51 protein-coding genes (1 of these 51 running past the window's edge) are annotated in these 57671 nt (G+C 51.1%); 38 read left to right on the top strand and 13 right to left on the bottom strand.

What is annotated here, in order from left to right; translation table 11 throughout:
• The 3 genes from HV041_RS23325 to qseB form a co-directional block, all read right to left on the bottom strand.
• Nucleotides 1-124, bottom strand: partial view of an NAD(P)H-dependent oxidoreductase gene (locus tag HV041_RS23325; protein ID WP_121585051.1) — the 5' portion only. Its footprint begins 458 nt before the window's first position; the window shows 124 of its 582 coding nt (coding positions 1-124); its start codon is at nt 122-124; its stop codon lies beyond the left edge, outside the window.
• Nucleotides 125-233: 109 nt separating this feature from the next.
• A complete protein-coding gene (gene qseC, locus HV041_RS23320; RefSeq protein WP_121585050.1) occupies nt 234-1583 on the bottom strand; it encodes a quorum sensing histidine kinase QseC in 1350 nt (449 codons plus the stop codon).
• Entirely contained in the window at nt 1580-2239 is a 660-nt protein-coding gene (qseB, locus tag HV041_RS23315; protein ID WP_048213234.1) for a quorum sensing response regulator transcription factor QseB, read from the bottom strand. The genes qseC and qseB overlap by 4 nt, the downstream gene beginning before the upstream one ends.
• Before the next feature lie 152 nt (nt 2240-2391).
• On the opposite strand from qseB, the gene HV041_RS23310 reads away from it, so the two are divergent.
• The 5 genes from HV041_RS23310 (at nt 2392) to HV041_RS23290 (ending at nt 9942) form a co-directional block, all read left to right on the top strand.
• Nucleotides 2392-2787 (top strand): YgiW/YdeI family stress tolerance OB fold protein, encoded by a 396-nt coding sequence (locus tag HV041_RS23310; protein WP_005123105.1) that lies wholly within the window; start codon nt 2392-2394, stop codon nt 2785-2787.
• 117 nt (nt 2788-2904) lie between these two features.
• Nucleotides 2905-5163: a DNA topoisomerase IV subunit A gene (parC, locus tag HV041_RS23305; RefSeq protein ID WP_101742476.1), complete on the top strand. Its 2259-nt coding sequence runs from the start codon at nt 2905-2907 to the stop codon at nt 5161-5163.
• A 196-nt stretch (nt 5164-5359) separates the two neighbouring features.
• Nucleotides 5360-6097 (top strand): 1-acylglycerol-3-phosphate O-acyltransferase, encoded by a 738-nt coding sequence (gene plsC / locus HV041_RS23300; RefSeq protein ID WP_040233973.1) that lies wholly within the window; start codon nt 5360-5362, stop codon nt 6095-6097.
• Nucleotides 6098-6168: 71 nt separating this feature from the next.
• The gene (ftsP, locus tag HV041_RS23295; RefSeq protein ID WP_005123112.1) at nt 6169-7581 is read left to right on the top strand and encodes a cell division protein FtsP; all 1413 of its coding nucleotides are present in this window, start codon (nt 6169-6171) and stop codon (nt 7579-7581) included.
• Nucleotides 7582-7770: 189 nt separating this feature from the next.
• Nucleotides 7771-9942, top strand: a complete 2172-nt coding sequence (locus HV041_RS23290; protein WP_040233974.1) for a YgiQ family radical SAM protein — start codon at nt 7771-7773, stop codon at nt 9940-9942.
• Nucleotides 9943-10036: 94 nt separating this feature from the next.
• Here the strand turns inward: HV041_RS23290 and HV041_RS23285 are convergent, their stop codons facing one another.
• From HV041_RS23285 to yqhD, 4 genes are all read right to left on the bottom strand, one after another.
• Nucleotides 10037-10492, bottom strand: a complete 456-nt coding sequence (locus HV041_RS23285; protein WP_048213232.1) for an HIT family protein — start codon at nt 10490-10492, stop codon at nt 10037-10039.
• A 44-nt stretch (nt 10493-10536) separates the two neighbouring features.
• Nucleotides 10537-11991 (bottom strand): DASS family sodium-coupled anion symporter, encoded by a 1455-nt coding sequence (locus HV041_RS23280; RefSeq protein WP_121585049.1) that lies wholly within the window; start codon nt 11989-11991, stop codon nt 10537-10539.
• 188 nt (nt 11992-12179) lie between these two features.
• Nucleotides 12180-13007 carry a 2,5-didehydrogluconate reductase DkgA gene (dkgA, locus tag HV041_RS23275; protein ID WP_048213230.1) on the bottom strand — a complete coding sequence of 276 codons (828 nt, stop codon included), beginning with the start codon at nt 13005-13007 and terminating at the stop codon, nt 12180-12182.
• Between the two features lie 104 nt (nt 13008-13111).
• The gene (gene yqhD, locus HV041_RS23270) at nt 13112-14275 is read right to left on the bottom strand and encodes an alcohol dehydrogenase (RefSeq protein WP_048213229.1); all 1164 of its coding nucleotides are present in this window, start codon (nt 14273-14275) and stop codon (nt 13112-13114) included.
• 193 nt (nt 14276-14468) lie between these two features.
• Between yqhD and HV041_RS23265 the strand changes: the two genes are divergently transcribed.
• On the top strand, nt 14469-15368 hold the full coding sequence (locus tag HV041_RS23265; protein WP_048213228.1) for an AraC family transcriptional regulator: 900 nt from the start codon (nt 14469-14471) through the stop codon (nt 15366-15368).
• Nucleotides 15369-15437: 69 nt separating this feature from the next.
• On the opposite strand, the gene yghB is transcribed toward HV041_RS23265, so the two are convergent.
• Both yghB and metC read right to left on the bottom strand, forming a co-directional pair.
• Nucleotides 15438-16097: a DedA family general envelope maintenance protein YghB gene (gene yghB / locus HV041_RS23260; protein ID WP_048213227.1), complete on the bottom strand. Its 660-nt coding sequence runs from the start codon at nt 16095-16097 to the stop codon at nt 15438-15440.
• A gap of 131 nt (nt 16098-16228) precedes the next feature.
• Nucleotides 16229-17416: a cystathionine beta-lyase gene (gene metC, locus HV041_RS23255; RefSeq protein WP_048213226.1), complete on the bottom strand. Its 1188-nt coding sequence runs from the start codon at nt 17414-17416 to the stop codon at nt 16229-16231.
• A 251-nt stretch (nt 17417-17667) separates the two neighbouring features.
• On the opposite strand from metC, the gene exbB reads away from it, so the two are divergent.
• Both exbB and exbD read left to right on the top strand, forming a co-directional pair.
• Complete coding sequence (gene exbB, locus HV041_RS23250) at nt 17668-18402, top strand: tol-pal system-associated acyl-CoA thioesterase (protein ID WP_048213225.1); 735 nt, start codon at nt 17668-17670, stop codon at nt 18400-18402.
• A gap of 6 nt (nt 18403-18408) precedes the next feature.
• Nucleotides 18409-18834, top strand: coding sequence for a TonB system transport protein ExbD (gene exbD, locus HV041_RS23245; protein WP_048213224.1), 426 nt, complete (start codon nt 18409-18411; stop codon nt 18832-18834).
• A gap of 75 nt (nt 18835-18909) precedes the next feature.
• On the opposite strand, the gene HV041_RS23240 is transcribed toward exbD, so the two are convergent.
• Nucleotides 18910-19317 carry a cytoplasmic protein gene (locus tag HV041_RS23240; RefSeq protein ID WP_121585048.1) on the bottom strand — a complete coding sequence of 136 codons (408 nt, stop codon included), beginning with the start codon at nt 19315-19317 and terminating at the stop codon, nt 18910-18912.
• A gap of 1 nt (nt 19318) precedes the next feature.
• Nucleotides 19319-19723 (bottom strand): hypothetical protein, encoded by a 405-nt coding sequence (locus HV041_RS23235; protein ID WP_048213222.1) that lies wholly within the window; start codon nt 19721-19723, stop codon nt 19319-19321.
• Nucleotides 19724-19826: 103 nt separating this feature from the next.
• Here HV041_RS23235 and HV041_RS23230 point away from each other — a divergent pair, with 103 nt between their 5' ends.
• Entirely contained in the window at nt 19827-20330 is a 504-nt protein-coding gene (locus HV041_RS23230; RefSeq protein ID WP_319026329.1) for an RNA helicase, read from the top strand.
• A gap of 77 nt (nt 20331-20407) precedes the next feature.
• Here the strand turns inward: HV041_RS23230 and HV041_RS23225 are convergent, their stop codons facing one another.
• Nucleotides 20408-21448: an aldo/keto reductase gene (locus tag HV041_RS23225; protein WP_005123138.1), complete on the bottom strand. Its 1041-nt coding sequence runs from the start codon at nt 21446-21448 to the stop codon at nt 20408-20410.
• A gap of 155 nt (nt 21449-21603) precedes the next feature.
• Between HV041_RS23225 and yghX the strand changes: the two genes are divergently transcribed.
• From yghX to hybG, 11 genes are all read left to right on the top strand, one after another.
• Nucleotides 21604-22491: a YghX family hydrolase gene (yghX, locus tag HV041_RS23220; protein WP_048213220.1), complete on the top strand. Its 888-nt coding sequence runs from the start codon at nt 21604-21606 to the stop codon at nt 22489-22491.
• A 215-nt stretch (nt 22492-22706) separates the two neighbouring features.
• Entirely contained in the window at nt 22707-24347 is a 1641-nt protein-coding gene (locus HV041_RS23215; RefSeq protein WP_121585047.1) for a methyl-accepting chemotaxis protein, read from the top strand.
• 85 nt (nt 24348-24432) lie between these two features.
• Entirely contained in the window at nt 24433-24720 is a 288-nt protein-coding gene (locus HV041_RS23210; RefSeq protein WP_048213218.1) for a DUF2623 family protein, read from the top strand.
• Between the two features lie 188 nt (nt 24721-24908).
• Entirely contained in the window at nt 24909-26027 is a 1119-nt protein-coding gene (gene hybO / locus HV041_RS23205; RefSeq protein ID WP_016154493.1) for a hydrogenase 2 small subunit, read from the top strand.
• A gap of 2 nt (nt 26028-26029) precedes the next feature.
• On the top strand, nt 26030-27016 hold the full coding sequence (gene hybA / locus HV041_RS23200; RefSeq protein WP_005123143.1) for a hydrogenase 2 operon protein HybA: 987 nt from the start codon (nt 26030-26032) through the stop codon (nt 27014-27016).
• Nucleotides 27006-28184, top strand: a complete 1179-nt coding sequence (gene hybB / locus HV041_RS23195) for a Ni/Fe-hydrogenase cytochrome b subunit (RefSeq protein WP_101742487.1) — start codon at nt 27006-27008, stop codon at nt 28182-28184. The genes hybA and hybB overlap by 11 nt, the downstream gene beginning before the upstream one ends.
• Nucleotides 28181-29884: a hydrogenase 2 large subunit gene (gene hybC, locus HV041_RS23190; RefSeq protein WP_003024476.1), complete on the top strand. Its 1704-nt coding sequence runs from the start codon at nt 28181-28183 to the stop codon at nt 29882-29884. Before hybB ends, hybC begins: the two co-directional genes overlap by 4 nt.
• Nucleotides 29884-30378 carry a HyaD/HybD family hydrogenase maturation endopeptidase gene (locus HV041_RS23185; protein WP_061068591.1) on the top strand — a complete coding sequence of 165 codons (495 nt, stop codon included), beginning with the start codon at nt 29884-29886 and terminating at the stop codon, nt 30376-30378. The genes hybC and HV041_RS23185 overlap by 1 nt, the downstream gene beginning before the upstream one ends.
• Entirely contained in the window at nt 30371-30859 is a 489-nt protein-coding gene (hybE, locus tag HV041_RS23180; protein WP_005123148.1) for a hydrogenase-2 assembly chaperone, read from the top strand. The genes HV041_RS23185 and hybE overlap by 8 nt, the downstream gene beginning before the upstream one ends.
• A complete protein-coding gene (hypA, locus tag HV041_RS23175; RefSeq protein WP_003828349.1) occupies nt 30852-31193 on the top strand; it encodes a hydrogenase maturation nickel metallochaperone HypA in 342 nt (113 codons plus the stop codon). Before hybE ends, hypA begins: the two co-directional genes overlap by 8 nt.
• Before the next feature lie 30 nt (nt 31194-31223).
• Nucleotides 31224-31472 (top strand): hydrogenase maturation factor HybG, encoded by a 249-nt coding sequence (gene hybG / locus HV041_RS23170; RefSeq protein WP_048213216.1) that lies wholly within the window; start codon nt 31224-31226, stop codon nt 31470-31472.
• A 95-nt stretch (nt 31473-31567) separates the two neighbouring features.
• On the opposite strand, the gene yghU is transcribed toward hybG, so the two are convergent.
• Nucleotides 31568-32434, bottom strand: a complete 867-nt coding sequence (gene yghU / locus HV041_RS23165; protein ID WP_121585046.1) for a glutathione-dependent disulfide-bond oxidoreductase — start codon at nt 32432-32434, stop codon at nt 31568-31570.
• Nucleotides 32435-32651: 217 nt separating this feature from the next.
• Here yghU and HV041_RS23160 point away from each other — a divergent pair, with 217 nt between their 5' ends.
• The 18 genes from HV041_RS23160 to HV041_RS23075 form a co-directional block, all read left to right on the top strand.
• Entirely contained in the window at nt 32652-34940 is a 2289-nt protein-coding gene (locus tag HV041_RS23160; RefSeq protein WP_121585045.1) for an FdhF/YdeP family oxidoreductase, read from the top strand.
• 153 nt (nt 34941-35093) lie between these two features.
• Nucleotides 35094-36956 (top strand): bifunctional glutathionylspermidine amidase/synthase, encoded by a 1863-nt coding sequence (gss, locus tag HV041_RS23155; RefSeq protein WP_121585044.1) that lies wholly within the window; start codon nt 35094-35096, stop codon nt 36954-36956.
• 470 nt (nt 36957-37426) lie between these two features.
• Nucleotides 37427-37924: a type VI secretion system contractile sheath small subunit gene (gene tssB, locus HV041_RS23150; protein WP_048213212.1), complete on the top strand. Its 498-nt coding sequence runs from the start codon at nt 37427-37429 to the stop codon at nt 37922-37924.
• Between the two features lie 65 nt (nt 37925-37989).
• On the top strand, nt 37990-39519 hold the full coding sequence (tssC, locus tag HV041_RS23145; RefSeq protein WP_165712690.1) for a type VI secretion system contractile sheath large subunit: 1530 nt from the start codon (nt 37990-37992) through the stop codon (nt 39517-39519).
• A 23-nt stretch (nt 39520-39542) separates the two neighbouring features.
• Nucleotides 39543-40880, top strand: a complete 1338-nt coding sequence (tssK, locus tag HV041_RS23140) for a type VI secretion system baseplate subunit TssK (RefSeq protein ID WP_165712687.1) — start codon at nt 39543-39545, stop codon at nt 40878-40880.
• 5 nt (nt 40881-40885) lie between these two features.
• Nucleotides 40886-41527 (top strand): type VI secretion system protein TssL, short form, encoded by a 642-nt coding sequence (tssL, locus tag HV041_RS23135; RefSeq protein WP_165712684.1) that lies wholly within the window; start codon nt 40886-40888, stop codon nt 41525-41527.
• 3 nt (nt 41528-41530) lie between these two features.
• On the top strand, nt 41531-43195 hold the full coding sequence (locus HV041_RS23130) for an OmpA family protein (RefSeq protein WP_182294294.1): 1665 nt from the start codon (nt 41531-41533) through the stop codon (nt 43193-43195).
• A 16-nt stretch (nt 43196-43211) separates the two neighbouring features.
• Nucleotides 43212-43703 (top strand): type VI secretion system tube protein TssD, encoded by a 492-nt coding sequence (gene tssD / locus HV041_RS23125; RefSeq protein ID WP_003024437.1) that lies wholly within the window; start codon nt 43212-43214, stop codon nt 43701-43703.
• Between the two features lie 163 nt (nt 43704-43866).
• The gene (tssH, locus tag HV041_RS23120) at nt 43867-46491 is read left to right on the top strand and encodes a type VI secretion system ATPase TssH (protein ID WP_165712679.1); all 2625 of its coding nucleotides are present in this window, start codon (nt 43867-43869) and stop codon (nt 46489-46491) included.
• A complete protein-coding gene (locus HV041_RS23115; RefSeq protein WP_137378849.1) occupies nt 46481-47011 on the top strand; it encodes a type IV secretion protein Rhs in 531 nt (176 codons plus the stop codon). The genes tssH and HV041_RS23115 overlap by 11 nt, the downstream gene beginning before the upstream one ends.
• Nucleotides 47011-47460, top strand: coding sequence for a putative T6SS immunity periplasmic lipoprotein (locus tag HV041_RS23110; protein WP_331254164.1), 450 nt, complete (start codon nt 47011-47013; stop codon nt 47458-47460). Before HV041_RS23115 ends, HV041_RS23110 begins: the two co-directional genes overlap by 1 nt.
• Before the next feature lie 90 nt (nt 47461-47550).
• Nucleotides 47551-48006 (top strand): putative T6SS immunity periplasmic lipoprotein, encoded by a 456-nt coding sequence (locus HV041_RS23105; protein ID WP_137378847.1) that lies wholly within the window; start codon nt 47551-47553, stop codon nt 48004-48006.
• 44 nt (nt 48007-48050) lie between these two features.
• Nucleotides 48051-50561: a type VI secretion system Vgr family protein gene (gene vgrG, locus HV041_RS23100; protein WP_165712676.1), complete on the top strand. Its 2511-nt coding sequence runs from the start codon at nt 48051-48053 to the stop codon at nt 50559-50561.
• A gap of 15 nt (nt 50562-50576) precedes the next feature.
• Entirely contained in the window at nt 50577-52793 is a 2217-nt protein-coding gene (locus HV041_RS23095) for an ATPase (RefSeq protein WP_165712673.1), read from the top strand.
• Complete coding sequence (locus tag HV041_RS23090) at nt 52790-53761, top strand: formylglycine-generating enzyme family protein (protein ID WP_165712670.1); 972 nt, start codon at nt 52790-52792, stop codon at nt 53759-53761. The genes HV041_RS23095 and HV041_RS23090 overlap by 4 nt, the downstream gene beginning before the upstream one ends.
• Nucleotides 53762-53772: 11 nt before the next feature.
• The gene (locus tag HV041_RS23085; protein WP_165712668.1) at nt 53773-54735 is read left to right on the top strand and encodes a formylglycine-generating enzyme family protein; all 963 of its coding nucleotides are present in this window, start codon (nt 53773-53775) and stop codon (nt 54733-54735) included.
• Nucleotides 54736-54777: 42 nt separating this feature from the next.
• A complete protein-coding gene (locus HV041_RS23080; RefSeq protein WP_165712665.1) occupies nt 54778-57108 on the top strand; it encodes a hypothetical protein in 2331 nt (776 codons plus the stop codon).
• On the top strand, nt 57108-57671 hold a 564-nt coding region (locus tag HV041_RS23075; protein ID WP_182294293.1), incomplete at its 3' end, for an SUMF1/EgtB/PvdO family nonheme iron enzyme. The genes HV041_RS23080 and HV041_RS23075, both read left to right, overlap by 1 nt.

Below are 57671 nucleotides of genomic sequence, written 5' to 3'. Positions count from 1 at the left end.
CGACTTTAACATCATGCCCGAGGTCGCGCAGGATACCGTCCGCGACCTCGGTCAGGGTATCGTTTAACTGACCGTTAGAGTGGCCGAATTTTTTCGCACCATTGATAATCAGAATGTTGCTCATTTTGTGTCCTCAAGGAAATACGTTTGAGGACGATTTTACCCCCACGGGTGGTGCGGTGAAATTAGCAAAATGTGCAAAGTCTTTTGCATTACTAGCAATAATGCGGTCTTTACCAGCTGATTTTGACCTCAAACCCGCCTTGCGGAGCATTACCAAACGAGGCAGACATCCCGTGTAAAGTCGCTATACGACGAACGATCGACAGGCCCAGACCACTACCGGTAACACTTTGTCCCGGCGGACGATAAAAGCGTTCACCGATGTGCGTCAGGATTTCCGGCGCAACGCCAGGCCCGTTATCTTTGACGCTGAAATTGCGGGTATTGAGCGTCACTTCCACAATGCTCCCCCGCGGGCTGTAGCGAATCGCATTATCCAGCAGATTACGGACCATCAGGCTGAGTAACAGCGGTTGTCCCGTGTGCGTGATGTGGTGCGCGTTAATCTGCAACCGCACATCGATGTGCGCCTGCTGTGCCGGATGGTAGATATCCATCACCGCGGATTGCAGAAGCTCCTCCAGCGAGATTTCCGCCACATCCTGAAGATTGTCGAGGGAGTCGAGGCGCGAAAGCGTCAGGAGCTGATCAACCAGTCGGGTAGCGCGGTCAATTCCCGTCTGCATCTGCATTAACGCTTTTTGTCGTGCCTGCGGATCATCGTCGGACAACTGCGCGACTTCGGTCTGTACCTTCAGTGCCGTCAACGGACTGCGCAGTTCGTGGGCGGCATCAGAGGTAAAGCGCCGTTCGCGAACCATCATCGAATGTGTGCGGATAAACAGTTGATTGAGCGACTCAACCAGTGGGCGAACCTCGCCAGGAATACCTTTCAGGCTCAGTGGTTCTTCAGATTCCGGATCCCGCACACGTAAAGCCTGCGCCAGCTTTTTTAGCGGCTTAAGTTCAAGGCTTAACAGGACAATCAGGATCAGCAGCATCAGCGGCAGGGCGACCAGCCACGGCACCAATTGGGCCGTCACGATCGCCAGGGCCATATCTTCGCGATATTCCCACTCCTGACCGACCACGATCCGGTACTTTTTATCCGCTGAAGTTAGCCAGATAAAGCGCCATTTATCGTTATCACCGTTCAGATAACCATCGTCAAACCCTTCCCGACGATAGCTATAGGGAATGTACTGACCATTGTCACCATCATGAAGAACCATTTTTCCATCCGGCGTGTAGACCGCAAAGGTCAGTACATCGTCGTCAATATGGCCATGTTTGAACTTTTTCGGTGTCTGCGCGATGCGCTCAGAAGCTTTTAGTTCATCAAGATCCAGCGTGACCAGCCGTTTGGAAAACAGCATCAGCTGCGTGTCAAACATCTCGTCAACGTTATCGGTGGTTTGTTTCCAGGCGACAAAACTGGAAATCAACCAGGTTACCAAAACCAAAATGATAAATATAAGCGTAAGTCTGATGCGTAGACTCAGGCGTTGTGTGAGTTTCATGCGTCACCCAGGGTGTAGCCAATGCCATGTACCGTGCGGATAAAGTCGCTGCCGAGCTTACGGCGCAAGTGATGGACGTGGACCTCCACCGCATTACTGGAGACGTTTTCATCCCAGTTATACAGTTTTTCTTCAATCAGCTTGCGGGGCAGGACGCGCCCTTTGTTACGCATCAGCAGTTCCAGCAGCGCGAACTCTTTTGGCTTAAGCGATAACGGCTCACCTGCGAACGTGGCGACCAGCGCGCCGGGATCAAGCGAAACCTGACCATGGCGCAGTTCGCTGGTGGCCTGGCCGCTGGCGCGGCGTACCAATGCTTCCAGTCGGGCGGCAACTTCGATCAGCGCAAAGGGTTTACACAGATAGTCATCCGCGCCCAGGCGCAGACCTTCCACGCGTTCTGTCAGCGCGTCACGAGCGGTAAGAATCAGCACCGGCTCCTGCTTCCCGTTGGCTCGCCATTCGCGCAGGATATCGCGCCCGTCTATGCCTGGCAGCGTCAGGTCGAGGATCACCGCATCATAAGGGGCGCTGTACAGTGCTTCTTTCCCCTGGCGACCCTCGGTAAACCAGTCGATGCTGAAACCCATTTTACTCAGACCTGTTTTCAGGCCGTCGCCAATCAGCGTGTCATCTTCTACCAGTAAAATACGCATATGTTCTTCCCTGCGGTCGCTCTCATTACCGTCAAGTAAACCTGTGGCTACAGCCTCTGTACAGTAAAAAAAGTATCTTTTTTTGCCTTAAGAACTTGTTAAGGATTAACTTATTTAATAATCGTAAACCAACATGAAAGGGAGACATGACGATGAAAAAATTAGCTGCAATGGTTGCCGTAATGGCACTGTGTTCCGCACCTGTTCTGGCAGCGCAGCAGGGCGGCTTCTCTGGACCGACGACGACAACGCAAAGCCAAAATGGCGGCTTTGTTGGCCCAAACGGTAGCAGCACGACGGTAGAAAGCGCCAAATCGCTGCGTGATGACACCTGGGTTACCCTGCGCGGGAACATCGTTGAGCGTATTTCCGACGACCTGTATGTGTTTAAAGATGCAACCGGCACAGTGAACGTAGATATCGACCACAAACGCTGGAACGGCGTGACCGTCACGCCGCAGGATGTGGTTGAAATCCAGGGTGAAGTGGATAAAGACTGGAACTCCGTTGAAATCGACGTGAAACAGATTACCAAAGTTGCCAAATAATCCCCATCAGGGCCGCAGTCGCGGCCCTTTTCTTTGTGACTCAACACGCCAGATAGGGTAGTATCTGCGGCAATATTGCCCTTCAATAGACGGGTATAAGTTGAGGAACCACGATTAATGAGCGATATGGCAGAGCGCCTTGCGCTGCATGAATTCACGGAAAACGCCTATCTGAACTACTCCATGTACGTCATCATGGACAGGGCGTTACCGTTTATTGGTGATGGTCTGAAACCTGTTCAGCGTCGCATCGTTTACGCGATGTCCGAACTGGGGCTGAATGCCAGCGCCAAATTTAAAAAATCCGCCCGTACCGTCGGTGACGTATTGGGTAAATACCATCCGCACGGCGACAGCGCCTGCTATGAAGCGATGGTGCTGATGGCGCAGCCGTTCTCTTACCGTTATCCGCTGGTTGACGGGCAGGGGAACTGGGGGGCACCAGACGATCCGAAATCCTTCGCCGCGATGCGTTACACGGAATCCCGCCTGTCTAAATATGCGGAAGTCCTGCTGGGTGAACTCGGTCAGGGCACGTCAGACTGGGTGCCAAACTTCGACGGTACCATGCAGGAGCCGAAAATGCTGCCTGCGCGTCTGCCAAATATTCTGCTCAACGGCACGACCGGGATTGCCGTGGGTATGGCGACGGATATTCCACCGCATAACTTGCGTGAAGTGGCCAAAGCGGCAATTACGCTGATTGAGCAGCCGAAAACGACGCTGGATCAACTGCTGGATATCGTACAGGGGCCGGATTATCCGACCGAAGCAGAAATCATTACCTCGCGTGCGGAGATTCGTAAGATTTACGAAAACGGACGCGGTTCCGTACGTATGCGTGCGGTATGGACGAAAGAAGACGGCGCGGTGGTGATTTCCGCGCTGCCGCATCAGGTTTCCGGGGCTAAAGTGCTGGAGCAGATCGCCGCTCAGATGCGCAATAAAAAGCTGCCGATGGTCGATGACCTGCGCGACGAATCGGATCACGAAAACCCGACTCGTCTGGTGATTGTCCCGCGGTCGAATCGCGTAGATATGGAACAGGTGATGAACCATCTGTTTGCCACTACCGATCTGGAAAAAAGCTATCGCATTAACCTGAACATGATTGGCCTCGACGGTCGTCCGGCGGTGAAAAACCTGCTGGAGATCCTCACCGAGTGGCTGACGTTCCGCCGCGATACCGTGCGCCGTCGCCTGAACTATCGCCTGGAGAAAGTACTCAAACGCCTGCACATTCTTGAAGGTTTGCTGATAGCGTTCCTCAATATTGACGAAGTAATCGAAATTATTCGTCATGAAGATGAACCTAAACCCGAGCTGATGTCGCGGTTTGGTATTTCAGAAACTCAGGCGGAGGCCATTCTTGAGCTGAAATTACGCCACCTTGCCAAACTGGAAGAGATGAAAATCCGCGGTGAGCAGGACGAACTGGCGAAAGAGCGCGATCAACTGCAGGGCATTCTGGCCTCTGAACGCAAAATGAGTAACCTGCTGAAGAAAGAACTGCAGGCTGATGCGGATGCCTATGGTGACGATCGCCGTTCTCCACTGCGGGAGCGTGAAGAAGCGAAGGCGATGAGCGAGCATGACATGCTGCCGTCTGAGCCGGTGACCATTGTGCTGTCCCAGAGTGGCTGGGTGCGTAGCGCGAAAGGCCACGACATCGATGCGCCAGGTTTAAGCTACAAAGCGGGCGACAGCTTTAAGTCGGCTGTGAAGGGTAAGAGCAACCAACCGGTGGTGTTCGTTGACTCAACCGGGCGTAGTTATGCTATCGACCCAATTACGCTGCCGTCGGCGCGTGGTCAGGGTGAGCCGTTGACCGGGAAGCTCACGCTGCCACCGGGCGCGACGGTTGAGCATATGCTGATGGAAGGCGACGATCAGAAGCTGCTGATGGCATCTGATGCCGGTTACGGTTTTGTCTGCACCTTCAATGACCTGGTCGCGCGTAACCGTGCGGGCAAGGCATTGATTACGCTACCGGAAAACGCGCATGTTATGCCGCCGGTGGTGATTGAAGATGAAACCGATATGCTGCTGGCGATTACCCATGCGGGCCGCATGTTGATGTTCCCGGTGAGCGATTTGCCGCAGTTGTCGAAAGGCAAAGGGAACAAGATAATCAATATTCCTTCTGCGGAAGCTGCGAAAGGCGAAGATGGTCTGGCACAACTCTACGTGCTACCGCCGCAAAGCACGCTGACTATCCACGTCGGGAAACGCAAAATTAAACTGCGCCCTGAAGAGCTACAGAAGGTAACCGGCGAGCGTGGTCGTCGCGGTACGCTCATGCGCGGTCTGCAACGCATCGATCGTGTTGAGATTGACTCGCCTCGACGCGCCAGTCACGGCGACAGTGAAGAATAACGCCAGCGTCTGGCTCTCCCTGTTTTCGCACAGGGAGAGCTTGTTTTAAAAATTCCCGTGAAACCGTTGTTTATTCGTGCGTTGCGATTAACAATACGCTTTTCCAGAGAGCCACTCTTAACAATGCCCTAACCTGATGCAGTGTTCGGAATCAGGTGACGTAGAATGCCAGGCTCTTAGGCCTTTAGAGGTTGTTATGCTATATATTTTTCGTTTAATTATTACTGTTATTTACTGCATTTTGGTCTGTATTTTCGGTTGCATATACTGTCTGTTCAGCCCAAGAAATCCAAAACACGTTGCGACGTTCGGCCATATGTTTGGTCGCCTGGCTCCCCTGTATGGCCTGAAGGTCGAGTGTCGCATGCCGCCTGACGCGAAGAACTATGGTAATGCTATCTATATTTGTAACCACCAGAATAACTATGACATGGTTACCGCAGCGAATATCGTTCAGCCACCGACGGTCACAGTAGGTAAAAAAAGCCTGTTGTGGATCCCTTTCTTCGGACAACTGTACTGGCTCACCGGTAATCTGTTGATCGACAGAAATAACCGCGCCAAAGCGCACAGCACCATTGCGGCGGTGGTGAACCACTTTAAAAAGCGTCGTATCTCTATCTGGATGTTCCCTGAAGGAACGCGTAGCCGCGGTCGCGGTCTGCTGCCGTTTAAAACAGGTGCGTTCCATGCGGCAATTGCTGCGGGTGTCCCGGTTATCCCTGTTTGCGTTTCAACGACCTCTAATAAGATCAAATTGAACCGACTCAATAATGGGCTGGCGATTGTAGAGATGCTGCCGCCAGTGGATATCAGTCATTTTGGTAAAGATCAGGTTCGTGAACTGGCAGCGCATTGCCGCACGCTGATGGAACAAAAAATCGCAGAACTCGATAAAGAAGTTGCTGAGCGGGAAGCTGCCGGTAAGGTTTGATTCGCTCATTTCGGGTTTGTTACAGGAAATGATTTCCTGCGTGTTAATCGCCAGTTTTTCATGGAGCTTATATGTCATTCAGTCGGCGTCAGTTCATTCAGGCATCGGGGATCGCACTGTGTGCAGGTGCTGTTCCGCTGAAGGCTAATGCTGCCGGTCAGCAACAACCGCTACCTGTTCCCCCCCTGCTGGAGTCCCGTCGGGGACAGCCGCTATTTATGACGCTGCAACGTGCGCACTGGTCGTTTACGCCGGGCACGCGCGCACCCGTCTGGGGTGTTAACGGGCGCTACCTGGGGCCGACAATCCGCGTCTGGAAAGGTGATGACGTCAAGCTTATCTACAGCAACCGTCTGACAGAAAATGTCTCAATGACCGTTGCCGGATTACAGGTCCCGGGTCCTCTTATGGGGGGGCCGGCGCGTATGATGTCGCCTAATGCGGACTGGGCGCCCGTGCTGCCGATTCGCCAGAGTGCTGCAACCTTGTGGTATCACGCCAACACGCCAAATCGCACTGCCCAGCAGGTCTATAACGGCCTTGCCGGGATGTGGCTGGTTGAAGATGAAGTGAGTAAATCACTGCCGATCCCTAACCACTACGGCGTGGATGATTTTCCAGTCATTATTCAGGATAAGCGTCTGGATAACTTCGGTACGCCAGAATATAGCGAACCGGGCAGTGGGGGGTTTGTGGGGGATACTCTTCTGGTCAACGGGGCGCAAAGTCCGTATGTCGAAGTGTCCCGCGGCTGGGTGCGTTTGCGTTTGCTGAATGCCTCAAATTCGCGTCGTTATTTGCTGAAAATGAGCGATGGTCGTGCGCTGCATGTTATCTCAGGCGATCAGGGGTTTTTACCCGCGCCGGTTTCGGTGAAGCAGCTATCGTTGGCGCCAGGCGAGCGTCGTGAGATTCTGGTCGATATGACCAACGGTGATGAAGTTTCGATTACCTGCGGCGAGGCGGCCAGTATTGTCGACAGGATCCGTGGTTTCTTTGAACCTTCCAGTATCCTGATCTCCACGCTGGTACTGACTCTGCGACCAACCGGCCTTCTGCCGCTGGTAACGGATAGCCTGCCAATGCGTCTGTTACCCACCGAAATTTTGAGCGGCTCGCCGATTCGCAGCCGTGATATTAGCCTTGATGACGATCCCGGAATCAATGGCCAACTGTGGGATGTCAATCGCATGGATATCACGGCGCAGCAGGGATCCTGGGAGCGCTGGACGGTGCGTGCAGATATGCCGCAGTCGTTCCATATTGAAGGCGTCTCTTTCCTGATCCGTAATGTGAATGGCGCGATGCCGTTCCCGGAAGACCGTGGCTGGAAAGATACCGTCTGGGTTGATGGGCAAGTGGAGTTGCTGGTCTATTATGGGCAGCCTTCCTGGGCGCATTTCCCGTTCTACTTCAACAGCCAGACGCTGGAAATGGCAGACCGTGGTTCTATTGGCCAGATGCTGGTGAATCCGGCACCGTAATAGATATTCCTGTGCCGGGTGGCGGCTTCGCCTAACCCGGCCTGGACCGTGCGAAAGCACAGGAACGGTCAGCGTAGCACCAGCAGAGATGAAATTTAACATCCTTACAATACTCCTTCATTTCCCCTGTTGATCCAGCGTATAATCCCCGGCCTTTGATTATTTTTTTACCATTTTTTTGGAAGCATTATGAGCGCAATATCCCTGATCCAACCGGACAGAGACCTTTTCTCCTGGCCGCAGTACTGGGCCGCCTGCTTTGGGCCGGCACCATTTTTGCCGATGTCACGCGACGAAATGGATCAACTTGGCTGGGATAGCTGCGACATCATTCTGGTTACCGGCGATGCGTACGTCGATCACCCGAGCTTCGGCATGGCTATTTGCGGCCGTATGCTGGAAGCGCAGGGCTTTCGCGTGGGGATCATCGCCCAACCGGAGTGGAACAGCAAAGATGACTTTATGCGTCTGGGCAAACCTAACCTGTTCTTCGGCGTAACCGCCGGTAACATGGACTCGATGATCAACCGTTATACCGCCGATCGCCGACTGCGCCATGACGATGCCTATACGCCGGACAACGTGGCGGGTAAACGCCCGGACCGTGCGACGTTGGTTTATACCCAGCGCTGTAAAGAAGCCTGGAAAGATGTGCCGGTTATTCTCGGCGGTATTGAAGCCAGCCTGCGCCGTACTGCGCATTACGATTACTGGTCAGATACCGTGCGCCGTTCCGTGCTGGTGGATTCAAAAGCTGACATGCTGATGTTTGGCAACGGCGAACGCCCATTGGTGGAAGTCGCACACCGTCTGGCGATGGGCGAAACCATTGATCAGATCCGCGACGTGCGTAATACCGCGATTATGGTCAAAGAAGCGCTGCCGGGCTGGAGCGGGGTGGATTCCACGCGTCTGGACATGCCTGGGAAAATTGACCCTATTCCGCATCCGTACGGCGAAGATTTGCCGTGTGCTGACAACAAACCCGTGGCGCCGAAAAAACAAGAAGCGAAAGCGGTAACCGTACAGCCGCCGCGTCCGAAGCCGTGGGAAAAAACCTACGTACTGTTGCCGTCTTTCGAGAAAGTGAAGAGCGACAAAGTTCTGTACGCCCATGCGTCACGTATTCTGCATCACGAAACCAACCCAGGATGCGCGCGTGCGCTGATGCAAAAGCATGGCGATCGCTATATTTGGGTTAACCCGCCAGCGATCCCGTTGTCGACTGAAGAAATGGACAGCGTCTTTGCACTGCCGTACAAGCGCGTACCACATCCGGCGTACGGTAACAGCCGTATTCCCGCCTATGAGATGATCCGTTTCTCGATCAATATCATGCGAGGCTGTTTTGGTGGGTGCTCGTTCTGTTCGATCACCGAGCACGAAGGGCGCATTATCCAGAGCCGTTCTGAAGATTCGATCATCAATGAGATCGAAGCCATTCGCGATACCGTTCCGGGCTTTACCGGCGTGATTTCCGATCTCGGCGGTCCAACGGCAAACATGTATATGCTGCGCTGTAAGTCTCCGCGTGCAGAACAGACCTGTCGTCGTCTGTCCTGCGTTTACCCGGATATCTGCCCGCATATGGATACTAACCACGAACCGACGATTAATCTCTATCGCCGCGCGCGTGATCTGAAAGGCATTAAAAAGATCCTTATCGCATCCGGGGTGCGTTATGACATCGCCGTTGAGGACCCGCGCTATATTAAAGAGTTGGCAACTCACCATGTGGGTGGCTACCTGAAGATTGCGCCGGAGCATACCGAAGAAGGCCCATTGTCGAAGATGATGAAGCCGGGTATGGGCAGCTACGACCGCTTTAAGGAGCTGTTTGATACCTACTCTAAACAGGCCGGTAAAGAGCAGTACCTGATCCCGTACTTCATCTCCGCGCACCCGGGTACGCGTGATGAGGATATGGTGAATCTGGCGCTGTGGCTGAAACAGCGTCGTTTCCGTTTGGATCAAGTGCAGAACTTCTACCCATCACCGCTGGCAAACTCTACAACCATGTATTACACCGGGAAAAACCCGTTGGGCAAAATTGGTTATAAGAGTGAAGATGTGGTAGTGCCAAGAGGTGATAAACAGCGCCGTCTGCATAAAGCACTGCTGCGTTACCATGATCCTGCTAACTGGCCGTTAATCCGTCAGGCGCTGGAAGATATGGGGAAAAAGCATCTGATTGGCGGTCGTCGCGAATGTCTGGTTCCGGCCCCGACGCTGGAAGAGATGCGTGAAGCACGTCGTCAGAACCGCCATACCCGTCCGGCACTGACCAAGCATACGCCAGTCGCGCACCAGCGTCAGACACCTGCGGCGAATAAAAAACGCGGGAAAGTCGCGGGGCGCTAATCTGTCTTGCCCGGTAGTGAAATGCTTACCGGGCCAGACAGACCGTAGGCCGGATAAGGTGCTCGCACCGCCATCCGGCAGACATGCTCAGTATTTATGCTTCGCGAATTCTGGCCGCTAATGCGGCCAGTTTTTCATCGTCAGCCCGTTCGTGGTCATGTGACGACAGATACCCTTCATACTGCTCGAAAAATTTAGTCTGCCGGGACTCAATCGGTTTCCAGTGCGTCAAATCACCTGTGCCATGCATAGGGCTGAGCTTACTGTGCACATGATCCACGCCAAACCCTTCGAAAAACATCCCCGTACGACTGACATCCGGGAAAGCCTTATCCAGTTTTTTCGCCACCTTTTGGGTCGCCAGCATCAGGTCTGCCAGCGCCTGTGGCGGCATATCAAATGCATAGCTTGGGTAGTGCTTTTTCGGGATCACCACGGTAAAACCGTCGGTGTTTGGGAAAATCGACAGAAAGGCCAGGTGATGCTCGTCTTCCCAGACTTTATGGCAGGGCGCTTTACCTTCAACAATTTGACAGAAAATACAGGTCATTCCTTTTCTCCGTAGATAAGACGTTTCGTCAGGACGCAGTGAGTTTAGTACAGACCCAGTATCTTCCACCACATCAGCCCTACAGTGATAAAGACGGCTTGATTGAACAGGCTGATGATGAATCCTGTTCGCCACCAGACTCCCGTCGGTACGTACCCGGCACCAAACAGAATCGGCCCGCGAGCGTGAGTGTACTGAGTGAGGGAACAGTACAGGCTGCTGGTGAAGGCCAGCATCAACGCCGTAGGGGCAGCGGGAATGTTCAAATGCAGGCCGACGCCGAGGAAAACGGCATACAGCGCCGCAATCTGCGCATTACCGCTGGCAAAAAAGTAGTGGGTATAAAAGTACGCGGCGTTGAGCAGCAGCAGGACAACCACCCAACTGGTCCCATGCATAGTACTGCTCAGGCTATCGCCAATCAGGTTGCCAAACCAGGTGGTAAAGCCTAGTTTTTTCAACTGATTTGCCATCATCAATAGTGCGGCAAACCAGATCAGTGTATCCCACGCACCTTTCTCGCTTTTGACATCTTCCCAGCTCAGAACGCCGCTGAGCAGCAAGATGGATAAACCAACAAATGAGGCGGTGGTGGCGTCGACGCCCAGCGTATCACCAAAAATCCACAGTACCAGCAGGACGCCGACGGTCGCCAGCATCAGCCATTCCCCGCGTGACATACGACCCATTTCCGCCAGTTCTTTACGCGCCAGATTAGGGGCATCCGGCGTGTGTTTAATTTCCGGGCGCACAATCCAGTAGACCAGTAATGGAACCAGCAGTAAGGAAACCAGGCAAGGCAGCAATGCCGCCATAAACCAGCTGCCCCAGGTCAGAGTGACCCCCGCATTGGCCGCCAGCTTCACTGCCAACAGGTTGCCGGTATATCCGGTCATAAAGAGCGCGGCGGTGACGTCGTTGACGTTGCCAATACAGGTGATAAGAAAGGTGCCGATTTTACTGCGGGATTCATCTTCCGGGTTCGAGTGGAAACTGCGCGCCAGGGAGTCGGCAATGGGATAGATGACGCCGCCGCAGCGGGCCGTGTTGCTTGGCATTGCGGGGGAAAGTATCAGGTCCGCAAACGCCAGTCCGTAGGCGAGTCCCAGCGTGCGCTTGCCGAGCAGGCGGATCATCTGCAGCGCAATACGTCGTCCGAGGCCCGTTTTGATAAACCCGCGGGCAATCATAAAGGCGACGACAATCAGCCAGATCAGAGAACTGTTCAGTTCGCTCAGTGCGGTGGTAATAGCGCCGCTGGCGGTTTTATCCCCGGCAGCATAAGCGAGGGCAAAAACGGTAATACCGATAATGCCGACTGCGCCAATAGGCAGAACTTTTGCCACGATAGAAGCAATGGTAGCAACGAAGATAATGGCTGAATGCCAGGCTGGCGCACTTAACCCACTGGGTGGGGTAAGCTGCCAGAGCCCGGCAGAAATAAATAGTATAAGAATTAATGGGAGCCATTTGACGCCTTGCTGTGTTTTTTCCGCCATGGTCACGCACCTATAGATATTTGTGATGTGTTCATTAAATCAATATTATTATTGAATAATTAGTAAGTTATATTGCGTAATGCTGCACGTGGATGTGCCATAAATACATCAATAGTTGCGCGTTTATTGTTTCTTAATATTTCGACAGGAGAAAAGCCCGACGGGAATGCCGGGCTGGAGAGGAGAGATTAACCGCCGAACTGATCCGGGTCAGGGCCAAGGCGTTTACCTTGATCGAGTTTTGCTATTTCACCGAGTTCATCTTTGTCCAGGCGGAAGTCCCAGACATTGAAGTTCTCGGCGATACGGGCAGGGGTGACGGATTTCGGGATCACCACCAGGCCGCTATCCAGATGCCAGCGAATGACGACCTGCGCCGGTGATTTGCCATATTTTTCAGCGAGGTCGCGAATGATCTTTTGATCAAATACGTCTTTGCCGCCCTGCGCCAGCGGGCTCCAGGATTCGGTCTGGATTTTATGTGTGGCGTTCCAGGCGTGCAGCTGGCGCTGTTGCATCAGTGGATGCAGTTCTATCTGGTTAATCACCGGCGGGACACCTGTTTCATCCATCAGGCGCTGGAGATGATTGATCTGAAAGTTGCACACGCCGATGCTCTTAATCAGCCCCTCTTTTTGCAGGTCGATCATGTTTTCCCACGCTTCAACGTAGTGATCGATCGCCGGAACAGGCCAGTGCATCAGGTAGAGATCGAGGTAATCGAGCTGGAGTTTCTCCATGCTTTCGAGCAACGCTTCCCGTGGGCGTTTCTGATCATCATTCCACAGCTTGGTGGTAATGAATAACTCTTCGCGCGGTACGCCAGCATCGCGTATTGCTTTGCCGACACCTTCTTCGTTTTTGTACGCCGCAGCGGTATCAATTGAGCGATACCCTACTTCCAGCGCTTTATGAATGGCGGTGATGACTTCTTCGTTGCTTGCCTTCCAGACCCCCAGGCCCAGTTGCGGCATGACGTTACCATCCTGTAGTTTGATAATGGTTGGAGTGGTCATAATTCCTCCCCTTAATGACTGTCACCGGAACATACTCCGGTGACATAGGTGTGACTTAAGTCTGGTATAAATACCCAAAAACGAAAGTCGGAGGTTAAAAAACCTTAGCGGGCAGCTTCGTAAATCCGGCGGCTGACGTCCAGCGTAATGTCCTGATGTTCACCCAGTTTCGTGCCGCCATGCGCTTGCAGTTTTTCCAGCAGTGCCGGGATGGAACTGCCATCCAGACCGTAGTCAGACAGGCGAGTCGGTACACCCATTTGTTCGAAGAATTGACGGGTGGCGGCAATCGCGGCATCAATGCGCTGGTCTTCGGAGCCTTCGGTGATATTCCAGATGCGTTCTGCGTATTGCAGCAGTTTGGCACGCTTGGTATCGCGTTTTTCATTCCACAATGCAGGCAGGACGATTGCCAGTGTCTGAGCGTGGTCAAGTCCGTGCATTGCCGTCAGTTCGTGACCCAGCATATGGGTTGCCCAGTCCTGCGGTACGCCTGCGCCGATCAGTCCGTTCAGCGCCTGAGTGGCTGCCCACATGACGTTCGCACGCACATTGTAGTTTTCCGGCTCCTGCAATGCTTTCGGACCGTCTTCTATCAGCGTCAGCAGAATGCCTTCGGCGAAGCGATCCTGAATTTTCCCGTCTACCGGATAAGTCACGTATTGTTCTACGGTATGAACAAAAGCATCTACCACGCCGTTGGCAACCTGACGTGGCGGCAGAGTATAGGTGTAAACCGGATCGAGTACAGCGAATACCGGCTGGACAAACGGGGTCATGAAGGCCAGTTTGTCGCCAGTCGTTTTGCGCGAAATTACCGCGCCAGAGTTAGATTCGGAGCCAGTTGCCGGCAGAGTTAATACGGAGCCCATTGGAACGGCGCTTTGTACGTCGTTACCGCGTGTTTCCAGAATGCGCCATGGGTCAACACCGTCAGCGTAATGTGCTGCTGCGGCGATGAATTTTGTGCCATCCAGAACAGAACCGCCGCCTACCGCCAGCAGGAATGTCACCTTCTCATCACGCACGATTTTTACCGCGTTCATCAGCGTTTCATAAGACGGGTTCGGCTCAATACCGCCAAATTCCAGCACGTCCAGGCCTTTCAGTGCATCCTGAACCTGTGCCAGAACGCCGGTTTTTTTCACGCTACCACCGCCGTAGGTAATCAGTACGCGAGCATCCTGTGGGATTTGGTCGCGCAGTTCTGCAATTGCGCCTTTACCAAACAGAATGCGGGTTGGGGTATGGAGATTAAAGTTGTTCATTGCTCGTTACCTTGTGTGGGTAAAAAAGAGGGTAGGCGAGTGCCTGCCTGATGGTGAACATTGTGGTCGTCAGAAGCGTTCCTCTCAATGCTCATTTCTGCCAATGTCTTGCCCATTTCTACAGACTACTGGAGAAAATGGATAAAAGTCCGCACTATATCAGGGTTGCAAATCAATGATGAAATGGTGCCCTATGAACCGTGATGAGATCTGTCTCCTGCTGACAGATAAAATTAAGCAGCTGAAAAATAATGAAAATAAATTAAATGATCTGCTGCCTGATATTCGCTTACTGTACGGCTCTGAACCTGGGGTGCGCACACCAGTGATGTATCAGCCTGGCATTATATTTCTCTTTTCAGGATATAAAATTGGTTATATCAACGAGCGTGTCTTTCGCTATGATGCCAACGAATACTTACTGCTCACAGTACCTTTACCCTTTGAATGTGAAACGTATGCGACACCGGACGTTCCGTTGGCTGGTATCCGCCTGAACGTCGATATCCTGCAATTGCAGGAATTGCTGATGGATATTGGTGAGGATGAGCTGTTCCAGCCTGCAATGGCGGCAAGCGGGATCAATTCGGCGACGCTATCCGATGAAATTCTCTGTGCTGCGGAACGCCTGCTGGATGTGATGGAGCGGCCATTGGATGCACGTATTCTGGGAAAACAGATTATTCGTGAGATCCTCTACCACGTACTGACCGGGCCGCGTGGTGGCGCGTTATTGGCGCTGGTCAGTCGCCAGACGCATTTCAGTTTGATAAGCCGTGTGCTGAAGCGAATTGAAACCAAGTACACCGAAAATCTCAATGTTGAGCAATTGGCGGCAGAGGCCAATATGAGCGTGTCGGCGTTCCATCATAATTTTAAATCGGTGACCAGTACTTCACCGTTGCAGTATCTGAAGAGCTATCGATTGCATAAAGCGCGGATGATGATGATTCATGACGGGATGAAAGCCAGCGCGGCGGCCATGCGCGTAGGTTATGAGAGTGCATCGCAGTTTAGTCGGGAGTTCAAACGTTACTTTGGCGTCACGCCAGGAGAAGATGCAGCCAGAATTCGGATGATGCAGGGGGGGTGATTTCTTGTCGGCCTTAACGCTGCGCGCCATCAACGAAATGCCGGAGTGACTCCGGCATACGGCTGATACTCAGGCGCTACAGTATTTTTTTTTAATCACCACGAACAGCGTTCCCAGCAGACCTGCGGTTAACAGGGCAACAGGCAGGATCATTAAAAAGGTCATCACCTGATCTTCGTGGCGTTTAACAAACGGGATCATGCTGAGCGCATAGCCGAAACTGGTGACCACAGTGACCCACAGCAGCCCGCTCAGCCAGTTAAAAAACTGGAAGCGACGGTTAGGCAGCCCTGAAATCCCCGCCATGGTTGGCAGTAAGGTACGTACAAACGCCAGGAAACGTCCGGCGAGTAGTGCCATCAACCCGTGTTGGTCAAACATACAGGTAGCACGCTGATGATATTTTTCAGGTAATTGTGCCAGCCAGCCTTTTACCGTCCGCGTGTTGCCCAGCCAGCGCCCCTGAATGTAGCTCAGCCAGCAACCGAGACTGGCAGCGGCAGTCAGAATCGCTATGGTAGGTAAAAAACTCATCACGTCCTGAGCAATCAGCGCTCCTGCCAGTAATAGCAGGCTGTCACCGGGCAAAAAGGAGGCGGGCAGCAGGCCATTTTCTAAAAACAGTGTGGCGAACATCACGAAGTACACCACGCTCACGACGTGTGGGTCCGCCAGCGCGGCAAAATCGTGTTGCCAAAGCGCAGAGATAATATCTTGAATGACTACCATGGACTTTCCTGTGGAACAGCGTTTATAAGTGGATTGTACTCCTGAATTGTCCGGGATGCCTTGATCCCGGACGCAACAATTGCAGACTTTTCCACCAGAAGTGTCTGCATATATGTCCATCTGCGGCAATGTTACTCGATTCGGGCAAATCCTGCGGCTAAATCGGCAATCAGATCGTCAACATTCTCTAAACCGATATGCAAACGGATGAGCGTTCCGCTGAAGTCCACTTTGCCTTGCGGACGGATTGCCGCGATATGTTCCGGTTGGTTAGCCAGAATCAGTGATTCAAAACCGCCCCAGGAATAGGCCATGCTGAACAGGCTGAAGTGATCCAGGTACGCAGACAGTTCTTCATTATTTAGCTTCTTATTCAGAACAAATGAGAACAGACCGCTGCTACCGGTAAAGTCGCGTTTCCAGAACTCGTGTCCCTTGCTGCCGGGAAGTGCCGGGTGATTCACGCGGGCAACCTGCGGATGGTCAGCCAGCCACTCGGCGACTTTTAAACTGCTTTCATGGTGTTGGCGCAGGCGAACGCTTAACGTCCGCAATCCACGGCTGGTCATATAGGCGGTATCGGCGTCCAGCATTTGTCCCATCAGATAGGCGTTTTCACGCAGTTGATCCCAGCAACGGGCATTGGATACCGCTGTCCCAGCCATGCCGTCGGAATGACCAATCAGATATTTCGTCCCTGCCTGAATTGAGATATCGATACCGAAATCCAGCGCGTTGAACAACACGCCCGCAGCCCAGGTGTTATCAATCATGATGATCGCGTCAGGCACTACGCTTCTGACGGCGGCAACAATGGCTGGAACATCATGAACTTCCATGGTGACAGAACCTGGAGATTCAAGAAAAACGACTTTAGTGTTCGGCTGTATATGCTTCACAATATCCGCGCCGACCAGCGGATCGAACCAGCCGGTTGTCACGCCAAGCTTGCCCAGCACCTTAGTGCAAAAATCCTGGCTGGGTTCATAGGCTGTGTTGGTCATCAGCACATGATCGCCTTGTTCAACAAAGGCAAGGATGGTGTTGGCAACGGCTGCTGCACCGCAGGGGAACAGGGCGCAACCGGCCCCGCCTTCCAGTTCACACATCGCTTCCTGCAGTGAGAAATGCGTCAGCGTGCCGCGACGGCCATAGAAAAGGGCACCGTTTGCGCGGTTATGCGTCGCCTGTTTTTTCGCCTCAACGGTGTCGAATACCAGTGAAGACGCGCGCTGGATCACGCTATTTACCGAACCCAGCGTGTATTTTTTACTACGCCCGGCGTGAACGAGTTTGGTCTCAAGCTGCTTATCTGCCATGTTGTATTACCTATTTTTATACGTCTGGATGTCTAAACTAGCATGAATCTCATCTGCCGCGTCCTGCAGAACAGCCATAAAGTACAAAATATTCTCAAATCGATTTCTGGTGACTTTTTTACTGCGTGAGCGCAAGGAAAAGAAACCAAAGGTGCGGCACTATGTAAATAGTAATGAGAACGACTATCAATTCGACGTCGTTTTGATATGATTACGCTCAGATTTTGTGATTTGCGTCCTGGAGATACAGAGTGGGTAATAATTTGATGCAGACGGACCTTTCCGTCTGGGGTATGTATCAGCACGCCGATATCGTGGTTAAGTGCGTGATGATTGGGCTGATTTTGGCGTCAGTGGTCACCTGGGCTATCTTCTTTAGTAAGAGCCTTGAGTTCTTTACGCAGAAGCGCCGTCTTAAGCGTGAACAGCAAATGCTGGCAGATGCCCGCTCTTTAGATCAGGCAAGTGAGATTGCCGCTGGATTCGATGGCAAAAGCCTGGGCGCTCTGTTGATTAACGAAGCACAGAATGAACTGGAACTGTCAGCAGGCAGTGATGACAACGAAGGGATCAAAGAGCGTACCGGTTTCCGTCTGGAACGTCGCGTTGCCGCCGTTGGCCGTCAGATGGGGCGGGGTAATGGATACCTGGCAACCATCGGGGCTATCTCTCCATTTGTCGGGTTGTTTGGTACAGTATGGGGCATCATGAATAGCTTCATCGGTATTGCACAAACCCAAACCACCAACCTGGCTGTTGTTGCTCCAGGTATTGCAGAAGCACTGTTAGCAACCGCGATCGGTCTGGTCGCGGCAATCCCTGCTGTTGTTATCTACAACATTTTTGCTCGTCAGATCGGCAGCTATAAAGCGATGCTGGGCGATGTCGCGGCGCAGGTGCTGTTGCTGCAAAGTCGTGACCTGGACCTGAGTGCAAGCGCGTCTGCACACCCGGTACGTGCTGCGCAGAAATTACGTGTAGGATAATGTTCCATGGCAATGAGCTTTAATGAAAACCTGGACGATAACGGTGAAATGCATGACATCAACGTGACGCCGTTTATCGACGTCATGCTGGTATTGTTGATCATCTTTATGGTGGCAGCGCCACTGGCAACCGTGGATGTGAAGGTCAATCTCCCTGCATCCACCAGTACGCCGCAACCGCGTCCGGAAAAACCGGTTTACCTGTCAGTAAAAGCCGATAACACCATGTTTATTGGTAACGATCAGGTCACCGATGAGACGATGATTAACGAGTTAAACGCGCTAACTGAAGGCAAGAAAGACACCACCATCTTCTTCCGGGCAGATAAAACCGTCGACTACGAAACTATGATGAAGGTTATGGATACGTTGCACCAGGCGGGTTACCTGAAGATTGGTTTGGTCGGTGAAGAGACCGTGAAAGCCAAATAATCCTTGTTGCCGGGTACAGGTTTGACCTTACCCGGCAAGCTTCTCCTGATATCACTCCTCTGCAAGTCTTTTGCCTTATCTGTTCTCGTCCAACGCCACCGTAGTGATTTTTGTGGGCTCGTAGTTCCCATCGGATAGCTTACGGGTCAGGCGCAGTGTGGCAGTTTCACGTGCAAGCAGATGCTGGTATGTGCTTTCCAGACGGGCCATTATTTTGTCCCGCAATTCTGGTTGCTGAGCGATGATGGCCTCGATAGTGGCACCGTAAATCTCTTCTTTGGCTTGCAGTGTGTAGATTTCATGACGATTTTGCCATTTCATCCGCACCAGTGCGGCGGGTATAGAAACCATCTCTTGAGCAAGGCTTTCCAGCGTCGTGTTTTTATTGGCTATCAACACAGACAGATTTTGTTTTAAGACAAACTCATCGCTTTTGTGGTTATCTAAAGCCAAATAAACATTATTATCTTCAACATCTTTCATTTTATTTCTCTTCCAGAGAATAAAAAATAGGATCGTTGGTTTCGCGAGTAATTAAATTAAGCCAAATTTTGTTGCCTTGTTCATTTATCATGGTTGTTTTTTTGGCCAAAATTTTACTTAATTCCTGGGCATTAATGTCGCCTTCCGCCTGTAATGAATTGAGCAGACGAGTAAATGACTCAATTTTTGCGGCGCGGAAAAGGCGCTCTTTTAAATGACGATCGCACTCTTCAAATAACATATTCCGGGACTGGCCGGTAGCTGCGGAGCTAATCAAAATTTCTGATTCGTAATCACTTAGTTTTATCTTTCCCTGAGTCAAATTTTCACTATTTTCTGTGGTATTTGTATTGTTCGGGGTTGCGGATAAATGAAAACGAGAGGGAACAAGATGCTCGGGAAGCATGTTGAAATATCCTTTGCTGCCAATAATATGATGTTTTTAATAAGGTAGGCCGCGTTGACAATAGCATGGGGTAATTTTAAAATCAAAAAAAATGGAGCCCGCTATGAACAGTATATTTTATTCTGTTATTACCCTGCTATTGCTTACCTGCGGGGTACTTTTGCTAATGCGTAGTGCAAATAAAAACCGTTATGCAGAAGATGTTAACGCACAGCGCCAGCCGGAAATGCTAAGTAAAGAAGAGGGAGAAGATCATTTTTCTGCCCTGATGAATTCGATTACTCCGGTATGGTATTGGCGAGTCAATCACGAATATATTGATTTTATCCACTCCACAGTCAAGAGGATGACAATGGTGGAGCTGAATGAAACGCCCGGGCTCTTTGACGCGCAGCGGCGCTGTAGCGATCTTAACTCTGCGGTTTATAAGTATTATGACAATATTAAAAAGCGCTGCCTCAGCGGGGAGAAAGTCCCGCACGCCGATCTGGATGTGCTTAACTTGCGGCAGTGCTTCAGGGAGTTCAGCCTGGAAGCCTATCCTGCACTTGTCGCACTGGTATGGCCGGAATACCAGCGTCCGTTGATTAAAGAGGACGAGGTGTGAGGCGAGATTTACTTGCCACTCTCATCAGCAGGCCATTAAGGCCGGGTAGGACTACACCCGGCGTAATGTTCAGATCGTTATTTGTCTGATGAGGCCTGCCACAGATTGAGCTTGCCGTCCGCGACATGTTTATCAATCTGTGCCAGTTCTTCGGCGCTGAATGTCAGGTTTGCCAGTGCCTGAACGTTCTCTTCCAACTGCTCAGGTCGGCTGGCACCAATTAATACCGATGTGACCCGGTTATCTTTTAGTAGCCAGCTTAACGCCATTTGCGCCATCGACTGCCCACGTTGTTGGGCCATCTCATTGAGCAAACGCAGACTGTTAAGATTTGCTTCCGTCAGCATATTTTCCGTCAGCCCACGGACTTTTTTCCCTTCACGCTGCATGCGGGAACCATCAGGAATACCGTTGAGGTATTTCCCTGTCAGGAGCCCCTGCGCCAATGGGGTGAAGGCAATACAGCCCATCCCGTTGGATTCCAGCGTATCCAGCAATCCGCTGCTGTCTACCCAGCGGTTAAGCAGGTTGTAGGATGGCTGGTGGATAAGCAGCGGAATTTTCCATTCCCGCAGCAGTTCGGCCATCTTCTGCGTGCGCTCTGGCGAATAAGATGAGATACCGACATACAGTGCTTTGCCACTTTGCACAGCATGGGCCAGCGCGGAAGCGGTCTCTTCCATTGGCGTATTTTCATCAACGCGGTGCGAATAGAAGATATCGACGTAGTCGAGACCCATGCGCTTGAGGCTCTGGTCGAGGCTGGCCAGCAGATACTTGCGTGAGCCGCCAGAACCGTAAGGCCCCGGCCACATGTCGTAACCCGCTTTGGTCGAGATGATCAATTCATCACGATATTGTGCAAAATCCTCGCGCAGCAATCGACCAAAATTCTCTTCAGCACTGCCCGGAGGTGGCCCGTAGTTATTGGCTAAATCAAAATGAGTGATCCCTAAATCAAATGCTTTTCGCAGCAGTGCTCGTTGTGAATCCAGAGCGTGAACGTGTCCAAAACTGTGCCATAAACCCAGCGACAGCGCGGGCAGGCGCAAGCCGCTGCGCCCACAGTAGCGATAGAGCATTTGCTCATAACGTTCAGGATTGGCAAACCAGGCCATGAGATCTCCTTAGTGCAGGTGAATTTCAAAACAACGTTTCTATTCTAGCGGGTTCGTGGTGAATATCCCGTTCACCAGGTCACATTGGGATGAAAAACTGGGCAAAAACAGACCGCTGTGCTTTGCTTAAAAAAACATCACTCAGGAGTGCGACCATGCCGCGTCTGACTGCTAAAGACTTTCCGCAGGAGTTACTCGATTACTATGACTATTACGCCCATGGCAAAATTACGAAACGCGAGTTTCTGAATCTGGCGGCGAAATATGCGGTAGGTGGCATGACGGCACTGGCGCTATTCAATTTGCTGAAACCGAACTATGCCCTGGCAACGCAGGTAGAATTTACCGATCCCGATATTCTGGCAGAATACATTACCTATCCATCGCCTGATGGGCATGGTGATGTGCGAGGTTATCTGGTGAAACCCGCGAAGGTGACGGGGAAGGTTCCGGCGGTGGTAGTGGTACATGAGAATCGTGGGCTGAATCCGTATATTGAGGATGTAGCACGGCGGGTGGCGAAGGCGGGTTATATTGCGCTGGCACCCGATGGATTAAGTTCACTGGGCGGTTATCCCGGCAATGATGATAAAGGCCGGGAATTACAGCAGCAGGTTGATCCCGTTAAGCTGATGAATGATTTTTTTGCCGCTATTGAGTTTATGCAGCGTTATTCGATGGCGACAGGAAAGGTGGGGATCACCGGATTTTGCTACGGTGGTGGTGTGGCGAATGCAGCGGCTGTTGCTTTCCCTGAACTGGCATGTGCGGTGCCCTTTTATGGTCGTCAGGTTCCTGCTTCTGATGTCCCTAAAATTAATGCGCCTTTATTATTACACTATGCAGAACTAGACACACGAATTAATGAAGGCTGGCCCGCTTATGAAGCTGCACTCAAAGTGAATAAGAAAATCTATCAAGCATATATCTATCCCGGTGTTAATCATGGTTTTCATAACGATTCGACACCCCGTTATGATAAAGCAGCTGCTGATTTAGCCTGGGAACGCACTCTTGCCTGGTTTGATAAATATTTGTTATGAAAAACAAAGCATTACTTACAGCTTTAGGTTAATTATCTGAATAATAATGCTACCTAATTTCATTAACATTCATATTGATATGACCAGCAGGGATAATAGATAGACTTAAAAAAGTAAAAAAATAAAGAACGTATTATATCTTCTTCATTGCCTGCCGATAACAAGGGGAAGTATCGCCTGATGGCGAATTCCTCATCAATGGCAAGGAAATTATTATGTATTTGCTGAAAAACTTCACTATTCGTATTGTCATGCTGGCGATACTGGGACTTTTTTGCCTGCTCTGGTCGGGCGTGGGTTTATTCAGTCTTCATGCTTTATCAAAAATATCAGAAGGCAACGATATTGACCGTCATCTTGTCAAACAGATGACGGTACTGAGTCAGGGGAACGATCAGTACTTTCGCTTTGTGACACGCCTGAGCCGTGCTGTGGATGTCAAAATTGGTGGTGAAACGCCTGATTTTGCACCTGCCCAGCAATCGCTGGATAATCTGAGCCAAAAGCTCCAGGAGATGAAAACATTGTCCCCAGGACCGATGGACCCGGAAATTTCAGCAGCAGTGCTGGCCAAGTGGCAAGCTTTGCTGGATAAAGGCGTGATACCGCAAATGCAGCTGGCGCAGCAGGGCTCGCTTACGGCGTTTTCGGAACATGCCAGCACGATTACGCCCGCACTGAGCCGTGAATTTGGTGCCAGCGCTGAGCTGTTTAATACCACCGCCGGAAAGAGACTTGATGCGACGCGTATCATGGTAGACGGTAAAACGTCGATCATTCGGACACTGATTATTACTGCCGTTATCCTCGGGATTGCCCTCCTGTTCTTCACCGATCGTTACCTCGTTACCATGATGGTGAAACCTCTCGGTCGCATTCGCTTGCAGTTCCGCCAGATTGCCCAGGGCGATCTCAGCCATCCAATTGAAGATTTTGGGCGTAACTGCGTGGGCCAACTGGTCCCTTTATTGTGCGCAATGCAGGACAGCCTGCGTGAAGCCGTAAGTACGATTCGTTCAGGCAGTGACAACATCTGGCGAGGCGCTACGGAAATTTCTACCGGCAATAATGATCTCTCTTCCCGTACTGAGGAGCAGGCCGCGGCGCTGGAAGAGACCGCTGCCAGCATGGAGCAACTGACCGCCACGGTAAAACTTAACGCCGAAAATGCGCGTGAGGCCAGCCAACTCGCCGATACGGCGACAGAAACGGCAGGTAAAGGCAGCTCGCTGGTTTCAGAAGTGGTTGAGACGATGGACGGTATTGCCGCCAGCTCTAAACAGATCGCAGAAATTACCTCTGTCATTAATAGCATTGCTTTCCAGACCAACATTCTGGCGCTCAACGCCGCCGTTGAAGCGGCCAGGGCTGGTGAACAGGGACGTGGTTTTGCCGTGGTAGCAGGGGAAGTACGTAATCTCGCCAGCCGTAGCGCCGGTGCGGCAAAAGAGATTGAGACATTAATCGGTGAATCGTCGCGTCGTGTCGAGCAGGGTGCTCGTCTGGTTAAAGAGACGGGATTAACCATGGAAGCGATTCTGCGCGGTGCCACCGAAGTGACCGTTATCATGAAACAAATTGCCTCAGCCTCGGAAGAGCAGAATAAGGGCATCTCGCAGGTTAGTGTTGCGATCACGCAGATGGACAGCGTGACGCAACAGAATGCCGCGTTGGTAGAACAAGTATCCGCTGCGGCAGTGGCGCTGGAACGGCAAACGGAAGAGCTGCAACGCTCGGTGCAACAGTTCCGCCTGTCTGCGAATGATGTGCAATACGCCGCTGCCAATACCGCTTCCCCTTCCGCAGAAAGCAGAACCTCTGCAGCACCTAAAACGGACGAGTGGGTGTCCTTTTAATCTGGCACAAAAAAGTGCGTGATACCTCTGGCCTTTGCTTAAAAAATCGCTATATAATTTGTTATATAGCGATTGGAGGTTATGCATGGACAACCATTTTGGAAAGGGCCTGATGGCCGGATTGAACGCCTCAAGTGCGGACAGTGCTCGTTCAGTGGCGAATTTTTGTTCAGATTATAAACGCGGTTTTGTTCTGGGTTTTTCACATCGAATGTTTGAAAAAACGGGTGACCGACAGCTCAGCGCATGGGAAGCGGGGATCCTGACGCGTCGTTACGGGCTGGATAAAGAGATGGTGATGGATTTCTTCAAAGAGAACCAGTCGAGTACAACAATTCGGTTTTTCATGGCCGGCTATCGGCTCGAAGCTTGATCCAAAAGGGGTATTATCTTGCTTTAATTAATTACACTATTGACCTACGCCTTCGTTTTGTTGCTCCGCCGAAGTATTATAATGCACATAACCATATAAAAAGTGTGGTAATGGCGCGCCGATCGCAATATGCAACATGCGAATGGTGCAAAATAAAAGCCAGGTCTTCGCAACGGAATAACAATAAAATGACTGGAGATAATTCTCTCATCAATTCGAACGGCATCAATCGCCGTGATTTCATGAAGCTTTGTGCAGCACTGGCCGCTACCATGGGGCTCAGTAGCAAAGCCGCCGCAGAAATGGCCGAATCAGTTTCTCGTCCTCAGCGCCCGCCGGTTATCTGGATTGGTGCTCAGGAGTGTACGGGTTGTACTGAATCGCTGCTTCGTGCGACACACCCTACAGTGGAAAACCTCGTTCTGGAGACTATCTCTCTTGAATATCATGAGGTGCTCTCTGCCGCCTTTGGCCACCAGGTCGAAGAGAACAAACATAACGCTCTGGAGAAGTACAAAGGGCAATATGTTCTGGTGGTAGATGGTTCTATACCACTAAAAGATAATGGTATTTATTGCATGGTTGCCGGTGAGCCAATTGTGGATCACATCCGCAGAGCGGCCGAAGGTGCAGCAGCTATCATCGCTATCGGCTCTTGTGCCGCATGGGGTGGTGTGGCTGCCGCTGGCGTGAACCCAACGGGTGCAGTCGGCTTGCAAGAAGTTCTGCCAGGCAAAACCATCATCAACATCCCAGGCTGTCCGCCTAACCCGCATAACTTCCTCGCCACGGTCGCGCATATCATCACTTACGGTAAGCCGCCGAAGCTGGATACCAAAAACCGTCCGACATTCGCCTATGGCCGTTTGATTCACGAACACTGCGAACGTCGCCCGCACTTTGATGCCGGTCGTTTTGCTAAAGAGTTCGGCGATGAAGGCCATCGTGAAGGTTGGTGCCTCTATCATCTGGGCTGTAAAGGGCCAGAAACGTACGGCAACTGCTCAACATTGCAATTCTGCGACGTTGGCGGCGTGTGGCCGGTGGCTATTGGTCATCCTTGCTACGGCTGTAACGAAGAAGGCGTCGGTTTCCATAAAGGCATTCACCAACTCGCCCATGTGGAAAACCAAACCCCGCGTTCAGAGAAGCCTGATGTCAACATGAAAGAAGGCGGCAACATTTCAGCTGGGGCTATTGGGCTGCTTGGCGGCGTAGTAGGACTGGTTGCCGGTGTCAGCGTGATGGCGGTACGTGAACTGGGGCGTCAGCAGAAGAAAGATAACGCTGACTCACGGGGAGAATAACCGTGAACAGACGTAACTTTATTAAAGCAGCCTCCAGCGGGGCATTGCTGTTGGGCGCCGCGCCGTCCATCAGCCATGCGGCTGCAGAAAACCGTCCGCCGATCCCGGGTTCTCTTGGGATGCTTTATGATTCGACGCTGTGCGTAGGCTGCCAGGCCTGCGTCACTAAGTGTCAGGATATCAACTTCCCGGCGCGTAACCCGGAAGGCGAGCAAACCTGGTCGAACAACGACAAATTGTCACCGTACACCAACAACATCATCCAGGTGTGGCGTAGCGGAACAGGCGTTAACAAAGACCAGGAAGAAAATGGTTACGCATACATTAAGAAACAGTGCATGCACTGTGTCGATCCAAACTGCGTCTCCGTTTGCCCGGTCTCCGCGCTGAAGAAAGACCCGAAAACCGGCATCGTCCACTATGACAAAGATGTCTGTACTGGCTGCCGTTACTGCATGGTCGCCTGTCCGTACAACGTCCCTAAATACGACTACAACAACCCATTTGGTGCGCTTCATAAATGTGAACTGTGTAACCAGAAAGGCGTTGAACGTCTGGACAAAGGTGGCTTACCGGGATGTGTTGAAGTGTGTCCTGCCGGTGCAGTGATTTTTGGTACCCGTGAAGAGCTGATGGCTGAGGCGAAAAAACGTCTCGCACTGAAGCCTGGCAGCGAATACCACTATCCGCGTCAGACAGTGAACGCTGGTGATACCTATCTGCATACGGTACCGAAGTACTACCCACACCTGTACGGTGAGAAAGAAGGTGGTGGTACGCAGGTTATGGTGCTGACGGGTGTTCCTTACGAGGATTTGGATCTGCCGAAGCTGGATGATCTTTCAACTGGTGCGCGTTCCGAACATGTTCAACATTCCCTGTACAAGGGCATGATTTTACCCCTGGCTGCGCTGGCGGGCTTAACCGTGCTGGTTCGTCGTAACACGAAAAACGACCATCACGATGGAGGAGACGATCATGAGTCATGATCCTAAACCGCTGGGCGGAAAAATAATCAGCAAACCGGTCATTATTTTTGGGCCGCTTATCGTCCTGTGTATGCTCCTGATCGTGAAACGTCTGGTCTTCGGATTGGGTTCAGTCTCCGATCTGAACGGCGGTTTCCCGTGGGGCGTATGGATCGCATTTGACCTGTTGATTGGTACTGGCTTTGCGTGCGGCGGTTGGGCGCTGGCGTGGGCGGTGTATGTTTTCAACAGAGGACAATACCATCCACTGGTACGTCCGGCGTTGCTGGCAAGCCTGTTTGGTTACTCGCTGGGTGGTTTGTCGATCACCATTGACGTCGGTCGTTACTGGAACCTGCCGTACTTCTACATTCCGGGTCACTTCAACGTGAACTCGGTACTGTTCGAAACGGCGGTCTGTATGACCATCTATATCGGCATCATGGCGCTGGAATTTGCTCCAGCTCTGTTTGAACGTCTTGGGTGGAAAGTTTCTCTCAAGCGTTTGAATAAAGTGATGTTCTTTGTTATTGCCCTCGGCGCGCTGCTGCCAACCATGCACCAGTCATCAATGGGTTCATTGATGATTTCTGCGGGTTATAAGGTGCATCCGCTCTGGCAAGCTTATGAAATGTTGCCGCTTTTCTCGGTATTAACTGCCTTTATAATGGGCTTCTCGATAGTCATTTTTGAAGGCTCACTGGTACAAGCGGGTCTGAAAGGTAACGGTCCGGACGAGAAAAGTCTGTTCATTAAGCTGACGAATACCATCAGCGTGCTGCTGGCGATTTTCGTGGTCCTGCGCTTTGGCGAGTTGATCTACCGCGACAAGCTGTCGTATGCGTTTGCAGGCGATCTTTACTCCGTGATGTTCTGGATTGAAGTCGTGCTGATGGTCTTCCCGCTGGTGGTGCTGCGCGTCACTAAGCTGCGCAATGACTCGCGCATGCTGTATCTGTCTGCGCTGAGCGCATTGCTGGGTTGTGCGACATGGCGTCTGTCCTACTCGCTGGTGGCGTTCAATCCTGGTGGTGGCTACCACTACTTCCCGACCTGGGAAGAGCTGTTGATTTCTATTGGTTTTGTGGCTATTGAGATTTGTGCATACATCGTACTCATTCGTCTACTGCCGATACTTCCTCCTTTAAAACAAAACGATCAAAATCGTCATGAGGCGAGCAAAGCATGAGCCAGAGAATTACTATTGATCCGGTAACCCGTATTGAGGGTCATTTACGCATCGACTGCGAAATCGAAAATGGCGTGGTATCTAAAGCATGGGCTTCCGGTACCATGTGGCGCGGCATGGAAGAGATCGTGAAAAACCGCGATCCGCGCGATGCCTGGATGATTGTGCAGCGTATTTGTGGTGTTTGCACCACGACTCACGCTATCTCTTCCGTTCGTGCAGCTGAAAGCGCGCTGAATATTGATGTTCCGGTAAATGCACAGTATATCCGTAACATCATTCTGGCCGCGCACACCACGCATGACCATATTGTTCACTTCTATCAGCTGTCTGCGCTGGACTGGGTGGATATCACTTCTGCGCTGAAAGCCGATCCAGCGAAAGCATCTGCCATGCTGAACGGCGTGTCCTCCTGGCACCTGAACAGCGCAGAAGAGTTCACCAAGGTTCAGAACAAGATCAAAGACCTTGTTGCCAGCGGTCAGTTAGGTATTTTTGCCAACGGTTGCTGGGGTCACCCGGCAATGCAGCTGCCGCCGGAAGTGAACCTGATTGCGGTCGCCCACTACCTGCAGGCGCTGGAATGCCAGCGTGATGCCAACCGCGTTGTGGCGCTGTTGGGCGGTAAAACGCCACACATCCAGAACCTGGCGGTAGGTGGGGTCGCTAACCCGATTAACCTCGACGGTCTTGGCGTGCTGAACCTTGAACGCCTGATGTACATCAAGTCTTTCATTGATAAGCTGAGCGACTTCGTTGAGCAGGTTTACAAGGTAGATACCGCGGTTATTGCTGCATTCTATCCTGAGTGGCTGGAACGTGGTCAGGGCGCGGTTAACTATCTGAGTGCGCCGGAATTCCCGACTGACGGTAAAAACGGCAGCTTCCTGTTCCCGGGTGGTTACATTACTAATGAAGATCTGTCGACCTATCGTCCGATCACCTCTCACTCCGATGAGTATCTTATCAAAGGGATTCAGGAGAGTGCGAAACACGCGTGGTACAAAGACGAAGCGCCGCAGGCTCCGTGGGAAGGCACAACGGTTCCTGATTACACCGGTTGGTCAGATGACGGCAAGTACTCCTGGGTTAAAGCGCCGACCTTCTACGGGAAAACGGTTGAAGTGGGTCCGCTGGCTAACATGCTGTGTAAACTGGCGGCCAAACGCGAGTCTACCCATGCCAAGCTGAATGAAATCATCGCGATTTACACCAAGCTGACCGGTAAAACTATCGAAGTGTCGCAGCTGCACTCTACGCTGGGTCGTATTATTGGCCGTACCGTTCACTGCTGTGAACTGCAGAACGTTCTGCAGGATCAGTACAACGCGCTGATCGTGAACATCGGTAAAGGCGACCACACCACCTTCGTGAAACCGGATATCCCGGCAACGGGCGAATTCAAAGGTGTCGGTTTCCTTGAAGCGCCGCGCGGTATGCTGTCTCACTGGATGGTGATTAAAGATGGCATTATCAGCAACTACCAGGCGGTTGTACCGTCAACCTGGAACTCTGGCCCACGTAACTTTAATGATGAAGTGGGACCGTATGAGCGCTCGCTGGTAGGAACGCCGATTGCCGATCCAAACAAACCGCTGGAAGTGGTTCGTACCATTCACTCCTTCGACCCTTGTATGTCATGTGCGGTGCATGTGGTGGACGTTGACGGGAACGAAGTGGTCTCAGTTAAGGTTCTGTAATGCGGATATTAGTCTTAGGGGTCGGCAATATTTTGCTGACCGACGAAGCCATCGGGGTGCGTATCGTTGAGGCATTAGAGCAACGGTACATCCTGCCAGACTTTGTTGATGTTCTGGACGGTGGTACGGCTGGGATGGAGCTTCTCGGCGATATGGCGAACAGAGATCATCTAATCATTGCTGACGCCATTGTGTCGAAGAAAAACACGCCAGGAACGATGATGGTTCTGCGGGATGAAGAGATCCCGGCGCTGTTTACCAACAAAATCTCACCGCACCAGCTTGGCCTGGCCGACGTTTTGTCGGCCCTGCGTTTCACTGGCGAGTTTCCGAAAAAGCTGACGTTAGTCGGCGTTATTCCGGAATCGCTGGAGCCGCATATCGGGCTAACGCCAACGGTCGAAGCGATGATTGAACCTGCGCTTGAGCAGGTTCTTGCCGCGCTGCGCGAGTCTGGCGTTGAAGCTATTCCACGGGAGAAGGCACATGTCTGAGGAGTTCTTAGGCTTTCAGACAGCCCCGAAGCAGCAAATTCAGGCCGCGTTTGAAGAGGTTGCCCGGCGTTCGATGCACGATCTTTCTTTCCTGCATCCGAATATGCCGGTATATGTCTCTGATTTTACGCTGTTTGAAGGACAGTGGACGGGGTGTGTTATCACACCCTGGATGCTCAGCGCGCTGATTTTCCCCGGGCCGGATCAGGTCTGGCCGGTGCGTAAAGTCAGCGAAAAAATCGGGTTGCGTCTGCCGTATGGCGAAATGACCTTTACCGTGGGTGAACTGGAGGGTGTATCGCAATACCTCTCCTGTTCGCTGATGTCGCCGCTTTCGCACAGCATGTCTGCGCAAGAAGGTGTGCGCCTGACTGACGATTGCGCACGAATGCTGTTATCGCTGCCGGTAAGCGATCCAAATGCGCCGCAGCTCAACCGCCGCGCGCTGCTGCTGGGTCGTCGGAACTGCGAAAATGCATGAGCTGTCCCTTTGTCAGAGCGCGGTTGAGATTGTTCAACAGCAGGCAGAGCAGCACGGTGTCAAACGTGTAACCGGCGTTTGGCTGGAAATCGGGGCGCTCTCCTGCGTTGAAGAGAGCGCCGTGCGTTTCAGTTTCGACATCGTCTGTCAGGGGACGCTGGCCCAGGGTTGTGAGCTGCATATTGATTACAAACCCGCCCAGGCGTGGTGCTGGGATTGCAGTCAGGTCGTAGAGATCACCCAGCATGATGCGCAGTGTCCTCTCTGTCAGGGCGATCGTCTGCGGGTAGATGCTGGCGATTCACTGAAAGTGAAAAGTATTGAAGTCGAATAGCCCATAGGTTGCTATGGGGCGGAGTCAGATATGTGTATTGGAGTCCCTGGTCAGGTTCTGGCCGTTGGTGAAGATATTCACCAGCTTGCGCAGGTTGAAGTGTGCGGCATCAAGCGTGATGTCAATATTGCCCTGATATGTGAAGGCGAGCCTGCCGAACTGGTCGGGCAATGGGTGCTGGTGCACGTAGGGTTCGCCATGAGCATCATTGATGAAGATGAAGCTAAATTCACATTGGATGCACTTCGCCGCATGGAGTATGACGTCACCAGCGCTTGATTTTATGCCGGATGGCGGCGCAAACGCCTTATCCGGCCTACGGCATGACATCTTTGTAGGCCTGATAAGACGCCCCGGCGTCGCCATCAGGCATTTTAGCCCTGACGCTTATCTTCGGTATGGGTATCGAAGTCGCTGGCATCATGGCGTTCATGAAGCTGCTCATTCAGCGGTCCGTTAGTGCGGTTTACAATACGGCCCCGCTTAACTGCCGGACGCGCCGCAATCTCCTTTGCCCAGCGCTGCACGTGCTTGTAGCTTCCAGCATCAAGGAACTCTGCCACATCATAGACGTTCCCCAATACCACGTTGCCAAACCACGGCCAGACCGCCATATCGGCAATGGTGTATTCATCTCCGGCGACAAACTGATGCTGTGCTAACTGTTTATCCAACACGTCGAGTAAGCGTTTGGCTTCCATGGTGAAGCGGTTGATCGCGTACTCAATCTTCACTGGCGCATAGTTGTAGAAGTGGCCAAAGCCACCGCCAAGGAATGGGGCTGCGCCTTGTAGCCAGAATAACCAGTTCAGCGTTTCAGTACGTTTTGCCAAATCCTGCGGCAAGAAATAACCATATTTTTCCGCCAGATAGAGTAGGATTGCGCCAGATTCGAATACGCGAACCGGTGGGTTTTGCGAGTGATCGCGTAGCGCCGGGATCTTCGAGTTCGGATTCACCTCCACAAAGCCGCTGGAAAACTGATCGCCATCGCCGATGCGGATGATCCAGGCATCGTATTCCGCGCCCTTCACGCCCTGCGCCAGCAGCTCCTCCAGCATAATTGTCACTTTCTGCCCGTTTGGCGTACCCAACGAATAGAGCTGCAGCGGATGCTTGCCAACTGGCAGTGTTTTCTCGTGTGTAGCGCCGGAAACAGGGCGATTGATATTGGCGAATGCGCCGCCGTTCGATTTTTCCCACGTCCAGACTTTCGCGGGCTGATAGGTATTGTCTGACATAGTGACCTGCCTTCTGAGTGGTTGTTTGATGCAGTGTAGCAGCCAGGTAGAACTCAATTTAACAGATTGGGACTTTATGCCGTTTTGTGCTGAAAGGGGAAGATAAATCTAACCCGTTCATTGTACCTGGCCCGTACTCCATGAAGAGGAAATCAATGTTGGACGGAAATTGCTACCGTATTCACCATCAAAAATTGGCGGTGAATAAGCAGTAATAATGAAAAAGGGTGTTCCAGGAGTAAGCGGTTATCAGGGCCCGGCGGGTGGGTGGGGCGCGGTAAAAGCCGTCACTGCTTCGTTGTTTTCGCAAAAGGCTGTCGCCCGCGACATTATCGCGATGTTTAAAATGAACCAGGTGAAAGGGTTCGACTGTCCGGGCTGTGCGTGGCCGGACCCAGGCCATCGGGCACCGATGGAGCTGTGCGAAAACGGCGTTAAGGCAGTCACCTGGGAGACAACCCGCAAGAAAGCGTCACCGGAATTTTTCAGCCGTCATCCGGTTTCTACGCTATGGCACTACAGCGATTATGAACTGGAAAATATCGGTCGTTTGACGCATCCAATGAAATACGATGCAGCGTCAGACACCTGGCAGGCGGTGGATTGGGATATCGCCTTCCATGAGATCGGCGAGCGTCTGCGCAGCTATGAGTCAGCCCAGCAGGTTGAGTTTTACACCTCCGGCAGAACGTCAAATGAGGCGGCGTTCCTGTATCAGCTGTTTGCCCGCGAATATGGCAGCAGTAACTTTCCTGATTGCTCCAACATGTGCCACGGACCGACCAGCGCAGGGCTGACGCCAGCCATTGGCCTTGGAAAAGGAACCGTTGAACTTGAGGACTTTGACCACTGCGATCTGGTGATTTGTATCGGGCATAACCCAGGCACTAACCATCCGCGCATGCTGACCACCTTACGCGACGTTGCCAAACGCGGGGCTAAAATTATCTCCATTAATCCGCTGAACGAAAGGGGGCTTGAGCGCTTTAGCTTCCCGCAAAGCGCGAAAGAGATGTTCACCGGTCAGGCAACGGAGCTAAGCAACGACTACTACCAGGTAAAAATGGGCGGTGACGCCTCGCTGCTCAAAGGCATCATGAAGGCGCTGATCGAAATGGACGAAGCGCGGATCTTACTGGATCAGCAGCCGACGCTCGATCATGCGTTTATCGAAGAGCATACCGCAGGATATGCCGCGCTGTATGATGACTTACGCCAGCGTAGCTGGGCGGAGCTGGAACAGGACTCGGGATTGACGCGCAGTCAGATGGAAGATCTGGCGCACAGCTACAGTAAATCCCGCGCCACGATTGTTTGTTACGGTCTGGGCATCACCCAGCATAAAAACGGCACTGAGAACGTCCAGCAACTGGTAAACCTGCTGCTGCTGAAAGGCAATATAGGTAAGCCTGGGGCGGGGATCTGCCCGTTGCGCGGTCATTCTAATGTGCAGGGCGATCGTTCTGTGGGGATCAACGAAGCGGCGTCCGAAGATTTCCTGCAACGCCTTGAGACGTATTTTTCTATCCGTGTTCCGCGCAAACATGGCCGTTCCAGCGTGGAGAGTATTCGGGCCATCGAGCGGGGCGATGCAAAAGCGCTCATCTGCATGGGCGGCAATCTGGCGGTGGCGATGCCCCAGCCGCAGCGTACCTTTGCGGCGATGAAAAATCTGGATCTGCAGGTCCATGTGGCGACCAAACTGAACAGATCGCACCTGCTGCTGGCAAAACACAACTATCTACTCCCTGCGTTGGGGAGAACCGAGCGCGATGTGCAGGCGACGGGCATTCAGTCGGTGACCGTCGAAGACTCGATGTCGATGGTTCACGCGTCCTGCGGGGCACTGAAACCGGCCTCCCGCTGGCTAAAATCAGAGCCCGCGATTGTGGCGGGCATAGCACGCGCCACGTTGCCTCTTTCGCCGATCAACTGGGAAGCGTTAACCGGGGACTACGCGTTGATCCGTGACGCCATTGAAGCCGTGATCCCGGCGTTCCACGATTACAACGCACGTATTGCCGAGCCGGGCGGATTTCGTATGGATACCCCTGCATCGCGCCGTGAATGGCGAACGGAGAATGGCAAAGCCAACTTTATCGTCAGCCATCAGCGGGCGGTAGAGCGGGAGAACCAGCCTGCTGCTGCGCTTGTGCTGGCGACGCTACGCAGCCACGATCAGTACAACACCACGATTTATGGTATGAACGATCGCTATCGTGGCATTACCGGCCGTCGGGATGTGGTGTTTTTAAGCGCTGAAGAAGCGATGAGCCGCGGTCTGAGCCAGGGTGATGTGGTCAACGTTCAGGCGCTGGACGACAACGGTCAGCCCTGCGCGGATCGCATCATGTACGGCTTAACGGTGGTGATTTACAACATGGCGGCTGGCTCAATTGGCGCGTATTTGCCGGAAGCGAATGTCCTGCTGTCGCTGGATGCGGTAGATACACAAAGTTTGACTCCGGCCTATAAAAGCGTACCGGTCACCCTGACCAAAGCGTAGTTCCTGCTGTGAATTTTTCGCCTCTGAGCGCCAGCCGCTGCGTTGAGGTGTATGATGATGTCGACCTCTGTCCGGTTAGTGTCGCAGAGCAGGCAACCAGAGCGAAAAATTCACGCCAACCTGCTCAGGCTGTATTGTTTTGAGGTAAGGTGCATGAGCAAAGGAACGACCAGTCAGGATGCCCCATTCGGGACATTATTGGGCTACGCCCCAGGTGGCGTAGCAATCTACTCTTCAGATTACAGCTCCCTCGACCCACGGGACTACGACGATGATGCGGCATTTCGCAGCTATATCGACGACGAATACATGGGCCACAAATGGCAGTGCGTAGAGTTCGCACGCCGCTTTCTCTTCCTTAACTATGGCGTGGTCTTCACCGATGTAGGCATGGCCTGGGAGATCTTCTCCTTACGCTTCCTGCGTGAAGTGGTGAATGACAATATCCTGCCGTTACAGGCATTTCCCAATGGTTCGCCCCGCGCGCCGGTAGCAGGCGCGTTGCTTATCTGGCAAAAAGGCGGCGAATTTAAAGATACCGGGCATGTGGCGGTCGTTACCCAGTTGCTGGAAAACAAAATCCGTATTGCCGAACAGAACGTGCTTCATACGCCGCTGCCTCCCGGACAGCAGTGGACCCGCGAGCTGGAGATGGTGGTTGAAAACGGTTGCTACACCCTGCGGGATACCTTTGACGACACCACCATCCTTGGCTGGATGATCCAGACCGAGGATACTCGTTACAGCCTGCCGCAGCCGGAGATCGCTAATGACTCGCTGAAAATTGGCGGCGCGCGACTGGAAGATTACGGGCAGTTTGACGGTAAATGGCTGGATGAACAGGATCCGCTGCAAAAAGCCTACGTGCTGGCGAATGGGCATGTGATTAATCAGGATCCGCATCAGTACTTTACCATTACCGAGAGTGCCGAGCAGGAGCTGATCAAAGCCACCAACGAGCTGCACCTGATGTATCTGCACGCGACCGACAAGGTGCTGAAAGACGACAACTTGCTGGCGCTGTTCGATATCCCGAAAATCCTCTGGCCGCGTCTGCGCCTTTCCTGGCAGCGTCGTCGGCATCATATGATTACGGGTCGTATGGATTTCTGTATGGATGAACGTGGACTGAAGGTGTATGAGTACAACGCCGATTCCGCCTCGTGCCATACCGAAGCTGGCTTGATTCTCGAAAGATGGGCCGAGCGTGGCTACACAGGGCAGGGACACAACCCGGCTGAAGGGTTGATCAACGAACTGGCGGGTGCCTGGAAGCACAGCCGCGCACGTCCGTTTGTCCACATCATGCAGGATAAGGATATCGAAGAAAACTACCACGCGCAGTTTATGCAGCAGGCGCTGCGTCAGGCCGGGTTTGACAGCAAAATTCTGCGTGGCCTCGATGAGCTACGCTGGGATGACGCCGGTCAACTGATTGACGGTGACGGTCGCCTGGTGAACTGCGTCTGGAAAACCTGGGCGTGGGAAACCGCGATTGAGCAGGTGCGAGAGGTCAGCGAAACGGAGTACGCCGCGGTGCCAATTCGTACCGGGCATACCAATCAGGAAGTACGTTTAATCGACGTGCTGTTGCGCCCGGAAGTGCTGGTCTTCGAACCTCTGTGGACGGTGATCCCTGGCAACAAAGCGATATTGCCGATCCTCTGGCAGCTTTTCCCGCATCACCGCTATCTGCTTGATACCGATTTCACTGTTAATGAAGAGTTGGCGCAAACCGGTTATGCGGTGAAACCTATTGCAGGACGTTGTGGCAGCAACATCGATCTGGTGAGTCATCAGGAAGAGCTACTGGATAAAACCAGCGGTAAGTTTGCTGAGCAGAAGAACATTTATCAGCAGCTTTGGTGTCTGCCGAAGGTTGCCGGTAAATATATTCAGGTTTGTACGTTCACCGTAGGTGGTAACTACGGCGGGACCTGCCTGCGCGGTGATGAGTCGCTAGTGATTAAAAAAGAGAGCGATATCGAGCCGTTGATTGTGGTGCAGGAAGCGTAATCTTTCTGCGTGCTCAGGAATGAGGTGCGAAAAGCCGAAGTATATCTTCGGCTTTTTTTTTATTTATAGTTTAATTGATTTCGATTATATTTTAATAAATGATGTGGTCTATATATATAATTATAGATATTCCCCTTATTAATACTTGCATAATAAAAATACATTTATTCAGTGAATGCATTTAACATTATTTAATTCCTGTTGTTTGTATTAGATAAAGAGCTTCTTGATCTCTCTTTTAAATAAATAATACTGATGTATTATTTTGTTGAACAGTGATATTGATCATGTTTTCTATTAGAGAATATATCGGATTACATCGCCACACTAATTATAATCATTAATTGTCATTAACAGTCATTGTTGACTGCCCACAGAAATGACGTTGTATGAAACTCGTTGAGCGATTGGAAAATGCTCCGTCAGGAAATGCAAAATATCGGCAGGAATCGCCGGTCTGAGAGGGATGTATGGGTGACAGTTTTCAGAATGAAGTGCCGACGGCACGCGTTAATATCAAGTTAGATTTACATACCGGAGGCGTTCAGAAAAAGGTTGAATTGCCGTTAAAACTTTTGACCGTGGGTGATTTCAGTAATGGTAGAGAACAACGACCTCTATCGGAACGCGAAAAGGTTGATATTAATAAGAATAATTTCAACGATGTGTTAGCTAAGTTCTCACCAGTCGTTAATCTGAGTGTTAAAAATACGTTAGCTGGTGATGGTAGAAAAGACGATATTAATCTTACCTTTAAAAATATCCACGATTTTGAACCCGAGCAGGTAGCCAGGAATATCCCACAATTACGCGTTCTGTTAGCTATGCGTAACTTACTTCGTGACCTGAAATCTAACTTACTCGATAACGCTGCTTTTCGTCGCGAGCTGGAAACCATCCTTAAGGATCCAGCCCTGAGTCAGGAACTGCGTGATGAACTGGCAACCATGATGCCAGAAGAGATTTAACGCTATACAGGGTTTCCTCCGCTTAATTGGCAGGAATAGTAAAGGATCATAAAAGGAATATGTTGATGTCTGTTCAGGAACATACCTCTTCAGTCGCGGCCACTACGACCAGTGAACGCAGCGTTTATCAATCCCTCTTTGACAAAATTAATCTTTCCCCGGTTTCGGCATTAAAAAATGTTGATGCGTGGCAGAGTGATGAAGCGCTTTCTGATGCCGCTCCGGCTGAACGCGTGACCGCCGCTATTCAGGTTCTGGTCTCATGTCTGGCGGATGCCGCACAGCCAGTAGAGCGCCTGGATAAAACGCTGCTTGATGAACAAATTGCTCGCCTTGATAAGCAGATTAGCGATCAGGTAAATGAAGTCATGCATCATGCTGAGTTTCAGAAGCAAGAATCGCTCTGGCGCGGTTTACATTCGATGATCACCGGCATCGATTTTCGTCGAAATGTCCGGGTAGAAATGATGGATATCAGCAAGGATGCGTTACGTGATGATTTTGACGACGCGCCGGAACTTATCCAGAGCGGGTTATACCGCCATGTTTATATTGAAGAATATGATCAGCCAGGCGGCGAACCCATTGCGGCAATGATTTCAGCATACGAATTTGATAACAGCCCGCAGGATATTGCACTGCTGCGCAATATTTCTGGCGTCTCGGCAGCCTGTCATATGCCGTTTATTGGTGCCGTGGGGCCGAACTTCTTCCTGAAAGAAAATATGGAAGACGTCGCGGCCATAAAAGATATCAATGATTATTTCGAACGAGCTGAATACATCAAGTGGAAAGCATTTCGTGATAGCGATGATTCACGCTACATCGGGCTGACTATGCCGCGTGTGCTGGGTCGCCTGCCGTACGGCCCTGATACGGTGCCGGTACGCAGTTTTAACTATGTTGAAGAAGTTAAGGGGCCGGATCACGAAAAATATCTGTGGACCAGCGCCTCTTTCTCTTTCGCTGTCAACATGGTGAAAAGTTTTATCAAGAATGGCTGGTGCGTCCAGATCCGTGGGCCGCAGGCGGGCGGCGCAGTTAAAGATTTGCCTATCCATTTGTACGATCTGGGTACGGGTAATCAGGTGAAGATTCCATCTGAGGTGATGATTCCGGAAACCCGCGAGTTTGAATTCGCTAACCTCGGCTTTATTCCGCTTTCATATTATAAGAATCGTGATTACGCCTGCTTCTTCTCTGCTAACTCGGCTCAAAAACCTGCGCAGTTTGATACTCCGGAAGCGACGGCTAACAGCCGGATTAACTCACGTCTGCCGTATATCTTCCTGCTTTCTCGCATCGCTCACTACCTGAAAATCTTGCAGCGGGAAAATATTGGCACGACCAAAGATCGCCGTCTGCTTGAGCTTGAACTTAACAACTGGCTGCGCAGTCTGGTAACCGAAATGACCGATCCTGGCGACGACTTGCAGGCATCACACCCGCTGCGTGATGGGCGTGTCGTGGTGGAGGATATTGAGGATAACCCCGGTTTCTTCCGTGTACGCCTGTATGCCATTCCGCATTTCCAGGTTGAAGGTATGGACGTCAGTCTGTCGTTAGTTTCACAAATGCCGAAGTCGAAATCTTAACGACGCAGCGCACAGGAGGTGCGATGAAGATCTATCGTCCGTTATGGAGCGAGGGGGCCTTTCTGGCTCCCCAGCAGTTTCAGCAACAGACACGTTGGGATGCTTATGTCGCTGACGTTGTTGCTCACATGTCACTTTCATCACCGTGGGGCGTCATCAGTGCGGAGTTTGATGAAAGTGCGCTAACGGTTTCCCGTTTGAATCCCGTTAATCTGGTGGTGCGCTTTCCTGACGGTACGTTAGTGGATACAGGTATTTCAGATAACCTGCCTCCGGCGTGTGATTTATCGCATCTTACTGGTTACAGCAGCGTTGATATCGTGCTGGCGTTGCCGCTGCTTTCAGCTAATGGCGGCAATCTTTCATCAGGCAACGGCGTTAGCCGTCCGTGTCGCTGGCAGCAGGAATGGCTACCAGTGCAGGATCTCGCAGGCCAGGAACGGACTGATATGGCGGTATTGCGGCATGCTATTACCCTCCGGTATGCCCATGACGATAACAGCGCTTATCTGACCTGTCCGGTAGCTTGCCTTATTCGTAATGCTCAGGGGCAATGGGAGCTGGGACGCGATTTTTTACCACCCTCGCTTTCACTCTCAGCGAGCCCCTCATTAATCAATTCGCTCGGTGATTTAGTACACCGTATCCAGGCGCGTTGCCGTCGCCTGATGGCCTTGCGCCGTGAAAGTAACGAACGAATGGCGGATTTTGCGGTAGCAGACGTTTCATTGTTTTGGCTGCTAAATGCACTTAATAGCTCGGAGCCTGTTCTGAAAGAAATGCTGCAAAATCCGGGCCGTCACCCCGAACTTTTGTGGCGTGAGTTGGCGCGGTTAGCCGGCAGCCTGCTGACCTTTTCATTAGACAATGATGTCAGTGTTGTACCTCCATACCAGCACGCAAATCCGCAGCAGGTATTCCCGCCACTGTTTGCACTGCTGGTGGAACTACTGGAAGCCAGCCTGCCATCTCGCGTTGTCGCGATTGAACTGACGCAGGAGCGACAGTTCTGGTATGGCGCTCTGTCGGATGCCCGACTGCGTGAAGGCGCTGATTTTTATCTGTCCGTTCGTTCGGCTCTTCCAGCGCATGTCCTCCTGACGCAGTTTCCACAGCTGTGTAAAGCAGGGAGTCGGGCTGATGTGTCGGATGTCGTCAATGTGGCACTTAGCGGCATTCCATTAAAACCGCTGACGCATGTACCCGCAGTCATCCCACTACGACTGGAAAATCAATATTTTGCTCTTGAGATTAATCATCCAACCGCCCAGTCCATGCTGGACGCCGGTAATTGCGCTTTCTATGTGCCGGGAACGTTGGGAGAGATTCAACTTGAGCTATTTGCAGTATTAAGGGATTGAAATAAATGAATAAGGATATTGATCAGGTGTTCTGGCCTACCTGGCTTGCTGTAAGCCAATTACGCGATGGGTCGGAAGTCGACGATGGGGCTGCTTTCTATCGCCGGGCCTGCCAATGGATTGATTCTGCACGTGAGGCCTTACGTGACATGGGATACAGCGAACACAGCGTTGAGCACATGCTCTATACGCAATGTGCATTACTGGATGAAAGCGTGTTGAACCGCAACCGCCAGGATAGCGGTTATATCACCTGGCTTGCGACACCTTTACAGGCTCGCTATTTCAACACCACCAATGCCGGGGAAGAACTTTGGGAGCGCATCCGTACCGTACTGCGCGAGCCCGTTCCTGATACCGCCGTATTAACCTGCTTTTATCGCGCAATCACGCTCGGTTTTGTTGGGCGTTATCGTAAGCAAGGAGACGAGCGTCGTGAAGATGTTCTTGAAGCGCTGACGACTCAGGCAATGCCTTTTAAGTTAAAGCACGATGCGCCAGTCATCATGCGGGCTTCCGGATTCTCTGGCGGTAAGCGCCGCTGGTGGCTGGCATGGCTTGTCGGCGCACTGGCGTTGGGTGCTTTATGGCTCACATTTTCTCATGTCTTACAAGGGCAGATTGCTCAGCTTATCGGGCAGGGTTAAGACATGGCTCAGTTGCGAGGGAGCGTGAACTATGTACTGGCGACCGTGCTGGCTTTATTGCTGGTCTGGGGATTCAGTCCGTTAAGTATGGGTGTTCGCAGTGGTCTTACCGTCTTTATTTTACTGCTTTCCATTCCAGGGATCGTTTATGGCTGGCGTCAATATGGTCGGTTGACGTCTGCTCATTCTGCTCATGACGTTCCGCTCCCTCCAGAGAGTTTCAGTGGACCTGTTGTGCTGGTATGTGGCGATACTGCTCCTTTGTTTGCCGGACGTGGCGATTCCTGCGAGAGTTCACAGGGCTGGTATTTATCTGTTCAATCCCCAGAGCATTACAGTGCTCTGGTTCGTCAGATAGCTGTGCAGCGTCCGGGGCTTCTTATGCGCGTTTCCGTGATGCTGGCATTGATCCCGGAACGGCATAATGATGAAGACGCGCTCAAGCACATGCTGCTCAGTTGGCGGCGGGTGGTGACCCAGAGTCGGCGTTGGTTATCAGGTATACCGCCGTTTTGGCTGTGTTGTTGGCTGAATTCGCCTCAATGCAATGAGACTGTGCGTTGGTTTATTCGCACCCCTCAGGATACTGAAGTGCAGTCGGCTACAGGATTAGATGATTTTGTTCCTTTCTCATCGCAAGAGCACTCGGCTCGCCATTCTCATCTTACACATGCAGTGTGGTTAGATACTTTACTCGGCTGGCTGAAGAAGGTGCAAGGCGATACGGAGCGCCACGCTCCGCCTCTTTTTTCTGCTTTACGGGTTGTGTGTTTCACCTCATTAGCGGTCTGCGAAAATAATCTGTGGCAACGGCATATCACAGCGCAAACAACACTTTCCCCTGCGACGTCAGCAGTTTCCGAGCTGCTGCCTTTTCCTGATTTAGCACTGCCTTTTTTATCCCGCCGCCGGGCGCTGACAGCATTTCAACGAACGGTGGGTATAAGTGGTCTGCTATGCGGTATTTTTGTCGGACTGGCGATGGCATGCAGCTTTATCAAGAACCAGCATCTCATCAGGATCACAAACGATCATCTGACGCTATACCGCCATCTTAGCGGCAATCCTGTCGAGCCAAAGATTCAGGCTCAGGATCAACTTCGTCGGGATGCGCAGCGGCTTGATCGCTGGTATCAGCGCGGCGAACCCCTTTCTCTTTCAATGGGATTGTACCAGGGGATGAGATTGATCCCACCTTTGCAGGCCGCAATCAGCGACTGGTTGCCACCTGAAAAACCAAAAGCGACCTCCCCGCAAACCGTGCGTCTTGACAGCATGTCGCTGTTTGATACGGGCAAATGGGCGCTAAAAGCGGGTTCAACAAGAGTGCTCATTCGAGCTTTGGTCAATATCAAAGCCAGGCCCGGTTGGCTGATAGTCATCGCCGGGCATACCGATGATGTGGGTGACGATAAATCTAATCAGCAGCTCTCTCTCAAACGTGCGGAATCTGTTCGCGACTGGATGCGTGATACCGGTGACGTCGCAGAGAGTTGCTTTGCCGTTCAGGGTTACGGTGAATCACATCCCTACAAAACCAACGATACGCTGGAGGGTCGGGCTGCCAACCGCCGTGTAGAGATCAGTCTGGTTCCGCAGGTTGATGCCTGTCGGGTGCCGGGCATGAGGGAACCGTCACCGCAAGATGGTGACGCATTAGCGAAGTAAAAATGGAGAAAGAGTTATGGCAATTCCAGTCTACCTTTGGCTGAAAGATGACGGCGGTGCGGATATTAAAGGCTCTGTTGACGTGAAAGACCGTGTGGGCAGTATCGAAGTAGTGGCTCAGGAACATAACCTGTACATCCCTACCGATAACAACACCGGTAAGTTGACCGGGACGCGCATCCATACCCCATTCCTTTTCACTAAGGAAATCGATGCCTCCAGCCCGTATCTGTACAAGGCTGTAACGACCGGTCAGACCCTGCGCCAGGCAGAGTTCAAATGGTATCGCATTAATGATGCGGGTCAGGAAGTGGAATACTTCAACACCACTCTGCACAACGTGAAAGTGGTGAAAGTAAATCCTGTGATGTACGACATCAAGGATCCGGCTAAAGAGAAGCACAACCACCTGGAACAGATAGAACTGCGCTACGAGAAAATCGTCTGGACGTATAAGGATGGCAACATTATCCATTCTGACGCCTGGAACGAGCGTACCACCGCGTAATGCACTAACGGATGAGGATTTCCTCATCCGTTTTTTTATGCCCTCTGCTGAGCGTCCGGAGTGGGGGGTTAAGCAGAGAGTATCAACGTCACTTATTACCTTATGGGCATTGGATTACGGCCACGGGCGGTAGCGTGCCTGAATACAGGGAGTCAGGAACCAAATGGAACACCAGTCAGCAGTGTTATTACGTCGTCTCAATCCCTACTGTGCTCAGGCGCTTGAAGCGGCTGCATCGTTATGCCAGACGCGCGCGCATGCAGAAATCACGCCTGAACACTGGCTACTGAAGTTGCTTGAGCAGGGGGAGGGCGATATTACCGTCATCGCTCGTCGCTATGAATGGGATATCGACAATCTCTGGCAGTCGCTGCTGGCGCATCTGGATGTTCAGCCTCGTTCCGTGAAAAGCCGCCCACAGTTGTCTGATGCGCTTCTTTCTTTAATGCAACAAGCGTGGCTATGCGCCGCAACGGATGAAAATTCGCAGATACGGGGTGTGCATCTGCTGATGGCACTGGTAGGCAAACCTTCACTACTGAAGTGTGATGGCCTGTGGCCTCTTCTGAGCGCCGGACATACTCAACTGGAACGACTCCTGCCGCTATTAAATGTCCAGTCGGATGAGCGGCCCGAAAGACAGCAGGAGGCCGCTCTGGCACAGGTTTCTCCTGATGATGAATCGCGTCCTGGCCTGGCTCAGTCGACGTTGTCGTCAGCATTACAAGGCGTGCTCGATAAATTTACGCAGGACGTCACCGCGAAAGCGCGTGCCGGCGATATCGACCCGGTATTTGGTCGCGATAATGAAATTCGTCAAATGGTGGATGTGCTGTCCCGTCGGCGAAAAAACAATCCCATTCTGGTCGGGGAACCCGGCGTCGGCAAGACCGCTCTGGTGGAGGGGCTGGCGCTGCGTATTGCGGAAGGTAACGTGCCGGATAGCCTGAAAGCGGTGACGTTACGCACGCTGGATCTTGGGCTGCTTCAAGCGGGGGCTGGGGTGAAAGGAGAGTTTGAACAGCGTTTAAAAAATATCATTGATGCCGTTCAGCAATGGCCAACCCCCGTTCTGCTCTTTATTGATGAAGCACATACCATCATTGGGGCTGGTAATCAGACGGGAGGCGCTGACGCAGCCAACCTGCTAAAACCCGCTTTGGCCAGAGGTGAACTACGAACCATCGCGGCGACCACATGGAGCGAATATAAACAGTATTTTGAGCGTGATGCTGCGCTGGAGCGGCGTTTTCAGATGGTGAAAGTGGATGAGCCAGATGATGACACTGCTTGTTTGATGCTGCGCGGTCTGAAATCACGCTATGCGGAACACCATGGCGTTCACATCACCGACGACGCGGTTAAAACCGCTGTTACGCTCTCTCGCCGCTACCTTACCGGGCGGCAGTTGCCGGACAAAGCCGTCGACCTGCTGGACACCGCAGGTGCAAGAGTACGTATCAGCCTTGATACCGTTCCGGAACCACTGACGCGTTTGAGGTCGGAGATCACCGCGCTTGAAATCGAAAAGCAGGCGTTGCTTGCAGATCTCGCGCTAGGAAATGGTCAGCATGGTGAAAGGCTGGCGAGCATTGAACAGCAAGAAAATCGTCTGCTTGTCGAGCTGGATGAACGCGAAACCCAGTATGGCCAGGAATTAGCGCTCACTGAGCAACTGCTGGCCAGCCGCCGTGATATTTCCCGTCAGGCGGAGACGGTTGAATTGCAGCAGCTTAGTGTGCTTCAGCAGGGTCATCCTTTACTGTTTCCGGATGTAGACGCGCGCACTGTCGCAACGGTGATCGCCGACTGGACTGGTGTACCATTATCTTCATTAATGAAGGACTCCCAGACAGACTTGCTGACGCTTGAAACTCAGATGGGAAAACGCGTTGTCGGGCAGGATTATGCGCTGAATGCCATCGCGCAACGACTGCGCGCATCAAAAACGGGTCTTACGCCGGAAAACGGCCCGCAGGGTGTGTTTCTGCTTACCGGACCAAGCGGTACCGGGAAAACGGAGACGGCGCTGGCGCTGGCCGAGATTCTGTTTGGCGGTGAAAAATCGCTGATCACCATTAATCTGTCTGAATATCAGGAGCCGCACACCGTGAGCCAGCTCAAGGGCTCGCCTCCGGGATACGTGGGTTATGGTCAGGGAGGGATCCTGACCGAAGCCGTGCGAAAGCGCCCCTATAGCGTGGTACTGCTGGATGAAGTCGAAAAAGCGCATCGCGACGTCATGAACCTGTTTTATCAGGTATTTGACCGTGGTTTCATGCGCGATGGCGAAGGCCGTGAAATTGATTTTCGCAATACCGTTATTTTGATGACCTCCAATCTTGGCGGCGATGCCGTGATGCAGCTGCTGGAAGAACAGCCGGAAGCGGCAGAGCCCGATCTGCATGAACTACTGCGCCCGCTTTTGCGCGACCATTTTCAGCCGGCGCTGCTGGCACGTTTCCAGACCATTATCTATCACCCGCTCAGTGAACCAGCGCTGCGCACCATTGTACAAATGAAGCTGGATCAGGTTAGCCAGCGATTGCAGCGCCACTACGGTATCACCACGACGATATCCGAGAACCTTTTTGATGCCCTGACCGCCGCTTGCCTGCTACCGGATACGGGGGCGAGGAATATCGACAGTCTGCTGAACCAACAAATCTTGCCAGTGCTCAGTCAGCAGTTGTTAACATATCTTTCCCGGCAGCAAAAGCCACACTCTCTGATCCTTAGCTGGGATGAGTTGAAGGGCATCATGATGGAGTTTGAGAGTGCCAAATAATATTAAAGAAGGTGGTCTCAGAACGCTTACATCTGGAGAGATTGAACTGGCAAAGTCTGTATTTGGTTCTGCTCTCCAGTATCATAAAGTGTGGATCCACAGGAGCAGTTATTTGCCTTTTAATTTACAGGATTCGAATACGGCGATGACGCCTGATGGTGAGATTTACTTTCGTGAACTGTATCGGGAAGATTTTTCTCAGGCATTACCCTATTCGCAACATTTATTTATCCATGAAATGAGCCATGTCTGGCAGCGAGAAAATGGCATGAACGTTATTTGTCGAGGTCTGGTGAGTTGGTTAGTCAGTTATCGATATAAATTGGATGGACGACTTCTAAGCGAGTACCCCATGGAGCAGCAGGCTCAAATTATCGCGGATAGCTTTATTCTAAAAAAGAGTGGATATAGAACGTGGCTGGATATGCGGTTCAATCATAATATAACTTTAGATGGGGATATTCATGAAAATGTAATCAGAGAATCGTATAGAAATACTCTTCGAGGATTTCCCTGGTGATGAAAGGTAGATTATTTTGTTGTTTCAGTCTGTTGAGTTACAGTCTGTTATTTCTCACCGGATGTCCAGGATATGGGGATGTGTTACTTCTTGATAAGGAAGCGGTGGTTAGCATGGTTGGGGAAAATGTCTGTTTCTGGGTGAATGATTCTGCGAAACATAAACCCAGTATCATTTCTATTACTCAACGAGGATCTGAATTCGGAAGGGAAAAATTCACTATAGATCCACCATTGATATTGATTGACGAGAAATGGTGTATTACTCCTAATTTTTATACTTTTCCAGATAAGGGGCAGTTTATCGTTTCCTATAGTATACCAAATGATAGTTTAGATGACCGACCGCAGCGCGTGGTTAGTGGTGTGGAAGTCTCTAATGGGAATGTCCACAATTTTCATCTTACCGATATGGAAATCATACGACCATATTCTGAGATGGATAGGTAAAACACTTCAAGTATGTATAAATCATAATGACTTCACTGTGTATGGACCTCGTTATGAAAATGCCATTAGATAAGCATTGTGAGGGCTTCTTTGGTAAAAAGAGCTAAGAAGTTAATTAATGCAACTTTGCTGAGTTACAGTCTGTTATTTCTCACCGGGTGCCCTGGATATGGTGACAGATCATTTACCGATGAGGAAGCCACAGTTAGCGTGGTTGGGGAAAATATCTGCTTCTGGGTGAAGGACTCTGAAGAGTACAAACCAGGTATCATTACGGTTACTCGTAGAGGTGCTGAATTTGCTGATGAGAAATTTATGCCAAATCCACCGCTTATTCTTCTTAATAATAAATGGTGCATAACACCCGATTTTTATACTTTTCCTGCTAGTGGCCAGTTTGTAGTTACGTACACGTTAGAGATTCCTTATTCAAGTGATAGACCCCGAAGTGTTGTTAGTGGGGTGGAGATTTCTAATGGTCGTATTTATAACATCCATCTTACCGATATGGAAATAGCCAGGCCTTATTCTGCGATGGATAAGTGATTTTTTAAATCGGGAAATAAAGTGCGTTGAACGGAGTTAATCTTATGGATAAGTCTCATCAGACGGTAGCAACTACGCTTAATCGATATAGTTTATCTATTCCTTCTTGCTCTTCTGTATTGGATGTAGAGGATTTCAGTGGTTCTGAAGGGCTGAGCCGGAATTATTACTATGGTATTTTGTTTACCAGTACAGATAAAGATATTCAGGTAAATCAATTTGTGCGTCAGGTAGCAACATTGACGATGAATGCTGGCAAGCTGGCATCTATGACGACGCAGAAAATCGTCCATGGTGTGATAACTGATTTTCAGCGGGTATCTGGTTCTGCCGATGAATCAAGATATCAAATTATCGTCGAGCCTTATCTCTCCCTGCTGGATAAACAGTTCCGCACGCACCGTTTCTTCATAAACAAATCGGTCCCGGAAGTGGTGAGTGAAATCCTGCAGGAGCACGCCCTGCATGGCTGGGAGTATGAATTCACGCTGACTCAGACTTATCCGAAGCGTGAACAGATAAATCAGTACCAGGAGAGCGACTTGGCGTTTATTGAGCGTCTGCTGGCGGAAGTGGGGATATTTTACTTCTTCACGCTGCAGCCGGACACCCGGACGGAAGTGGTGCATTTTGCAGACCAGCAGAGCGCCTATGAGTTTGATAAACGGCTGGCGCTGAACAGCCCGTCAGGAATGAGCGACAGCGGGGCGGACTCCGTCTGGGGACTGAACATCCTGCACCAGGTGGCACCGGCGGGGGTGACGGCAAAAGACTATAACCACCGCGAAGCGCAGAAGGTGCTGCAGTCGGCGAGGGCGGATATCACCGGCGGCGAAGGCGAGGAAATGCGCTATGGCGAGGTGTATCACTACAAACCGCGCCATCTTGAAACCGGGGATGCATTCGATCCGGAGCCGGAGACCGGGAACTTCTGGGCGCGACTGGACCACGAGCGTTTTCTGGCGGAGCAGACGCTGATAACGGGTTTCAGCACGGATGCGGGGTTACGTCCGGGGCAGGTGCTGACGATAACGGACAATAGCATACCGTCGACGCTGCCGGACGTGCTGCAGCAGCCGGTGGTGGTCATCCGGGCCGGGTTCAGCGGCAGCAGGAAGGATGCGCTGAGGGTGACGCTGGCGGCGGTGCCGTACAGTGAGACGCAGTGCTGGCGTCCGGCGCTGAAGGCGAGACCGAAGGTCAGCGGCACGCTGACGGCGCGGGTCAGCAGCCCGAAAAGCGGGGATATCTACGCGCATCAGACGGCGGAGGGACTGTACCGGGTGAAGTTTGATGCAGACCAGGACAGCAAACAGCAGGGTTACGAGAGCATGCTGCTGCGCCTGGCCAGACCCTACGGCGGCGATACCTACGGGATTCACTTCCCGCTGATACAGGGCACAGAAGTGGCGGTGGCGTTCCATGAAGGGGACCCGGACCGGCCCTATATCGCCCATGCGCTGCACGACTCCCGGCATCCGGACCACGTGACACAGGCAAACCACACCCGCAACGTCATCCGCACGCCCGCGAATAATAAGCTGCGCATGGAGGATAAACGGGGCGAGGAGCACATCAAGCTCAGCACCGAGTACGGCGGGAAGACGCAGCTGAACCTGGGGCATAACGTGGATGCACAGCGTGCGCTGCGGGGAGAGGGGGCGGAGCTACGTACAGACGACTGGGTGGCGGTACGCGGCGGTAAAGGGGTTTTAATTAGTGCCTATAACCAGCCGCAAGCTCAGGGAGAGATGCTGGATATGCGTGCTGCAATAGCTGAGTTGCAAAATGCACTCGAGCTGGTTACTGCTTTAGCGAGCAGCGCCAAAGTATCCGGTTCACTTGATGCCGATATTGCTTCACAGCAAGAATTGACGAAAACGCTGGCGCAATTAAAAGGGGCGGGTTTGTTACTGAATGCTCCTGCTGGTATAGGTGCGGCTACACCCAAAAATATTCAGTTAACAGCAGGTCATTCTTTAACGGTCACAACGAGTGAAAATGCAGATCTTACGTTGTTTAAACGTCTGACAGTTGCTGCTGGCGAGGCAATCAGTCTGTTTGCCCAAAAAATGGGGATGAAAATTTTTGCCGCCAGAGGAATGATCGATATTCAGGCACAAACTGATGGCATGCGATTGCAGTCAGATAAAACGATGAACATTAATAGCGTTAATGGTGACATTGTTTTAAATGCTCAACAGGGAATTACGCTTACCAGTACAGGTGGGGCATATATAAAAATCAAAGATGGATCCATCGAGCTTGGCGCACCGGGGAGTCTTAAGCTAAAAAGTCCTGATATCCAGTGGGGCGGAGTAGGTATCCTGGAAAAAGCGCTTAAGCCGATGACTGTTTCTGACCCGCAATATAAATACCCTATGAATGGTTCTTTTCAGATCGTTGATAAAGGGGATGGTAAGCCTAAACCGTACATTAAATATCGTATTGAAACTGAAAGTGGTGAAACTATTCGTGGTGTGACTGATGAGAATGGATATACCCAATCTCATTACGGCCTTGAACCTCAGACTATGAAGTTATTCTTTGAATAAAACCAGGTTGGTATCATGAGCGATACATCCATATTACCCGTAGCAGAGAATCAATTAAGTAAAAAAGAAAATAACACCGTACAGATATCACATGAATCATGTGATATCTATTATTGTACCGGAGAGCAGGAGCTATTGTTTTTAACTACTGATGCGGCAAAAGTACTTGATGAGCATGCCAGTGAAATAATGACGGCAGTTGATGAATTTCATCAGGCTAACGAGGAATACTCTAAAGCTGTTGAGGAATTTGGCGTTTTAAATTCAAAAATAGAGGAAAGTGCCGCTCTTACTGACAAAGGGAGTAATGTCACTCATAAAGAAGCTGATTTGAGTGAGAAAAGAGATGCTTTACAAAAGATTATGGGAAAATTTTCGTCTGAGGGGGCAGGTTATGAGGATGTTGTTGAACTCATCCCCATCTCTCGAAAAAATGGTGGCGCTGGCGCAAAGAAACGCTATTCTTTTGCAAAGAAAGGATATGTTGATAATTTGGGGGCGGGAGTCAGACATAAAGTAAAGTTTAAACAATCTGATGCGGATAATATCCTAAAAAGAGAAAATGGTAATATAACAGGGATTTCAGTTTCTAAATTAAAAAAACAAATTAAAGATCTGGAGTTTGAAAATAAAGGCATAAATCTTTTTGATCCAATCGATAAAAAGCTAATAGATGAGACGTTAACGGACTGGGCAGATAGCTGGAATAACAGTCTGGTTTCGCATAAAGAAATTGGTCAGTTTATCGATTTTTCAGCTGGCGCACAGTTTATGCGCTGCTCGTCTAATTTGGCGGCTTCAGCGGAATGGGATCCAGCAACCGGCGAGTTGGCTATCAAAGGTGAGTTCAAGGCCACGCTTTCTCTGGCTTCTGGCATTGTTGAAACGACATTTTATCTTCCGGATCGTATTGGCTGGAGCCTGACATTTCAACCTGAAAATCGAACTGAACCATTAAAAATGGGAATGCTCAGAGTCTATCTGAAAACCTCACTGATTGGCTTTGTGGGAGCCTCTGCCCAGGCAGAAGCGCAGTTGCAGATTACCACCTATGGCGGTAAGCAAATGATTATGGGTAACAGCGCCGGGCGTCTACCGAGATTTAGCGAACGGCATGTGAGCGGTGCAACCTTCCATAAGGCCAGAGAGGAAAACGAAGATGGCGCCAAAGTGAGCGCAGAAGCGTTTGGCGGCGCGCGCGCAGAACTAAAGCTCGCAGGTGGAGTACAGTGGTTGCAGCCGCCGGAACTTACCGTACGCCAGGGCAAGACCGGAGACGATGCCAAAGAAGCTAACGAGTTCGCCGATTTTTGTACCTTTACTGAAAGCCTGGTAGGAATGGCTGGCGCCGGAATTGGCGGTACTTTTCAGTGTGATTTTGTTAACGGTAAGTTTTGTTTCAAAATAGCCGCCAGCCTCTGTGTCGGGATTGGGGCAAAAGGCAGTTTTGAAGCAGAAGTCGATTTTGACAAATTTTATGAATTTTCAAAATGGCTCATTTATCAGCTTTATGGATTAGACTACGCCTTTTTCGAAATAGTGGCACAGAAAGCTTTTGAAGCATTTACCCAAGTTAGTGTTTTGTTGCTTTCGGATATGGAAGATTCAATAGCTAAGGGGCTAAAGAGTTCACAAGAAACGTTAAATACAATAAATGAAAAATATACTAACCTGGTAGAAAATATTGAATCCGTCTTTGATGAGTCTGAAAGAAGAAATCAGTTAGCAGCAAATATTATTAAGAGCCCCGATTTACTTCTGATGCGTACCCCTGAGGCCAAAGGAATATTACTCTACCTGCTTACCCGCCATGGTGCCGCAGATCATGTTGATTTTGATAATCGCGGTGATTATCTCATCGATATTTATCCAGAGCGCAAGCAGGCGATTATTGTTGTGTTGCAATCCATTCAGACGCAGCGGGAGTGGTTCCAGATATTTAGCCGATTTAATGCCAGTGGAAGTGACATGGCAGAGGGTAACTCTGCCTTGAAATATATGGAGGCGCAAAATTCAATGAACGCGGTAAGGCGTTTTCTCCAGGAAGGTTTCGATAAAGTCAGTGAAATGGATCTTATCTATAAAAGATTAAGAACGACGCCTGCCTGGGGATATGCCCTGACGATGAACAATACCACTGCGTATCGCTTAACGACGGCGGATAACCCCTTTTATCCGCGTATGGGAGCATTTTCACCGCTGTCTGGCACAAATTCTGAGGAATGGTCATGAAGATAAAATACCCGTTATTACTCCTGAGTCTGGCTGTCAGCGCGATGGCTGGCTGCGATCAAAAAGCTGCCTCAGTCACACCCTTGCACAGTGCGGAAGACCAGGCCCGACTGCAGGAATTTGTGGCGCAGATAAAGTCAGAGCAGGTATTTGTGGAAGGAGGTGAATATCTGATGGGGGATTTTGGCGAAGAGTATGGCGTGGAAAGACTGCAGTACGACGGGCGTAAAGACAGCAAACCATTACACAGGGTGGAGTTAAGCAGCTATTCGCTGAGTAAATTTAAAGCCAGCAACCAGCAGTACCAGTTTTATCTGGCCTGGAATGGTCTGAAGGACCGGGAGGTTAAGGGGCGTATCACCCGGCAGAAGTGGAACGAGATGGGACAAATCCCGGATGCACCTGCGCATGTGGACTGGCACGAAGCGGAGCAGTACTGCGCGTGGCTGGGAGAGGTGACGGGTCTGCCGTTCTCGCTACCGACGGAGGCGCAGTGGGAATACGCGGCGCGTAGCCGGGGTAAATATGTGGTGGCGCCCACCGATGACGGCACGATACGTATAGAAAACCGCAAGGGCATCAACATTGCCACTGAGCTGGATGCCGAAGAGTATGCCAAAAAGGCAGGCCTGATCCTCAAGTGGCTATCCCCGCTTCCACGTGATTTCCGTCCCCCCAATCCGCTGGGGATTTACGACATGGCCGGAAACGGCTGGGAGTGGATGAAGGACTGGTATGACCCGGAATACTACAGCCATTCGCCGGTAAAAGACCCGCAGGGCCCGGAGCAGCCGGTATTCAAAGACCCGGACGGGTACTACACGCGGGTGCTGCGCAGCCAGGACTTCTCAGGGCCGGGGCGCGGACTGACCATGGTGCGCTATAAAGCGGACCCTGAAAGCAGACCATATCTGCCAACCGACAAAACCGTGCGCTGCGCCGTTAACCACCCGAGTCCGGTGAAGTGAGGTCTGTGATAATGAAAAACGACAGGTTGTGGCTGTGCGCCATTGCGATAGTCGCAGCAGCTGGCTGCGACCCCGCCTCAGTCAAACCCCTGCACAGTGCGGAAGACCAGGCCCGGCTGCAGGAGTTTGTGGCGCAGATAAAGTCAGAGCAGGTATTTGTGGAAGGCGGTGAATACCTGATGGGGGATTTTGGCGAAGAATATGGCGTGGAAAAACTGCAGTACGACGGGCATAAAGACAGCAAGCCTTTGCACAGGGTGGAGTTAAGCAGCTATTCGCTGAGTAAGTTTAAAACCAGCAACCAGCAGTACCAGTTTTATCTGGCCTGGAATGGCCTGAAGGGCCGGGAGGTCAAGGGGCGTTTGAGCGGGAGGGACTGGAATGACAGGAGACGGATCCCGGATACGCCAGCCCGCGTGGACTGGAACGAAGCGGAGCGGTACTGTGCGTGGCTGGGAGGGGTAACGGGCCTGCCGTTCTCGCTGCCGACGGAGGCGCAGTGGGAATACGCGGCGCGTAGCCGGGGTAAATATGTGGTGGCGCCCACCGATGACGGCACGATACGTATAGAAAACCGCAAGGGCATCAATATTGCCACTGAGCTGGATACTGAAGAGTATGCCAAAAAGACAGGCTCAACCCTCAAGTGGCTATCCCCCCTTCCACGTGATTTTCGTCCCCCCAATCCGCTGGGGATTTACGACATGGCCGGAAACGGCTGGGAATGGATGAAGGACTGGTATGACCCGGAATACTACAGCCATTCGCCGGTAAAAGACCCGCAGGGCCCGGAGCAGCCGGTATTTAAAGACCCGGACGGGTACTACACGCGGGTGCTGCGCAGCCAGGACTACTCAGGGCCGGGGCGCGGGCTGACCATGGTGCGCTATAAAGCGGACCCTGAAAGCAGATCATACCGGCCAAGCGACAAAGCCGTGCGCTGTGCAGTGAACCACCCGAGTCCGGTGAAGTGATAATTTATTAATTTATGCATCTGAATAATCAGGGAAAAGATTATGAGCGGTTCAAACACGCCAGCAGCAGATCATCAAACGAGTAAGGTTGAGTCAAATGTAAAAATTGTGATTGTCAAATCTTGTCAATGCTATTTCAGGATTGACAAATTACAATTGATTTTTATTGATGAAGCGGATGCCAGCGTGTTTGAAGTTGCTATGAGTAAACTGAGCGACCTGGTAAATAAACAACATATTGCAAAAAATAAATACTCTCAGGCTATTGAAAAATATGGTGTGCAGTTAAAGGATACTGCCAATAAGGACAGGTTGCCCGAACTGGAAAATGAAATATCAAAGGCTGAAGGTGAGCTACAAACGGCAACTAAAAATCTACAGCAGGAGTTGGGGGATTTCAATGAACAAAGTGGGTATAAACCTATAGTTGAGCTAATACCCATTGAAGATATTAAGAAGCGAGCTTTTGGTCGATTTTATTCATATGTTAAAGAAGAAGACTATAAGAAGTTTGAAACAAAATTCACAGTGATTTCCGTGGATGATTTTAGTGGTGATAATATTTTCACCAAAGATAAAGATAATAATATTATTGGTATCGATATAAAATCTTTATCAGAGAAGTTGAAAACAGCCAAGGAGAAGATTAAACAAATGATGGATCGCACAATGACTGTCGGTGCAAACATCAAATTTGAGAAGACATTAACAGAATGGGCCGAGGTATGGAACGATAAAAAGTATAAGCACACGGGTGAATATATTGATGTTTCTGCGGGTGCTCAATTTATGCGTTTGACAGCGAATGCCTCCACGCTTAATAGCTGGGACCCTGATACCGGACAAGTGAAAATAAAAGGTGAGGCTCAAGCTGAATTAACCGTTTTCTCTGGAAAAGTAAACTCCACACTTTTTGTTCCCGACCGGACCGGCTGGCCGCTTAAATTTATGATTAATGATAAGGAAGAAGCCAATATTGGTGTCCTGAGGGCAAAAATAGAAGGGCAATTGACCGGGTATGTTGGCGCATCAGCCAAGATAGAAGCCAATCTGCAGTTTGTGACATACAATCAAAAACAGTTGCTAATGGGAAATCGCACCAAAAGTTCGACATTTGTTGAACGAAAAGAAGGCGTAAAAGTTAAGGGCAATAAAGGCAAAGCAAAAAAAGGACTGGAAGTAAAAGCGGAAGCCTTTGGTGGTGCTAAAGTTGGCGCCAGTTTAGGTGGAACATTACAGTGGCTGAAACCCTTTACTTCACTGGTGGCGGAAATCCCGGCCATGTTAAAAAAATTAGGTCTTGAACCAGACTTAATGCTTGACGCCTCGGCAATGGATAAATTAATTCAACTGCAAAATCAAAAAGAAAAGAATAAAAAGAAAGAAGAGCATTTAGGTGATTTCCAGGATTTTGGTTCGCTTAAAGTCGGTGGCGAGGTTCAATTAGGCGCTGGGGCCAGCGGTGAGTTTAGGGTTCGTTTTGTTAAAGGAAGATTCAGGTTCCATATACATGGCAGTTTGTGTTTGGGCCCCGGCGCGAAGGGACTTGTGGAGGGTGAGATTACTCCTGAACTGTTTATGGAGTTCGCAGTATGGGTTATCTATCAACTCTATGGTATGGACTATAAGCACTGGGTGATTATTGAGGAAGAAGCATTTAAGGCTTTGGGATATATTTTGTTGATGGACCAGGAGAAAAAATACCAAGAGTATTATGATGAAGTAGTTGCTGATTTTAAAGATGTTTTAGTGGATTTCACTAATTTTATTAAATCAACATTTACAGAAATTATGACGGCAAGAGACCAGTCGGCAAAACGCAATAAATTTGCGCTTAAAATTAATAGCAACCCTGGCAATGTATATCTTTATTCGCCTGAGGCAAAAGGTGCTGCCCTGTATCTCCTGACCTTAGACGGCGCCTACGATCGTATTGATATCAATAACCAAGGGGATGGTTTTATTCCGGATACCAACCATGAACGAAAAAAAGCGGTATTGTTTATTTTGTCCAGTATTCAGACCAAACGGGAGTGGAAAAAGGTGTTGACGCGTATTACTGCAACGGGAATGGTGTATCCCGGTAATGAGGATGCGATTGTAAAAATGGCGCAAAAGAATATCCGGATATTCTTGCAGACGGGCATTGATAGTGATGACGAGCTGGATAATATCATCGACAAACTAGAACTGCGAGATTTCGATGAACTGGTGTCGCGTTTAAAGGAGAAACCAACCTACGGTTATTCTTTTTCGCCAAATTGCAGCAAACAATACAAATTACATTGTGATGATAATCCATTTTATAGGTCACTGTGTCATTTTGTGCCGGTTGATCCTCAGTATCAGCAAAAATGGGAGAGTAACGATTAATGGAAAAAAAACGAATTTATAAATATAGTCTGGCGTTGTTGCTATTGCTGAGCGGTTGCGATAAACCGGAACCGGCGGCGCAGAATAACGCTGAATTAGCGCAATATCTGCAACGCATCACCGGCGATCTGGTGTTTATTCCGGGTGGTACGTTCTGGATGGGGGATTTTTGCTCCCGCACGCACGGTGAGGGGGCGCGCTGTTCGTCGGAAAAAGATACCAAACCCCTGCATGAAGTGACGCTGAGCAGCTATTCCATCGGTCGTTTCAAGGTGACCCATGAGGATTACGCCTTTTACCTGAAAATGGCGGGATTACCTGCCCAGCAGTTTGATAACAAATGGTTGAATAAAATGCTGGCAGATATGACCCATTTTAAAAACAGTCCGGCGGTGGTGTCATGGACTGAGGCCGATAATTACTGCCGCTGGCTGAAAAAGAAGACGGGGTTGGCGTTTTCCCTGCCGACGGAAGCGCAGTGGGAGTACGCGGCGCGTGGCCGGGGCCAGTATATTCTGGTGGCAACGGATGACGACGACTGGCGTGAAGATGAGAAAACCGGT

The organism is Citrobacter sp. RHBSTW-00029 (genome assembly GCF_014104295.1).
GTDB lineage: Bacteria > Pseudomonadota > Gammaproteobacteria > Enterobacterales > Enterobacteriaceae > Citrobacter > Citrobacter youngae.
Note: the sequence above shows the minus strand (reverse complement) of the source record. Positions and strands in the feature narration are given on the sequence as shown.

Bases quoted from the DNA above. Each gene is read 5' to 3' on its own strand.
- qseC (WP_121585050.1), bottom strand. From the start codon at position 1,583: ATGAAACTCACACAACGCCTGAGTCTACGCATCAGACTTACGCTTATA.
- qseB (WP_048213234.1), bottom strand. From the start codon at position 2,239: ATGCGTATTTTACTGGTAGAAGATGACACGCTGATTGGCGACGGCCTG.
- HV041_RS23310 (WP_005123105.1), top strand. From the start codon at position 2,392: ATGAAAAAATTAGCTGCAATGGTTGCCGTAATGGCACTGTGTTCCGCA.
- parC (WP_101742476.1), top strand. From the start codon at position 2,905: ATGAGCGATATGGCAGAGCGCCTTGCGCTGCATGAATTCACGGAAAAC.
- plsC (WP_040233973.1), top strand. From the start codon at position 5,360: ATGCTATATATTTTTCGTTTAATTATTACTGTTATTTACTGCATTTTG.
- ftsP (WP_005123112.1), top strand. From the start codon at position 6,169: ATGTCATTCAGTCGGCGTCAGTTCATTCAGGCATCGGGGATCGCACTG.
- HV041_RS23290 (WP_040233974.1), top strand. From the start codon at position 7,771: ATGAGCGCAATATCCCTGATCCAACCGGACAGAGACCTTTTCTCCTGG.
- HV041_RS23285 (WP_048213232.1), bottom strand. From the start codon at position 10,492: ATGACCTGTATTTTCTGTCAAATTGTTGAAGGTAAAGCGCCCTGCCAT.
- HV041_RS23280 (WP_121585049.1), bottom strand. From the start codon at position 11,991: ATGGCGGAAAAAACACAGCAAGGCGTCAAATGGCTCCCATTAATTCTT.
- dkgA (WP_048213230.1), bottom strand. From the start codon at position 13,007: ATGACCACTCCAACCATTATCAAACTACAGGATGGTAACGTCATGCCG.
- yqhD (WP_048213229.1), bottom strand. From the start codon at position 14,275: ATGAACAACTTTAATCTCCATACCCCAACCCGCATTCTGTTTGGTAAA.
- HV041_RS23265 (WP_048213228.1), top strand. From the start codon at position 14,469: ATGAACCGTGATGAGATCTGTCTCCTGCTGACAGATAAAATTAAGCAG.
- yghB (WP_048213227.1), bottom strand. From the start codon at position 16,097: ATGGTAGTCATTCAAGATATTATCTCTGCGCTTTGGCAACACGATTTT.
- metC (WP_048213226.1), bottom strand. From the start codon at position 17,416: ATGGCAGATAAGCAGCTTGAGACCAAACTCGTTCACGCCGGGCGTAGT.
- exbD (WP_048213224.1), top strand. From the start codon at position 18,409: ATGGCAATGAGCTTTAATGAAAACCTGGACGATAACGGTGAAATGCAT.
- HV041_RS23240 (WP_121585048.1), bottom strand. From the start codon at position 19,317: ATGAAAGATGTTGAAGATAATAATGTTTATTTGGCTTTAGATAACCAC.
- HV041_RS23235 (WP_048213222.1), bottom strand. From the start codon at position 19,723: ATGCTTCCCGAGCATCTTGTTCCCTCTCGTTTTCATTTATCCGCAACC.
- HV041_RS23230 (WP_319026329.1), top strand. From the start codon at position 19,827: ATGAACAGTATATTTTATTCTGTTATTACCCTGCTATTGCTTACCTGC.
- HV041_RS23225 (WP_005123138.1), bottom strand. From the start codon at position 21,448: ATGGCCTGGTTTGCCAATCCTGAACGTTATGAGCAAATGCTCTATCGC.
- yghX (WP_048213220.1), top strand. From the start codon at position 21,604: ATGCCGCGTCTGACTGCTAAAGACTTTCCGCAGGAGTTACTCGATTAC.
- HV041_RS23215 (WP_121585047.1), top strand. From the start codon at position 22,707: ATGTATTTGCTGAAAAACTTCACTATTCGTATTGTCATGCTGGCGATA.
- HV041_RS23210 (WP_048213218.1), top strand. From the start codon at position 24,433: ATGGACAACCATTTTGGAAAGGGCCTGATGGCCGGATTGAACGCCTCA.
- hybO (WP_016154493.1), top strand. From the start codon at position 24,909: ATGACTGGAGATAATTCTCTCATCAATTCGAACGGCATCAATCGCCGT.
- hybB (WP_101742487.1), top strand. From the start codon at position 27,006: ATGAGTCATGATCCTAAACCGCTGGGCGGAAAAATAATCAGCAAACCG.
- hybC (WP_003024476.1), top strand. From the start codon at position 28,181: ATGAGCCAGAGAATTACTATTGATCCGGTAACCCGTATTGAGGGTCAT.
- HV041_RS23185 (WP_061068591.1), top strand. From the start codon at position 29,884: ATGCGGATATTAGTCTTAGGGGTCGGCAATATTTTGCTGACCGACGAA.
- hybE (WP_005123148.1), top strand. From the start codon at position 30,371: ATGTCTGAGGAGTTCTTAGGCTTTCAGACAGCCCCGAAGCAGCAAATT.
- hypA (WP_003828349.1), top strand. From the start codon at position 30,852: ATGCATGAGCTGTCCCTTTGTCAGAGCGCGGTTGAGATTGTTCAACAG.
- hybG (WP_048213216.1), top strand. From the start codon at position 31,224: ATGTGTATTGGAGTCCCTGGTCAGGTTCTGGCCGTTGGTGAAGATATT.
- yghU (WP_121585046.1), bottom strand. From the start codon at position 32,434: ATGTCAGACAATACCTATCAGCCCGCGAAAGTCTGGACGTGGGAAAAA.
- HV041_RS23160 (WP_121585045.1), top strand. From the start codon at position 32,652: ATGAAAAAGGGTGTTCCAGGAGTAAGCGGTTATCAGGGCCCGGCGGGT.
- gss (WP_121585044.1), top strand. From the start codon at position 35,094: ATGAGCAAAGGAACGACCAGTCAGGATGCCCCATTCGGGACATTATTG.
- tssB (WP_048213212.1), top strand. From the start codon at position 37,427: ATGGGTGACAGTTTTCAGAATGAAGTGCCGACGGCACGCGTTAATATC.
- tssC (WP_165712690.1), top strand. From the start codon at position 37,990: ATGTCTGTTCAGGAACATACCTCTTCAGTCGCGGCCACTACGACCAGT.
- tssK (WP_165712687.1), top strand. From the start codon at position 39,543: ATGAAGATCTATCGTCCGTTATGGAGCGAGGGGGCCTTTCTGGCTCCC.
- tssL (WP_165712684.1), top strand. From the start codon at position 40,886: ATGAATAAGGATATTGATCAGGTGTTCTGGCCTACCTGGCTTGCTGTA.
- HV041_RS23130 (WP_182294294.1), top strand. From the start codon at position 41,531: ATGGCTCAGTTGCGAGGGAGCGTGAACTATGTACTGGCGACCGTGCTG.
- tssD (WP_003024437.1), top strand. From the start codon at position 43,212: ATGGCAATTCCAGTCTACCTTTGGCTGAAAGATGACGGCGGTGCGGAT.
- tssH (WP_165712679.1), top strand. From the start codon at position 43,867: ATGGAACACCAGTCAGCAGTGTTATTACGTCGTCTCAATCCCTACTGT.
- HV041_RS23110 (WP_331254164.1), top strand. From the start codon at position 47,011: ATGAAAGGTAGATTATTTTGTTGTTTCAGTCTGTTGAGTTACAGTCTG.
- vgrG (WP_165712676.1), top strand. From the start codon at position 48,051: ATGGATAAGTCTCATCAGACGGTAGCAACTACGCTTAATCGATATAGT.
- HV041_RS23095 (WP_165712673.1), top strand. From the start codon at position 50,577: ATGAGCGATACATCCATATTACCCGTAGCAGAGAATCAATTAAGTAAA.
- HV041_RS23090 (WP_165712670.1), top strand. From the start codon at position 52,790: ATGAAGATAAAATACCCGTTATTACTCCTGAGTCTGGCTGTCAGCGCG.
- HV041_RS23085 (WP_165712668.1), top strand. From the start codon at position 53,773: ATGAAAAACGACAGGTTGTGGCTGTGCGCCATTGCGATAGTCGCAGCA.
- HV041_RS23080 (WP_165712665.1), top strand. From the start codon at position 54,778: ATGAGCGGTTCAAACACGCCAGCAGCAGATCATCAAACGAGTAAGGTT.